The organism is Streptomyces sp. NRRL B-24484, from assembly GCF_000717715.1.
GTDB lineage: Bacteria > Actinomycetota > Actinomycetes > Streptomycetales > Streptomycetaceae > Kitasatospora.
Genome location: NZ_JOAI01000006.1, coordinates 230,687 through 285,064, shown reverse-complemented (window position 1 = coordinate 285,064; position 54,378 = coordinate 230,687). Strand labels below are relative to the sequence as shown.

General features: G+C 74.2%; 45 protein-coding genes, 2 pseudogenes and 1 riboswitch (1 of these 48 running past the window's edge). Of the genes and pseudogenes, 20 read left to right on the top strand and 27 right to left on the bottom strand.

The genetic code is table 11. The features are described 5' to 3' along the window. Positions 1–267: 267 nt before the first annotated feature. Positions 268–1,278 carry a DEDDh family exonuclease gene (locus tag IE98_RS0108575; protein WP_043173691.1) on the top strand — a complete coding sequence of 337 codons (1,011 nt, stop codon included), beginning with the start codon at positions 268–270 and terminating at the stop codon, positions 1,276–1,278. Between the two features lie 17 nt (positions 1,279–1,295). Continuing rightward, positions 1,296–2,093, top strand: a complete 798-nt coding sequence (locus IE98_RS0108570) for an SURF1 family protein (RefSeq protein ID WP_030266771.1) — start codon at positions 1,296–1,298, stop codon at positions 2,091–2,093. 63 nt (positions 2,094–2,156) lie between these two features. On the opposite strand, the gene IE98_RS0108565 is transcribed toward IE98_RS0108570, so the two are convergent. Next, positions 2,157–2,702: a hypothetical protein gene (locus tag IE98_RS0108565; protein WP_052390278.1), complete on the bottom strand. Its 546-nt coding sequence runs from the start codon at positions 2,700–2,702 to the stop codon at positions 2,157–2,159. Between the two features lie 131 nt (positions 2,703–2,833). On the opposite strand from IE98_RS0108565, the gene IE98_RS0108560 reads away from it, so the two are divergent. After that, on the top strand, positions 2,834–3,595 hold the full coding sequence (locus IE98_RS0108560; protein WP_030266767.1) for an SDR family oxidoreductase: 762 nt from the start codon (positions 2,834–2,836) through the stop codon (positions 3,593–3,595). Positions 3,596–3,628: 33 nt separating this feature from the next. Here the strand turns inward: IE98_RS0108560 and IE98_RS0108555 are convergent, their stop codons facing one another. The 9 genes from IE98_RS0108555 to IE98_RS0108515 form a co-directional block, all read right to left on the bottom strand. Next, complete coding sequence (locus IE98_RS0108555) at positions 3,629–4,252, bottom strand: hypothetical protein (protein ID WP_043173690.1); 624 nt, start codon at positions 4,250–4,252, stop codon at positions 3,629–3,631. Then, the gene (locus IE98_RS44345; protein WP_052390276.1) at positions 4,249–5,055 is read right to left on the bottom strand and encodes a DUF6286 domain-containing protein; all 807 of its coding nucleotides are present in this window, start codon (positions 5,053–5,055) and stop codon (positions 4,249–4,251) included. The genes IE98_RS0108555 and IE98_RS44345 overlap by 4 nt, the downstream gene beginning before the upstream one ends. Then, the gene (locus tag IE98_RS0108545; RefSeq protein WP_030266759.1) at positions 5,052–5,387 is read right to left on the bottom strand and encodes a hypothetical protein; all 336 of its coding nucleotides are present in this window, start codon (positions 5,385–5,387) and stop codon (positions 5,052–5,054) included. The genes IE98_RS44345 and IE98_RS0108545 overlap by 4 nt, the downstream gene beginning before the upstream one ends. Further along, positions 5,384–5,575, bottom strand: coding sequence for a hypothetical protein (locus IE98_RS0108540; RefSeq protein WP_030266756.1), 192 nt, complete (start codon positions 5,573–5,575; stop codon positions 5,384–5,386). The genes IE98_RS0108545 and IE98_RS0108540 overlap by 4 nt, the downstream gene beginning before the upstream one ends. A 52-nt stretch (positions 5,576–5,627) precedes the next feature. After that, on the bottom strand, positions 5,628–6,092 hold the full coding sequence (locus IE98_RS0108535) for an Asp23/Gls24 family envelope stress response protein (protein ID WP_043173688.1): 465 nt from the start codon (positions 6,090–6,092) through the stop codon (positions 5,628–5,630). Between the two features lie 179 nt (positions 6,093–6,271). Beyond that, positions 6,272–7,078: an enoyl-CoA hydratase/isomerase family protein gene (locus IE98_RS0108530; RefSeq protein ID WP_030266749.1), complete on the bottom strand. Its 807-nt coding sequence runs from the start codon at positions 7,076–7,078 to the stop codon at positions 6,272–6,274. A 272-nt stretch (positions 7,079–7,350) separates the two neighbouring features. Then, positions 7,351–7,584 (bottom strand): helix-turn-helix domain-containing protein, encoded by a 234-nt coding sequence (locus IE98_RS0108525; protein WP_030266747.1) that lies wholly within the window; start codon positions 7,582–7,584, stop codon positions 7,351–7,353. A 368-nt stretch (positions 7,585–7,952) separates the two neighbouring features. Then, a complete protein-coding gene (locus IE98_RS0108520; RefSeq protein WP_030266745.1) occupies positions 7,953–9,551 on the bottom strand; it encodes an ABC-F family ATP-binding cassette domain-containing protein in 1,599 nt (532 codons plus the stop codon). Positions 9,552–9,749: 198 nt separating this feature from the next. After that, on the bottom strand, positions 9,750–10,667 hold the full coding sequence (locus IE98_RS0108515; protein WP_030266742.1) for a hypothetical protein: 918 nt from the start codon (positions 10,665–10,667) through the stop codon (positions 9,750–9,752). Positions 10,668–11,034: 367 nt separating this feature from the next. Here IE98_RS0108515 and IE98_RS0108510 point away from each other — a divergent pair, with 367 nt between their 5' ends. Beyond that, a complete protein-coding gene (locus tag IE98_RS0108510) occupies positions 11,035–12,120 on the top strand; it encodes a glycoside hydrolase family 26 protein (protein WP_043173685.1) in 1,086 nt (361 codons plus the stop codon). Here the strand turns inward: IE98_RS0108510 and IE98_RS0108505 are convergent. The 9 genes from IE98_RS0108505 to IE98_RS0108465 form a co-directional block, all read right to left on the bottom strand. Next, entirely contained in the window at positions 12,097–13,251 is a 1,155-nt protein-coding gene (locus IE98_RS0108505) for a GNAT family N-acetyltransferase (RefSeq protein WP_052390275.1), read from the bottom strand. The genes IE98_RS0108510 and IE98_RS0108505 overlap by 24 nt on opposite strands. Further along, positions 13,248–13,883 (bottom strand): hypothetical protein, encoded by a 636-nt coding sequence (locus IE98_RS0108500; protein WP_052390274.1) that lies wholly within the window; start codon positions 13,881–13,883, stop codon positions 13,248–13,250. Before IE98_RS0108500 ends, IE98_RS0108505 begins: the two co-directional genes overlap by 4 nt. 35 nt (positions 13,884–13,918) lie before the next feature. After that, the gene (locus tag IE98_RS0108495) at positions 13,919–15,055 is read right to left on the bottom strand and encodes a glycosyltransferase (RefSeq protein WP_043173684.1); all 1,137 of its coding nucleotides are present in this window, start codon (positions 15,053–15,055) and stop codon (positions 13,919–13,921) included. Continuing rightward, complete coding sequence (locus IE98_RS0108490; RefSeq protein ID WP_043173683.1) at positions 15,052–15,858, bottom strand: polysaccharide deacetylase family protein; 807 nt, start codon at positions 15,856–15,858, stop codon at positions 15,052–15,054. The genes IE98_RS0108495 and IE98_RS0108490 overlap by 4 nt, the downstream gene beginning before the upstream one ends. After that, complete coding sequence (locus IE98_RS0108485; protein WP_052390273.1) at positions 15,848–17,557, bottom strand: lipid II flippase MurJ; 1,710 nt, start codon at positions 17,555–17,557, stop codon at positions 15,848–15,850. Before IE98_RS0108485 ends, IE98_RS0108490 begins: the two co-directional genes overlap by 11 nt. Then, entirely contained in the window at positions 17,554–18,882 is a 1,329-nt protein-coding gene (locus tag IE98_RS0108480) for an O-antigen ligase family protein (protein WP_078660850.1), read from the bottom strand. Before IE98_RS0108480 ends, IE98_RS0108485 begins: the two co-directional genes overlap by 4 nt. Position 18,883: 1 nt before the next feature. Beyond that, positions 18,884–20,368, bottom strand: coding sequence for a sugar transferase (locus tag IE98_RS0108475; protein WP_030266722.1), 1,485 nt, complete (start codon positions 20,366–20,368; stop codon positions 18,884–18,886). Between the two features lie 284 nt (positions 20,369–20,652). Beyond that, positions 20,653–21,825 carry a glycosyltransferase family 4 protein gene (locus IE98_RS0108470; RefSeq protein ID WP_030266719.1) on the bottom strand — a complete coding sequence of 391 codons (1,173 nt, stop codon included), beginning with the start codon at positions 21,823–21,825 and terminating at the stop codon, positions 20,653–20,655. 176 nt (positions 21,826–22,001) lie between these two features. Next, positions 22,002–22,439 carry an SRPBCC family protein gene (locus IE98_RS0108465; RefSeq protein WP_030266717.1) on the bottom strand — a complete coding sequence of 146 codons (438 nt, stop codon included), beginning with the start codon at positions 22,437–22,439 and terminating at the stop codon, positions 22,002–22,004. Between the two features lie 126 nt (positions 22,440–22,565). Here IE98_RS0108465 and IE98_RS0108460 point away from each other — a divergent pair, with 126 nt between their 5' ends. Continuing rightward, a complete protein-coding gene (locus tag IE98_RS0108460) occupies positions 22,566–23,459 on the top strand; it encodes a HipA family kinase (protein WP_030266715.1) in 894 nt (297 codons plus the stop codon). A gap of 110 nt (positions 23,460–23,569) precedes the next feature. Here IE98_RS0108460 and IE98_RS0108455 read toward each other — a convergent pair whose 3' ends face one another. From IE98_RS0108455 to IE98_RS42180, 3 genes and pseudogenes are all read right to left on the bottom strand, one after another. Then, complete coding sequence (locus IE98_RS0108455; RefSeq protein ID WP_030266713.1) at positions 23,570–23,923, bottom strand: hypothetical protein; 354 nt, start codon at positions 23,921–23,923, stop codon at positions 23,570–23,572. 148 nt (positions 23,924–24,071) lie between these two features. Then, a complete protein-coding gene (locus tag IE98_RS0108450; protein WP_030266712.1) occupies positions 24,072–25,559 on the bottom strand; it encodes a S8 family peptidase in 1,488 nt (495 codons plus the stop codon). 208 nt (positions 25,560–25,767) lie between these two features. Further along, positions 25,768–28,583 (bottom strand): annotated as a pseudogene (locus IE98_RS42180) (glycoside hydrolase family 48 protein). A gap of 289 nt (positions 28,584–28,872) precedes the next feature. Here IE98_RS42180 and IE98_RS42175 point away from each other — a divergent pair. After that, positions 28,873–30,262 (top strand): annotated as a pseudogene (locus IE98_RS42175) (cellulase family glycosylhydrolase). A gap of 157 nt (positions 30,263–30,419) precedes the next feature. Here IE98_RS42175 and IE98_RS0108435 read toward each other — a convergent pair. Beyond that, entirely contained in the window at positions 30,420–31,496 is a 1,077-nt protein-coding gene (locus tag IE98_RS0108435) for an amidohydrolase family protein (protein WP_234443452.1), read from the bottom strand. A gap of 2 nt (positions 31,497–31,498) precedes the next feature. Then, positions 31,499–32,824 carry a glutamine synthetase family protein gene (locus IE98_RS0108430; RefSeq protein WP_030266708.1) on the bottom strand — a complete coding sequence of 442 codons (1,326 nt, stop codon included), beginning with the start codon at positions 32,822–32,824 and terminating at the stop codon, positions 31,499–31,501. 195 nt (positions 32,825–33,019) lie between these two features. Between IE98_RS0108430 and IE98_RS0108425 the strand changes: the two genes are divergently transcribed. The 11 genes from IE98_RS0108425 to IE98_RS0108375 all read left to right on the top strand — a co-directional run bounded on the left by IE98_RS0108425 (position 33,020) and on the right by IE98_RS0108375 (position 47,270). After that, positions 33,020–33,661, top strand: a complete 642-nt coding sequence (locus IE98_RS0108425) for a TetR/AcrR family transcriptional regulator (protein WP_030266705.1) — start codon at positions 33,020–33,022, stop codon at positions 33,659–33,661. A gap of 40 nt (positions 33,662–33,701) precedes the next feature. Then, positions 33,702–35,201, top strand: coding sequence for an MFS transporter (locus tag IE98_RS0108420; RefSeq protein ID WP_030266704.1), 1,500 nt, complete (start codon positions 33,702–33,704; stop codon positions 35,199–35,201). Between the two features lie 450 nt (positions 35,202–35,651). Beyond that, positions 35,652–37,427 (top strand): 3-hydroxyacyl-CoA dehydrogenase family protein, encoded by a 1,776-nt coding sequence (locus IE98_RS0108415; protein ID WP_030266701.1) that lies wholly within the window; start codon positions 35,652–35,654, stop codon positions 37,425–37,427. 295 nt (positions 37,428–37,722) lie between these two features. Further along, entirely contained in the window at positions 37,723–38,625 is a 903-nt protein-coding gene (locus IE98_RS0108410; protein ID WP_030266700.1) for a TetR family transcriptional regulator, read from the top strand. A 374-nt stretch (positions 38,626–38,999) separates the two neighbouring features. Next, positions 39,000–40,337: a crotonyl-CoA carboxylase/reductase gene (gene ccrA / locus IE98_RS0108405; RefSeq protein WP_030266698.1), complete on the top strand. Its 1,338-nt coding sequence runs from the start codon at positions 39,000–39,002 to the stop codon at positions 40,335–40,337. Continuing rightward, positions 40,337–42,361, top strand: a complete 2,025-nt coding sequence (locus IE98_RS0108400) for a protein meaA (RefSeq protein WP_030266696.1) — start codon at positions 40,337–40,339, stop codon at positions 42,359–42,361. Before ccrA ends, IE98_RS0108400 begins: the two co-directional genes overlap by 1 nt. 10 nt (positions 42,362–42,371) lie before the next feature. Next, positions 42,372–43,346: an HpcH/HpaI aldolase/citrate lyase family protein gene (locus IE98_RS0108395; protein WP_030266693.1), complete on the top strand. Its 975-nt coding sequence runs from the start codon at positions 42,372–42,374 to the stop codon at positions 43,344–43,346. A 37-nt stretch (positions 43,347–43,383) separates the two neighbouring features. Beyond that, the gene (locus IE98_RS0108390; RefSeq protein ID WP_030266691.1) at positions 43,384–43,887 is read left to right on the top strand and encodes a MaoC family dehydratase; all 504 of its coding nucleotides are present in this window, start codon (positions 43,384–43,386) and stop codon (positions 43,885–43,887) included. A 156-nt stretch (positions 43,888–44,043) separates the two neighbouring features. After that, positions 44,044–45,246 carry an acyl-CoA dehydrogenase family protein gene (locus tag IE98_RS0108385; protein WP_030266688.1) on the top strand — a complete coding sequence of 401 codons (1,203 nt, stop codon included), beginning with the start codon at positions 44,044–44,046 and terminating at the stop codon, positions 45,244–45,246. Positions 45,247–45,709: 463 nt separating this feature from the next. Beyond that, on the top strand, positions 45,710–46,402 hold the full coding sequence (locus IE98_RS0108380; RefSeq protein WP_030266685.1) for a phosphatidylserine decarboxylase: 693 nt from the start codon (positions 45,710–45,712) through the stop codon (positions 46,400–46,402). After that, positions 46,389–47,270, top strand: a complete 882-nt coding sequence (locus IE98_RS0108375; protein WP_030266682.1) for a CDP-alcohol phosphatidyltransferase family protein — start codon at positions 46,389–46,391, stop codon at positions 47,268–47,270. The genes IE98_RS0108380 and IE98_RS0108375 overlap by 14 nt, the downstream gene beginning before the upstream one ends. 86 nt (positions 47,271–47,356) lie before the next feature. On the opposite strand, the gene IE98_RS0108370 is transcribed toward IE98_RS0108375, so the two are convergent. From IE98_RS0108370 to IE98_RS0108360, 3 genes are all read right to left on the bottom strand, one after another. Next, positions 47,357–48,862: a hypothetical protein gene (locus IE98_RS0108370; protein WP_030266680.1), complete on the bottom strand. Its 1,506-nt coding sequence runs from the start codon at positions 48,860–48,862 to the stop codon at positions 47,357–47,359. Positions 48,863–49,031: 169 nt separating this feature from the next. Continuing rightward, the gene (locus IE98_RS0108365; RefSeq protein ID WP_030266677.1) at positions 49,032–50,153 is read right to left on the bottom strand and encodes an alpha/beta hydrolase; all 1,122 of its coding nucleotides are present in this window, start codon (positions 50,151–50,153) and stop codon (positions 49,032–49,034) included. Between the two features lie 90 nt (positions 50,154–50,243). After that, the gene (locus IE98_RS0108360) at positions 50,244–50,933 is read right to left on the bottom strand and encodes a helix-turn-helix domain-containing protein (RefSeq protein WP_159400854.1); all 690 of its coding nucleotides are present in this window, start codon (positions 50,931–50,933) and stop codon (positions 50,244–50,246) included. Between the two features lie 205 nt (positions 50,934–51,138). After that, positions 51,139–51,274, top strand: a riboswitch (cobalamin riboswitch). A gap of 113 nt (positions 51,275–51,387) precedes the next feature. On the opposite strand from IE98_RS0108360, the gene IE98_RS0108355 reads away from it, so the two are divergent. The 3 genes in view from IE98_RS0108355 to IE98_RS0108345 are tightly spaced (at most 26 nt apart) and all read left to right on the top strand, a layout consistent with a single transcriptional unit that may run on beyond the window. Then, entirely contained in the window at positions 51,388–52,437 is a 1,050-nt protein-coding gene (locus IE98_RS0108355) for a cobalamin biosynthesis protein (RefSeq protein ID WP_078660859.1), read from the top strand. Continuing rightward, on the top strand, positions 52,434–53,930 hold the full coding sequence (locus IE98_RS0108350; RefSeq protein ID WP_030266670.1) for a cobyric acid synthase: 1,497 nt from the start codon (positions 52,434–52,436) through the stop codon (positions 53,928–53,930). Before IE98_RS0108355 ends, IE98_RS0108350 begins: the two co-directional genes overlap by 4 nt. A 26-nt stretch (positions 53,931–53,956) precedes the next feature. Next, positions 53,957–54,378: the 5' end (the start) of a putative cobaltochelatase gene (locus IE98_RS0108345; protein ID WP_030266667.1), read on the top strand. It continues 1,657 nt past the right edge of the window; only the first 422 of its 2,079 coding nucleotides appear in the window; its start codon is at positions 53,957–53,959; its stop codon lies beyond the right edge, outside the window.

Below are 54,378 nucleotides of genomic sequence, written 5' to 3'. Positions count from 1 at the left end.
TCACCACCCGCACCACGGCATCGGTCGGCCGCTGCACGACCGGGTCCGGCACCTCCTCGATCCGGATGTCGTTGGGGCCGTGGATCACGGTGGCACGCATGGAGCTTCCTTACGGGGTGGGGGTGGTCCGTCGGGGTGCTGACGACCGGGAGGGGTCGCGAGGATGTACGACCGCTCCGACGACCACTCTATTCCGGGCCGTCCGGGGCCACCGCCCGCCGCCGATCGGCCCGGGTGGGGCACCGGTCGGCCTTAGAGTGGTGCACCATGCATGCGATCCAGTCCCCGTGGGACGGCCTGGCGGCGCCCGCGGCCCTCCCGGCGCCCCGCCCCGCCGCCGAGGCCGGCACCGGCTTCGCCGTCGTCGACGTCGAGACCACCGGGCTCGGCCGCGCCGACCGGGTCATCTCGGCGGGCGTCTACCAGCTGGACGCGCAGGGCGAGGTGACGGGGCACTGGTACACGCTGGTCAACCCGGAGCGCGACCCCGGCCCGGTGTGGATCCACGGGCTGACCTCCGAGATGCTGGCCGACGCGCCCACCTTCCCCGAGATCGCCGGGGAGCTGGCCGAGAAGCTGCGCGGCCGGATCATGGTCGCCCACAACGCGCTCTTCGACTGGAACATGATCGCCCGCGAGTTCGCCCGCGCCGGGCTGCGCGCCCCGGTGGAGCAGCGGCTGTGCACCATGGTGCTCTCCCGCGACCTCGGCCTGCCGCTGCCCAACGGCAAGCTCTCCTCGCTGGCCGCGCACTTCGGGGTGCAGCAGCGACAGGCCCACAACGCGCTGGACGACGCCCGGGTGCTCGCCGAGGCGTTCCGGCCCAGCCTGCAGCTGGCCCGCGAGTTCGGGGTGCCGCTGCCGCTGACCGCGTGCGTGGCCGTCACCGACCTCGGCGAGGACTCCCCCGCGCCGGCCCGCGGTACGTCCTGGTCGTCCTCCTACCGTCCGAGCCGCAAGCGGCCGGCCTGCCCGTACCCGAACCCGGGCCGCTGGCGGGACGGCTCGCCGCTGGTCCAGGGCATGCGGGTGGCGATCAGCGGTGACACCGCCACCGAGCGGGAGCTGCTGGAGGACCGGGCGATCGAGGCCGGCCTGCACATCGCGACCTCCGTGAGCCGGCTCACCAGCCTGCTCGTCACCAACGAGCCGGGCAGCTGGAGCGGCAAGGCGCGCAAGGCCCGGGAGCACGGCACGCCGGTCGTCGGCGAGGACGCCTTCCTCCAGCTGCTGCGGGAGGTCGCACCCCACCCCGGTGTCCGGTCCGCGGATCAGTAGGGCGTAGCGTGCCGGGTGTGTACCGATTTCTGCTGTCCCGGCGCTGGGCGGTCATCGCGCTGACCGTGCTGCTGCTGATCCCCGTGATGATCCGCCTGGGGTTCTGGCAGCTGCACCGGCACGAGGCCCGGGTCGCCCGCAACGAGCTGATCGGCCGCAGCCTGAAGGCCGCCCCGGTCGCCTTCGACTCGCTGTCCTCGCCCGGCTTCGCCGTGCCCGGCGACCTGACCTGGCGCACCGTGACGGCCACCGGTGCGTACGACACCGCGCACGAGTTCGTGATCCGCGGGCGCACCGAGCCGGACGGCAGCAGCATCGGGTACTTCGTCGTCACGCCGCTGAAGCTGGCCGACGGCCGCGGCTCGGTGCTGGTCAACCGGGGCTGGGTGGAGTCGGGCACCGACGCCGCCAGCTACCCGGCGGTGCCCGCGCCGCCGGCCGGGCCGGTGACGGTGACCGGTCGGCTGCGGGCCGACGAGACCACCGCGAGCAGCGGCATCCGCGACCGCGGCGGCCTGCCCGAACGCCAGTACAAGCTGATCAACAGCGGTCAGCAGGCGAAGGCGACCGGGGTCACGGTGCTCGGCGGCTACCTGGAGCTGGTCTCCGCCACTCCGGCCGTCGGCAGCTCGCCGGTGCTGCTGGCGGAGCCGAACCACTCGGACATCGGCCCGCACATGGCGTACGCCGTGCAGTGGTGGCTGTTCACCGGCCTGCTCCCGGTCGGCATGGTGATCCTGGCCCGCCGCGAGGCCAAGGAGCGGGTCGCCGAGGCGGCCGCCGCGGCCGGGGCCGAGGAACTCGCCCCCGCATAGAGAACCCCGGGGGCGCAGGACAGCACACCAGGGGCCGGAACGTTCCCAGGCGCACTCGCCGCGTCAGTGCTGGGTGTTCCAGAAGCCGATGGCGAGGGCGCCCCACCAGCCGAGCTGGGAGACCACGGCGGAGAGGGCTCCGCGCACCAGCAGTCGCCGCTTCGGCCGGCCCGGGCCCATGGCCTCCAGGCGCTTGCCGAGGGCGGTGGCGTGCACCCCGTTCAGCGCGATCAGCAGCACCAGCAGGAGCTTGACCCGCGTCAGCGGGGAGTCGAGCTGGGGCTCCAGCAGGATGCCGCTGGCGGTGAGGCCGGCCAGGCCCGCCCAGACCGGCACGTGCAGCGGGCCGGTGGACTCCACCACCTGGGCGAGGGTGCGGCGGCCGAGCAGCCACAGGGCGGCCGTGTAGTCCACGGCGAGGACGGCGCCGAAGCCGATCACCAGTGCCACCAGGTGCACGAAGAGCGCGACGGTGTGCAGCGAGGCGTCGGTCCGCACGTGCCCGGCCGTCCAGGCGCTGCCCGCCCACAGCGCGCAGAGCCCGACCGAGACGAGGAGGCAGCGGGCGACCGTCCCGGACAGCGGGGCGAGCTCGTCGGATTCGGACATGGTGGTGCTCCGTGGGGGTGGGGGAGGGCGAAAGCGAGGTTAGGTTTCCCTAAGTTCTCCCGTTGCGTCAACCCGGCGCCACGGGCCGGACCCGATCGACGCCCCCGCCCCCGACCGGGGAGGATGGGCGCATGGATCTCGGACTTCAGCAGAAGGTGTACGTACTGACCGGCGCCACCCGCGGCCTGGGCCTGGCCTCCGCACGCGAGCTGGTCGCCGACGGCGCCCGGGTCGTGGTCAGCGGCCGGCACGAGGAATCGGTGGCCGCGGCGGTGAAGGAGCTGGGCGGGCCGGAGCACGCGCACGGCGTGGTCGCCGACAACGGCGACCCGGCGACCGCGGGCCTCCTGGTCGAGGCCGCGCGCGAGCGCTTCGGCCGGTTCGACGGCGTGCTGATCAGCGTCGGCGGGCCGAGCGCCGGCCCGGTGCTCCGGGCCGAGGACGAGGCCTGGCGGGGCGCCTTCGAGTCGGTCTTCCTCGGTGCGCTGCGGATCGCCCGGACGGCGGCGGCGGAGCTGGCGGAGGGCGGCGTGATCGGCTTCGTGCTGTCCGGTTCGGTCCGTGAGCCGATCTCCGGGCTCGGCATCTCGAACGGGCTGCGGCCCGGCCTGGCGATGGCCGCGAAGTCGCTGGCCGACGAGCTCGGCCCGCGCGGCATCCGGGTCGTCGGCCTGATGCCGGCCCGGATCGACACCGACCGGGTGCGCGAGCTGGACGCGCTGAGCGGCGACGCCGCGGCGGCCCGGACGCGGGCGAGCGCGGCGATCCCGCTCGGCCGGTACGGCACCCCGGAGGAGTTCGGCAAGGTGGCGGCCTTCCTGCTCTCCCCCGCTGCCTCCTACCTGACGGGCGTGATGGTGCCGGTCGACGGCGGTGCACTGCGCGGACTCTGACGGTCCGCCACACCGCCCGGCCCGGGCAGGAGTTCAGACCACCCGGGGCGGCTTCGGTTCGGCGCTGCGGCGCCGGGCCGACGCCGTGAGCCGCAGGCGGCACGGGAGTTCGGCGAGGCCGAGGCTCGTCCGGGCGTTGTCCAGCGGACCGGCGTCGAGGGCTCGCACCGTCCGGGCCGTGTCGGCCCCGGGGGCCAGCCGGACGGTGGACCGCAGCAGCAGCCGGTGCGAGGCGCCGCTCGCCCGGACGGTCACCTTGTCGACCCCGGGCAGGTCGATCACCTCCGTCTCCACCGCGTCCTGCAGGGCGCGCTTGCGCATCCGCAGCGCCACGCCGGCCCCGCCGGGCACGGGAACGGTGACGGTGCTCGGGCCGGCCCGGTGCAGCTGTGCGTAGAGCCAGCCGAGGGCGCCGGCCACCACCACGGTCGGGACGGCGATGACCACCGGCCAGAACCAGCCCTGGTGCGGCCAGTTCGCCCGGGTGGCTGTGGCGAGCACCGGCTGGTGCGGCGAGACGAACGGCCAGCCGTCCGGCATCGTGGCGTCCAGCCTGCCGTACAGGTCGAGTCCGCCGGCCAGCACCAGCAGGCCGCCGAGCAGCAGGACGATCCCGGTCACCGCGAGGATCGTCCGGTTCACCGCGGACATGCTCATCGGGGCGCCTCCTGGGCGAGCCGGCGGTGGCCGTGCCGCCGGTCGTCCGGCCGGGTCGGGCGGACGGGCTGGATCCGCAGGTCCAGCCGGTACGGCCCGAGCAGCGGTACCGCGGCCAGTTCCTCCTGCAACTCCCGTTCCACCGCGATCGGTTCGACGATTCCGGTGACCGTCGCAACGACCCGGCGGCGGCCGGCCTTCACGGTGCACCGGTCGACGCCCTCGATCCCGGTGGCCCGGGCCGAGAGCAGCGCGGCCACCCCGGCGCGGTCGATCGCCGCGCCGGGCCGGAGCAGCGGGAGCCAGCGGCGCAGCCCGGGGGCGAAGGCCAGCCAGCAGAGCAGCAGCCCGGCCAGGGCGACGCCGCCGGCGATGCCGAGCACCCAGGGGTCGTCGAGGTGGCGGGCGGCCGTCTCCCGGGCGAGGTCGGCGCGCCACTGCCGGGCGGCGTGCCCGGTGCGCTCGGCGATCGCGTCGTACAGCGCCGACCCGGCGAGCACCAGCAGGCAGGTCACCACCAGGGCGGTGACGGCCGTCCGCGCCGACCGCGGCCGGTGCGGTCGCTCGTACGGCACGGTCGGCCCCCACTCCCCGGGGCTGCCGGGTTCGGCCTCGGGGTGCGCCAACTCGGCTTCCAGACCGATGCGTTCGGGCAGTGCGACCCCGGCGCCGATGAGCTGTTCCGGGCCGGTCGCGGCCGGCCCGGCCCCGTACGGTCCGGGCCCGTCCGGCTCGGCCGCGTACGGTTCGGGCCCGTCCGGTTCGGGCTCCTCCGGCCGGGGCGGGGTCGGCGGTGCGGTCACCGGGCCGTCTCCGGGACGAGGTGCTCGACCAGCAGCGCGACCTCCGTCACGGGGGTGCCGGTGAGTTCGGCGACCTGGCCGGCGGCGGCGTCCCGGCAGAGGTGGGAGAGGCCGGCGAGGTCGGCCGGGTAGGGCAGGTCGAGGTGGAGGGTGACCCGGGCCTTGCCGCCGACCACCAGCACGGTGGCCCGCGGCGGCTTGCCGCGGGCCGTGCGGGCCGCCCAGATCTCGGCGAGGGCCTGCCGGACGGCCTGTTCGGCGAGCCGGGCGTAGACCCGGTCGGAGATCCTGAGCCGTCCGCGGCGGGCCGGGGGGATCGCCGCGGCGGTCACCGCCGGCGCTCCCGGCCGCGGATGAGGTCGCCCAGGTCGCCGAGGTCGATGTCGCCCTCCAGCAGCCGCCCGAGGACGAAGCCGACCGCCCCGAGGACGGCGACCAGCAGGAAGGCGGCGAAACCGCCGAAGTAGCCGGCGAAGCCCAGGGCCATACCGGCGACCAGGCCGACCAGGGCCAGGTTCATCCGCTCCTCCTCGTGTTCGGCGACAGGCTGTGCTGCGGTGGTGCTGCGGGCGCTACTGGACGCGGCCGACCGGCTCCGGCTCCTCCTCGTCCGGCTCGTCCGGCAGGTGGACGTCGTTGACGGCGATGTTGACCTCGACGACCTCCAGGCCGGTCATCCGCTCGACGGCGTCGATGACGTTCGCCCGGACCTCGGCCGCCAGCACCGGGATCACCACCCCGTACTCGACGACCAGGGCGATGTCGATGGCGGCCTGCTTCTCGCCGACCTCGGCCTTGACGCCGCGGCCGGCGCCGGACTTCGAGCCCGGGACGCGGTCGCGGACGGCGCCGAAGGTCCGGGTGAAGCCGGAGCCGAGGGCGTGGATTCCGGGGATCTCCCGGGCGGCCATCCCGGCGATCTTCTCGATCACCCCGACGGCGAGTGCGGTACGGCCCCGCTCGGACGTGAGGGTGGCCTCCTCGGACGACGGGCCGTGGCCCTTCTGCAGGTCGGCGGGGGTGGGGGTCTGCGGCATGGCGGGGTCTCCTGTGTCGTCTCCAGCTATATCGCAAATCAGCCCAACTCTGACATTTCGCCGCACGGTCCGCGCGTCGGGACCGCGCGTCGGGACCGCGCCGGGGCGGCCCGCGGACCCCGGGAACGCCGAGGGCCCGGACCGCCGGTCGGCGGTCCGGGCCCTCGGGGCGGCTGCGGTCAGTCGCCGATGCCGGCGAGGTCCCGCATCCGGCGGTGCTGCGCGGCCCGCTCGGCGCTGCGCTGCTCGTCGTACGAACGGCCGCCTGCGCCCTGCAGCAGCGCCTTGGTCTCGATCACGGCGTTGCGCGGCGCGGCCAGCAGCGCGGCGGCCAGGTCGCGGGCGGCGCCCTCCAGCTGCTCCGCCGGGACGGCCAGGTTGGCGAGGCCGATCGCGACGGACTCCTCGGCGCCGACCCAGCGGCCGGTCGCGCAGATCTCCAGCGCCCGACCGTACCCGACGAGGTCGGTGAGCGGCTTGGTGCCGCCGAGGTCCGGGACGAGGCCGAGCGAGGTCTCCTTCATGGAGAACTGCACGTCCTCGGCGACCACCCGCAGGTCGCAGCCGAGCGCGAGCTGGAAGCCGGCGCCGACGGCGTGGCCCTGGACGGCGGCGACGGTGATCACGTCCGGGCGGCGCCACCAGGTGAAGGCCTCCTGGTACTCGGCGATGGCGGCGCTTGTCTCCTCGTCGGTGCCGGCGGCCAGCTTGAGGAAGGAGTGCTCGCCGGGGATGCCCTCCGGGGTGAACATCTGGCGGTCCAGGCCGGCCGAGAAGGAGACGCCCTCGGCGCGGAGCACCACGACGCGGACGGTGGCGGGCAGGGTGCGGCCGACCGCGGCGAGCGCGCGCCACATCGCCGGGCTCTGCGCGTTGCGGCGGGCAGGGTTGCAGAGCGTGACCAGCGCCAGTTCGCCCTCGACGTCGAGGCGGACGCCGACCTGCGCCCAGTCCTGGGAGTCGGTACCGACGGCGGGAGCGGTCATGGGGGTTACCTCCAGCGGGGGACAGTAGAGCTACTGGAGAGTAACAAAAGCCGGGGCGGCCGAACAGGGCCGCGCCGCGAACGACGAACGGCGGCCCGGGAGACCCGGCCGCCGCTCCGTCCGCACGTGCCGACCGCGCCTCGGGCGCCGTCGGCAACCGCGCGGGACCCGACCCGGCTCGGCTGCTCCACCGCCGGATCGCTGCCCGTCCACGACCGGACCGGGGACACTCCCCGACTGCCCGGCGCGGAACCGTCTTATCTGATGAACCGTCAGGAACCCGCCGCAGCAGTCACCTTGCTCTTGCCGCGCGTCGCACCACCGCGGCCCCGGAGATTCACCCCGGACTCGCTGAGCATGCGGTGCACGAAGCCGTAGGAGCGACCCGTCTCCTCCGCCAGCGCGCGAATGCTCGCCCCGGAGTCGTACTTCTTCTTGAGATCGGCCGCGAGCTTCTCACGCGCGGCACCTGTTACCCGGCTGCCCTTTTTCAGAGTCTCGGCCACCCGTGCCTCCTCGTAGCTGTGCTCGGTCAGATTCCCATGATCACCCATAGCCAGTCTCCTGGCCACCCATTCGACAAGGTCTGTCCCGGGAAAGCGCAGTCTGCCGGTGGTGCCCGCAGTGCACAAGGGCGCTCACCCTGGGTGCACGCGCCCCCGCGGGCGTCGGCCGCCGGGCGAGAATCGGCTGATCAGAACGGACGGCCCCGCCGCGGAATCGCGGCGGGGCCGTCGTCAACGCAATCACCGGAAGACGCATTCCCGCGATCTTCCCGGGACCGGGATTTCTACGAAGATCAGCTGATCCGGTGTCTACTCGGCGCCGGGATCGGCATCCGGAGCGCAGCCCGGTCCGGCATTCCGTCCGGCACTCAGGCGAGCGAGACGAGATCCGCGTAGGCGGGGCTCCAGAGGTCCTCGACGCCGTCCGGCAGCAGGATGATCCGCTCCGGCTGGAGCGCATCGACGGCGCCCTCGTCGTGGGTGACCAGCACGACCGCGCCGGTGAAGGAACGCAGCGCGCCGAGGATCTCCTCGCGGCTGGCCGGGTCCAGGTTGTTGGTGGGCTCGTCGAGCAGCAGCACGTTGGCGCTGGAGACGACCAGGGTCGCCAGCGCGAGCCGGGTCTTCTCGCCGCCGGAGAGCACGCTGGCCGGCTTGTCGACGTCGTCGCCGGAGAACAGGAAGGAGCCGAGGATCTTGCGGATCTGCACCAGGTCGGTGTCCGGCGCGGAGGAGCGCATGTTCTCCAGCACCGTGCGGTCCGGGTCCAGGGTCTCGTGCTCCTGGGCGTAGTAGCCGATCTTCAGGCCGTGGCCGGGGATCACCTCGCCGGTGTCCGGCTCCTCCACGCCCGCCAGCATCCGCAGCAGGGTGGTCTTGCCGGCGCCGTTGAGACCGAGCACGACCACCTTGGAGCCGCGGTCGATGGCCAGGTCGACGTCGGTGAAGATCTCCAGCGAACCGTAGGACTTCGACAGGCCGGAGGCGGTCATCGGGGTCTTGCCGCACGGCGCAGGGTCCGGGAATCGCAGCTTGGCGACCTTGTCGGAGACCCGCGCCTGCTCCAGGCCGGAGAGCAGCTTCTCGGCGCGGCGGGCCATGTTCTGCGCGGCGACGGTCTTGGTCGCCTTGGCGCGCATCTTGTCGGCCTGCGCGTTGAGGGTGGCGGCCTTCTTCTCGGCGTTGGCGCGCTCGCGCTTGCGGCGCTTCTCGTCGTCCTCGCGCTGCTGCTGGTACTGCTTCCAGCCCATGTTGTAGATGTCGATGGCGGCGCGGTTGGCGTCCAGGTAGAAGACCTTGTTGACGACCGTCTCGACCAGGTCGACGTCGTGCGAGATGACGATGAAGCCGCCCTTGTAGGTCTTCAGGAAGTCCCGCAGCCAGGCGATCGAGTCGGCGTCGAGGTGGTTGGTCGGCTCGTCGAGCAGCAGGATGTCGGCGTCCGAGAAGAGGATCCGGGCCAGCTCGACGCGGCGGCGCTGACCGCCGGAGAGGGTGTGCAGCGGCTGGTTGAGGATGCGGTCCGGCAGGCCCAGCGCCGCCGCGATGGTCGCCGCCTCGGCCTCGGCCGCGTAGCCGCCCTTGGTGAGGAACTCGGTCTCCAGGTTGGCGTACTTCTTCATCGCGCGTTCCCGGGTGGCGCCCTGGCCGTTCGCCATCCGGTCCTCGTTCTCGCGCATCTTGCGCAGCACGGTGTCGAGGCCGCGGGCGGAGAGGATGCGGTCCTTGGCGAGGACGTCGAGGTCGCCGGTGCGCGGGTCCTGCGGGAGGTAGCCGACCTCGCCGGTGCGGGTGACCGTGCCGCCCGCCGGGAGGCCCTCGCCGGCCAGCACCTTGGTCATGGTGGTCTTGCCGGCGCCGTTGCGGCCGACCAGGCCGATCCGGTCGCCGGGGGCGATCCGGAAGGACGCGGACTCGATGAGGACGCGGGCGCCGGCACGCAGCTCCAGGGCGTTCGCGGAAATCATGGCTGGGTCTCTCCAGGGACGGGGGCGGGGCCTGGCGGCCGGGCGGAATGCAGGCGGAAGGGCGGGGCGGCGGCGGGCCTTCGAATGCTCGCCGACCGGCGCCTATTGCCCGGGGAACACAGCCATACGGCCCAGTCTACCGGGCGGCCGGGGATTCCCCCGTGGCCCGTGCCCGGTGCAGCCCGCCCCGACCGCCGCTCAGCCCGTCGGGCAGCCCCCCTGCGGGGCGACCGCCGCGAACGGCAGCGCCGGGCTGGTGCAGACCGTCTCCGGGGCGCCGCGCCGGGTGTCGAAGACCTTGGTGCCGAGGATCGGGCCGTCCTCGACCGTCACCCGGTGCGCGTCCAGGCGCTTGAGCACGACCTCCGGCCCGGCGTTGAGCTGCCAGCCGCGGCCGGCCAGCCGGAAGCCGTTGACGCCGCCGGGCAGCAGCTTGCCGGTGTTCGGTCCGGTCACACAGGTGCGCGGCACCAGGACGGCGTTGTCGGTGTGCACCGCGCGCAGCGGGTCGTACGAGCAGCCCTGCGGCGGGCGGGAGTTGTAGCGCAGGTCACCGTCGCGGTCGCGGAAGCCCATGGTGAGCGAGGGCGTGACGACGGCCACCCAGGGCTCGTCCTCCAGGGCCGTCTGCAGCGCGGCGGCGGCCCGGCGGACGGCGGTGGCCCGCTTCTGCTCCTCGGTGCGGTCGGCGGCGCCGGGCTCGCCGTCCGCGCGCAGCCAGTCGGCCAGGCCCGGCACCGCGCGGTGCCAGCGCACCTGGTGGTCGCTCGGGCGCACCGAGGTGACCAGCCCGTCGTCCCAGACCACGACGGCGCTCTCGCCGGCCATCGCGAGGTGCAGGGCGGTGGCGTCCTCGCGGCGGTAGGACCAGAGGTGGTCGCCGGTCGCGCGGTCGTACGCCTCCAGGCCGGGACCGACCTTGAGCTCCAGCGCGCCCGCGTCCAGGACCTGCGCACCGACCGGGCTGGCGTCCGCGACGCCCGGCTCCGCGACCCGGTCGCCGAACGGCACCGGGCGGTTGGCGTGCGCGGCGGCGCCCGCGCCGAGCACGAGCAGCGCGGCGAGCGCGGGGAGCACGGATCGGCGGGTCAGGCTTCGCAGCGGCTTCCAGGACACGGGCGGAGCGTACCCGCCGCACGCCTGTACGTCAGCCGGAATTCGGGGCGCCCCACGGATGTGCGCAGCGTCACGGCGGCCCCGGCCGTCCCCCCGCGACCTGCGGTTCGGCGGCGCGGTGCACGGCCCGGCCGGGCCGTCCGGGCGGCCCGGCGGGCGGGGCGACTGTTACACAGGTGGTACAGGCCGCACCGCGATGATCACTGTGCGTGGCCTGCCCGGCGGCCCGGTGAGGGCCACCGCACCGGCCGGGGGGCGGGCGTCCGTACGAACCGCCACTTTCGGGTGATATGGGATATTTCTGACGCCGCGTGGGATTACTGTCGGACCAGCAGCACCCGCCCCCGCACCGCTCCCGGAGTGCCCCATGCGATTCGGCCGACTCGCGCTGGCCGCCAGCGCGCTGCTGCTGCTGACCACGGCGAGCGTGCCCTCGGGCACGCCGCTCAGCCAGACCGCGCGGCACGACGTCTTCTCCGCGGACGGCGCGGAGGACGGCCGGCGCGGGGCCGCCCCGAAGCCCGCCGTGCTGCAACCGCCCCACGAGGTGCCGTTCGGCGCCTTCGTCGGGTCCTGGGACACCTACATCCCGCAGATCGCCAAGCTCTCCACCTGGCTGCGCGGCGCCGACCTGCAGGTCGGCCACACCTACCTGGCGGGCAACGGCTGGGCCGACGTCGAGGGCGAGAACCAGGTGCTGGGCCTGTGGTCCCAGTGGCGGCTGCGCGACCCGGCCCGCACCCTCGTCCTCGGCGTGCCGATGCTGGTGCCCAACGAGGGCAACCTGAGCGACGGGCAGGTGGCCGCGCTGCTCGCCCGCGCCAACAAGGGCGAGTTCGACCAGCACTTCCTCAAACTGGCCCGCAAGCTCGTCGCGTTCGGCGGCGGCGACACCGTGCTCACGCCCGGCTGGGAGATGAACGGCACCACCTACAGCTCCCGCTGCCGACCCGACCCGGCGGCCTGGAAGGCGTACTGGCGGCGGATCGTCACCGTGATGCGCTCGGTGCCCGGCCAGCACTTCCGCTTCGACTTCACCCCCACCCGCGGGCTCGACGCGATCCCCTGGACGCGTTGCTACCCGGGCGACGACGTGGTCGACATCATCGGCATGGACGCCTACGACATGCCGGCCGGCGCCTCCTTCGAGGAGATGGTCACCGAGCCCTACGGGCTGCAGGACCAGGTCGAGTTCGCCGCCCGGCGCGGCAAGCCGGTCTCGTACCCGGAGTGGGGGCTGTTCCGCAACGGCGACAACCCCGAGTACGTGCGGCGCATGATCGAGTGGATGCGCACCCACGACACCGCCTACCAGACCGTCACCGACTACTGTCCGCACGGCTTCTGGGGCTGCGACCGCAACCCGCGGTCGGCCGCGGTCTTCCGTCAGCTGCTGTCCGGCTCGAAGGGGGCGCCGGGCGGCGTCTCCTCACGCGCGCCGGCGCGCCGCTAGCGCCTCCTTCACCCGCGGCAGCCGGGTGGCGAGCAGCGTCACCGCCGCCTGCCGGGCCAGCACCCGCAGGGCGAGCAGGGCCGCCGCCGGGGCCGGGCCCGGCGGACCCACCACCAGCCGCTCGTTGCGCAGCGCGTCCGGACGCCACCGCTGCTTGTACGGCTCCTGGCCGCGCAGCAGGCTGAGCACCGGGATGCCCGCCGCCCGGACCTCGTCCAGGGCCGCCCCGAAGAGCAGGCCGGCGATGTCCAGCCGCTCGCGCAGCCGCGGATGGGCGCCGTACAGGTAGAGGCCGCCGAAGGACGGGCAGAGCACCACCAGGTTCACCGCGACCAGCTCGCCGTCCAGCCGGAAGCGGTGCACGGCGGCCCGGCCGCGGGCGGCCATCGAGGCCGTGGACTCCGCCAGGTGCGCCGCGAACCGCCCGGTGCGGTGCTCGGCGGTGACCCCGCGCTCCTGCCACTGCAGGAAGTGCAGCCGCAGCAGGTCGGCCACCGCCTGCGGCACCTCCTCCGGCGGCGCGGTGTCCACCTGCACCCCGGAGGCGGCGATCTTCCGCAGCTTGACCCGGCTGCGCTGGGCGGTCTTGCCGGGCAGCCGCTTGAGCAGTTCCTCGACGGGCAGCGCGGGCAGGTGCTGGCAGAGCGAGTCCCGGAAGCGCCGGGTGGTGCCGCGGTGGTGGGCGAGCACCTGCTGCACGGCCGCCTCCGGGTGCACCTCGCGCAGCTCCAGGCTGTGCCAGGGCCGGCGCAGCGGCAGGGCGGCGGCCAGTTCGGCGGCGGCCCGGCCGCGGCAGTCGTCGTCGAGCAGCACGTCGGTGAAGTCGACCAGTCCGCCGCCGAGGTTGGTCAGACCGCCCAGCGCGCCCCGGCGGCGCAGGGCCGCGGCGCCGACCAGCCGGCCGTCGCGGCGGACGAGCACCAGCACCAGCGCGCCCGGCCGGCCGTACCGGCGCCACCAGGAGCGCAGCCAGGCGCCGTCCTGGAACGGGGTCGCGGTGCGGCACCGGGTGGCGAGGCCGTCCCACTCGGCGGCGATCCGGTCGAGGGCGTCGTCCCCGCGGTCCACCTCGGCCGTCCAGAGCCCGACGGCGGCCTCGGCCCGTGCCGGGGCGGGGGTGTCGGTGGTCATCGGACGGCCCCGGCGGGTTGCCGTTCCACCGGCTGCCCGGGCACCTGCACGGCGGCGTCCGCGCCGGCCGACCCGGCCGGGCGGCGCCGGGCGGCCATCGCGAGGGCGCCGACCAGCACGCCGGCCGCCCCGCCGACCGCGGTGTCCAGGGCCGCGGACGGCGAGGAGGGGCCGTCGGGGGAGGCTGCCCCGGCCAGCGGGACGAGCTTGACCCCGGTGTCCTGGCTGCTGGTGTTGGCGAAGGCGATCAGGGAGGCGGCCACCGCGTCGGCGGCCCGCACCGCGTCGGCGGCGCGCGGGCCGGTGCCGGTGATCTCGATCATCGGGGCGTCCGGCGAGGTGGTGCCCCGGACGCTCTCCGACAGGGCGGAGACGGTGCGGCCGGTCTTCGCGGCGGCCGCCACCAGCACCTGCGGCTGTCCGGCGAGCCGGCCGTACGCCTGGGCGAAGTTGACCGCGGTCGCGCCCTCCCCCGGGTTCTGCGCGACCACCACCACGTAGGAGTTGGCGGTGTAGGCGGTGGGTGCGACGGCGGCGTAGCCGGCGCCGGCGGCGGCGCCCAGCGGGACGGCGACGGCCACCGGCCACCAGCGGCGGACGGCGGCCCGGACGGATCGGCGCGGTTCGGACATCGGAACTCCTTGACTCGGTCGGTGGTGTCGCGCGTTCAGGCCCGCAGGGCGGCAGGCCTCGGCAGCGCGGTGCGGGCGGGGCCGAGCCGGTCGTAGAGGTCGGCGAGTTCGGCGGCGATCCGCGCGATGTCGTAGTGGTGGACGGCGGGCGGCGGCGGCAGCCGGCCCGGCGGCGCGGCGCGCATCCCGTCCAGGGCCTCGGTGTAGGCCGCGGCGGTGGACGGCAGCCGGCGGGCGCCGGGGGCGGCGTCCGGGCCGAGCGCGTCCAGGGCCGGGCAGGCGGTGCGCAGCACCGGCAGACCGGCCGCCAGCGCCTCCAGCACCGTCAGCCCGAAGGTCTCCTCGGTCGAGGGGGCCGCCAGCACGTCCACGGCGGCGAGCAGTTCGGGGACGTCGTCGCGTTCGCCGGTGAACACCGCGGCCACCCCGGCCCGGGCGGCCCGGGCCTCCAGGGCGGCGCGTTCCGGCCCCTCCCCCACGATCAGCAGCCGGGTGTCCGGGCCGGGCCGGGCGGCCAGTGCGGCCACCGCCTCCACCAGCACGTCGAACCGCTTGCCGGGGACCAGCCGGCCGACCGCGCCGACCGTGAACGCCCGCTCCGGCAGGCCGAGTCGGGCCCGTACGGCGGCCCGGGTGCGGACCGGCACGGCGTACCCGGCGGCGTCGATGCCGTTGGGCAGCAGGTGGACGCGGTGCGGCGGCACGCCCCAGTCGTGCAGGGTCCCGGCGACCTGCCCGGAGACGGCGACCGTCGTCCGGCCGAGGCGTTCGGCGGCCAGGTAGAGCGCCCGGACGCCGCGGCCGGCCGGCCGGCCCTCGATCACCCCGGGGTGCAGCGAGTGCTCGGTCGCCAGCACCGTCCGTACCCCGGCCAGCCGGGCGGCGAGCCGGCCGTACAGCCCGGCCCGGTAGAGGTGGGTGTGCACGGCCTGGTAGCGCCGGCTGCGGATCAGCCGGGTGAGCCGCGGCAGCACCGCGAGGTCGCGGTTGCCGCGCATGTCCAGCTCGTGCACGGCGAAGCCGTCCGCGCGCAGCGCATCGGCGACCGTGCCCGGGTTGGTGAGGGTGGCCACCTCGCAGTGGTGGCGGTCGGGCAGGTGGCGCAGCAGCAGGTGCAGCTGGCGCTCGGCGCCGCCCGCGGCGAGGCCGGTGACCACGTGCAGGACCTTCACCGGACGGCCTCCTGGCGGGCGGCCGGCACCGGGGCTCCGCCGCGCAGGCCGGTCACTGCGTCCCGCCAGTGGTGCCGGCCCTGCTTGGCGAGCAGCCGCAGCGCGCCGTCGCGGTCGCCGACGTAGCAGCGCGGCAGGGCGAACCGGCCGGTGAGCTCGCCGTGCTCGATGGCGCAGGCGTACTGGTACCCGGCGTCGCGGACGGCGTCCGCGGCGGGCCGGTCGACCGCCCCGTACGGGTAGCAGAAGCCGGTGACCGGGCCGCCGACCAGTTGCTCCAGGGCCCGCCGGCTGCCGCGGGCCTGGTCGGCGAGCTCGTCCGCGGACAGGCCGGGCAGCCTGCGGTGGGAGAGCCCGTGCGAGCCGATCTCCCATCCGGCGGCGGCGAGTTCGACCACCTGGTCGACGGTGAGCAGCGGCTTGCGCGGGCCGTCCGGGTCCCAGCCGTTGTGGCCGCCGAGCAGGTCGGGCACCACGTAGGCGCTCGCGGTGAAGCCGTGCCGGCGCAGCACCGGGACGGCGTACCGGGCGAAGTCGGCGTAGCCGTCGTCGAAGGTCAGCCCGACCAGCCGGGCGGCGGCGCCCGCGGCCCGGGCGCGGAGGAGCTCGCGGACGCTCACCCCGCGCCGGCCGCTCCGGGCCAGCCAGGCCATCTGCGCCGCGAACCGCTCCGGGCTGACGGTGAGCAGGTACGGGTCGTGCTCCTCGTGGGTGATCGAGTGGTACATCAGGATCCACGGCGCCGTCCTGGCCGGGTGCGGCTGGGCGGGCACGGCGGGGCCAGGGGCCGGTTCAGCGTCCATGGGGCTTCCTCTCAGCAGCCTGGGTGACCGGGCCCGCGGCCCGGAGGAGGGCGCGCACCGGGCCGCGGACCTCGGGCGCGCCGAGGGCCGTGCCGAGCCCGGCGAAGACGAGCACGACGGTGAGACCGCCGAGCAGGGTGGCCGGCAGCGGCGAGGACGGGCCTGCGGCGGCCACCGCACCGGCCGCGGCGGCGCCGACCGCGGCGGCCAGCAGCCGGGCCTGGCCGCCGAGCACCCGGGGCAGGCGCAGCGCGATGCCGCGCAGCAGCAGGCCGCGGAGGAGCAGCACCGCGGCGGTGGTGATGCCGGCCGCGTTGCCGGCCGCGAGGCCGGGGGCGCCGTACCGCGGGGTGGCGGCGAGTCCGACGCCGGCGGTGACCAGCAGGCCGACGGCCATCGCGGCGACCGGGTACCAGTCCAGCGGCCGCAGCCCGGCCGGCTCCGGGTCGCCGGCCCGGCGGACCACCGGACGCAGCGAGAAGAACGGCCGGACCATCACGCCGATCAGCGCCTGTGCCGGCAGGCCGAAGCTGTAGACCCGGATCACCTCGGCGGTGGCGGCGGTGTCGTGCGCGCCGAACGCGCCGCGCTGGAAGAGCAGCGCGACGACGGAGGGCGCGCAGGCCATCAGGAAGGCGGTACCGAGCAGGACGACCGCGGCGGCCTGGCCGAGGTCCTTCTCCACCCGGTCGCGGGCGGCGGCGAGGTCCCCGGCGGCCAGTGCCCGGGCGACCAGCGGGAAGGTCACCGTGACGATCAGGATGCCCGCCGTCATGGCGAGCTGGGAGACCTTCGCGGCGTAGTTGAGGTGCGAGATGGTGCCCGGCGGCAGGCCCGAGCCGAGGAAGCGCTCGACGAAGACCTGGGCCTGCCGGGTGAGGGTGAAGGCGGCGACGGGCAGCATCGCGAGCGGGATCAGCACCAGGCCGCCGGCGGCCGCGCCGCGGGCCGGGCGGGCCGTCCGCCGGCCGCCGCCGCGCAGCCGCCGGGCGGCGACCAGCAGGAGTCCGGCCATCAGCAGGCTGCCGCAGGTGACGCCGAGGGCGGCGGAGCGGACCCCGAGCAGGGTGTGCCCGCCGAGCAGCACGGCGAGGATGCCCAGGTTGTACGCCACGTAGATGCCGGCCGGGGCGGTGAACCGGTGGTGGGCGCGGAGCATCGAGCAGAGGTAGCCGACCACGCCGAACGGCAGCACGGTCAGGGCGGTGATCCGGGTGCAGGTGACGGCGAGCGCGGGGTCGGCGAGGCCGGGGGCGAGCAGGTGGACCAGCGGGCCGGCGCCGACCGCCGCGGCGAGGGTGAGGGTGCACAGCGCGACCAGCAGCCAGGGCAGCGTGGCGCGCACCAGCTGCCGGACGGGGTCCGGGCCGTGCGGGCGTTCCTCGCGCAGCACCAGGGCCAGGCTGAACGCCGGGACCATCAGGAAGGCCATCGCGTCCTCGATCAGCAGCGGCGCGGCGGTCTCCGGCACCGTCCAGGCGACGAGGAAGGCGTCGGTGCCCCGGGTGGCGCCGAAGTACCGGGCGAGCAGCAGGTCGCGGAGCAGGCCGAGGCCGGAGCCGGCGGCGCTGAGCACCGCGGTCACGCCGAAGGCACGGGCGACGAAGCCGCCGCGCCGGGTCCGGGCGGCGGCGTGCCGCGGGCCCGGGACGGCGGCGCGGGCGGGCCGGGCGGTGGTGGCCGGACGGTCGCCGCTCATCGCGCCTCCGGGTCCGCCGGGCCGGGGAAGGCGGCCCGGGCGGCGAGGCCGAGCACCACCGAGGTCAGCACGGTGGTGGTGCCGCCGATGTCCGCGTACAGGAAGTCGACGAGGATCCACACCAGCAGGGCGAGCGCGGCCAGGGCGCCGCTGCCGCGGGCCCGGCGCAGGCAGCCGGCCAGCAGGGCGAGGAAGAGCGCCGCGTACGCGGTGATGCCCAGCAGGCCCTGCTCGCTGAGCACCAGGAAGTACATGTTGTGCGGCGAGAGCAGCGGTTCGCGCTGGAAGCCGATCGTGGCGTCCTCGGCGTCGCTGCCCGAGGAGAGCCGCAGCGGGGCGTGGCCGTCGCGCAGCTGCTGGAAGGCCTTCGGCCCGGCGCCGGTGGCGGGGTGGTCCTGCCAGATCCGTCCGGCGGTCGCCCACAGGTCGTAGCGGTCGCTGACCGACTGGTCGGGGGCGGCCTGCACCGAGCCGATGCTGCCGAGCCGTTCGGCGACGCCGGAGGCGCCGAGGCCGAATCCGCCGACCAGCACCACCGCGGCGGCCGCGCCGAGCACGGCGCAGCGCAGCGCGAGCCGGGCGTCGGCGCGCAGCATCAGCACGGCGACGGCCGCGGCGCAGGCGATCCAGCTGCCGCGGCTGAAGGAGACGGCGAGCGGGAAGGTCAGCAGCGCGGCCGCGGCGTACAGCGCCCGGCGCAGGGCGGGCCGGCCGCCGGGGCCGCGTTCGCCGAGCGCCAGGGCGAGCGCGGCGAGCAGTCCGAAGCTGACCACGGTGGACATCGCCATGATGTCCAGCGCACCGAAGGTGCCGACGGCGCGGACCGGTTGGCCTGCGTACGAGGCGCCGGTGCGGGTGAGGTACTGCTGCGCGCCGACCGCGCCCTCGGCCAGGGCGGCGGCGACGAAGGCGCCCAGCACCAGCCGGCGGTCGCGGCGGGTACGCAGCGCGCAGGCGACGGCGGCGGGCACCAGGACGAAGATCTGCACCAGCCGGACGAAGCCGGTGGTGCTGGCCTGCGGGTCGATCGAGGCGAGGGTGGCGGCGGCGGCCGCGCAGACCACCGCGCCGAACAGCAGGCAGACCGTGCGGTCCAGCCGGGCCCGGCCGCGCAGCAGGTCGACGGCGGTGAGGGCGACCAGCAGCAGCGAGGCGAGGTCGGCCGGGGTGACGTGGACGGCGGCGGTGACGTCCTTCTCCCCCGTGGGCACGCAGACCAGCAGCACGGTGGCGGCCGCGGCCGCCGCGACGGGCCGGGGCCTCGCGGGCAGCCGCCACCACTGCGGGAACGGTGCGGTGCGGGCGGCCCGGACGCCTGAGGCCATGTCAGCTCCCGTCCGGGTGGAGCATCAGCACGGCGGTGCGGAGCAGGATCTTGGCGTCCTGCCAGAGGCTCCAGCTCTCGATGTAGCGGTTGTCGAACCGGGCCCGGTCCTCGATGGAGGTGTCCCCGCGCAGGCCGTTGACCTGGGAGAGGCCGGTGAGGCCGGCCGGGACGCGGTGCCGGTCCTGGTACTCGGGGTAGGCCTGGCCGAAGCGCATCACGAAGTAGGGGCGTTCGGGGCGGGGGCCGACCAGGCTCATGTCGCCGCGGACGACGTTCCACAGCTGCGGCAGCTCGTCCAGCGAGGTGCGGCGCAGCAGCCGGCCGACGGCACCCATCCGGTGGTCCTGGGAGATGTTCCAGCGGGTGGCCGACTCGTGCTCGTTGCTGGGGCGCAGGGTGCGGAACTTCAGCAGGGTGAAGACCTGGCCGTCCAGGCCGGTGCGCTGCTGGCGGAAGAGCACCCCGGGGCCGGTGTCGCAGCGGACGGCGAGCGCGCAGGCGGCCAGCACCGGTGAGAGCAGCAGCAGGCCGAACCCGGCGGCGGCGATGTCCAGGGCGCGCTTGGCGACCCAGCCGGGGCGGCGGACGGCTGGCCGCTCCAGCGGCAGGCAGGGGAAGCCCCACAGCTGGTCGGTGCCGCGCCGTCCGAGGGCCGCGTACTCGCGCAGCTGCGGCACCACCCAGACCCGGCAGCCGAGCCGGGCGGCGGTGCGCAGGGCGCTGGCGGTGGCCGCGTCGTCGGCGGCGCCCTCGGTGGCGATCACGTGGTGGATCCGCTTGCGGCGGATCTGGCTCTCCAGGGCGTCGTGGCCGCCGAGCAGCCGCAGCGGGGCGTCCGGGGCGAGCAGGACGGGCTGGGAGTCCAGGTAGCCGACCGGCCGCAGCCCGTACTCGCGGTGGTCGAGCAGGACGGCGGCGATCCGCTGGCCGAGCTGGCCGGCGCCGAGCACCAGGGTCGGGCTGGGGCGCCGGCGGCGGGCGCGGCGCAGCAGGGCGTAGGCGGCGGCCCGGCCCAGGCAGGCGAGCAGGGTGAAGGCGGTGAGCAGGCCGGCGAACCTGAACAGCGCCGCCGGGCCGGGGACGAACCGGCCGAGGCAGGCGGCCAGGGTGACCGCGAAGGCGGTGGAGACGGCGGCGCGGCCGGCGAGGGCGGGGAGGTCGTCGAGCGCGGAGACGGTGAGCCGGCTGCGGTAGAGGCCGCCGGCCAGGTTCAGCGGCAGGAGCAGGCCGAGCAGCGCGGCGGCCAGCGGCGGCGGGCCGGGGGCGGTCAGGGCCGCGGCGGCGGCGAGGGCGAGGACGTCGCAGCCGAGGAGTCCGGCCGGGAGGGCGACCCGAGAGCGCAGCGGCCGGCGGTGGCGGCCGACCTGAGGTGCCGGACGCGCCCGGGGACCTGCGGCGGGCCGCTCCAGCAGCTCGGTGCCGAGCCGCCGCCGGGCCGACAGCGGGCCCCCCGGCCGCGGCACGCTCTCGTGGTCAATGGTCATCGGTGCGCGAACTCCCCTGTGGTGTACCCGCGGTCGCGGGGGCGGCCGACCGGCCCGAACCGTGCCCGGTGCCGGGCACGACGAAGTGGACCCTCCGAACAGGTGCGAATCAGGCAAAATCAGACAATAGCGATCGCCGTTGTCACTGCGGCGAGTTGACGTGCCGTGTCATGCCACCTGCTCATTGGTCGGACTGTCGGACGACTCGTACGCGGCGCCCCCGACCCGGCGGCGGCTGCGGACTGGGCAGCGGCCCGCGGGGGCTCCCACGGTCGGATAAACGATCAGAATCCGTGGGGGACACGGGAATCGGGGCGACCGGGCGGACGCCCGGGCAGCACGGCGCGGTACACCGCCTCCACCTGCTCGACCGTGCGGCGGACGTCGTGCCGGTCCGCCACGTGCGCCCTCGCCAGGCCGCCGCGGCGCGCACAGGCGTCCGGATCGGCCAGCTCCTCGACCAGGCGTTCGGCCAGCGCGGCCGCGTCCCCGGGCGGCACCGGCGGCGCGGCACCCCCGGGCGGCAGGCACTCGCGGGCCCCGGGCACGTCGGTCAGCAGCACCGGGCGGGCGGCGGCCATCGCCTCCAGGGGGGCGAGCGCCATGCCCTCCCAGCGGGACGGCAGCACCACCAGGTCCGCGGCGGCCAGCCACGGCCGCGGATCGCCCACCCCGCCGGCCATCAGCACCCGGCGCGGCCCGGGCAGCGCCCGGACCCGCTCGGCCAGGGCGGCCTCGTCCGGCCCACCGCCGACCAGGGCCAGACCGGCGCCGGGCACCGCCCCGGCCACCCGTGGCCAGGCGTCCAGCAGGACGTCCTGGCCCTTCTGGCGGCAGAGCCGGCCCAGGCAGACGGCGAGCGGGGCGTCCGGGTCCAGGCCGGCGCCGGCCAGGCCGAGCGCGGCGCGGGCGGCCCGCCGGTCGGCGGCGCCGGCGGGCCCGTGGTGCTCCAGGTCGACCCCGTTCGGCACCACCCGCCAGGCGGCCGCGATCCCCGCCGCGGCGCCGTCGGCCCGCTCCTGCTCGCTGACGCACAGCAGCGCGTGCGCCCAGCGGGCGGCGTACCGCTCCCAGCGCAGGGTGGCCCGGGCCACCGCGCCCTCGACGGCGGCGAAGGACCAGGCGTGCGGCTGGAAGACCGTGGGGACGGACCCGCGCACCGCCAGCCGGCCGGCCAGTCCGGCCTTGGCACTGTGCAGGTGGAGCACGTCCGGTTCGGCGGCGCGCACGATCCGGCGCAGCCGCCGCACCTCCCCCGCGGTGGCGGGGCCCGGCGCCCGCCCGGCCGGCCAGTCGAGCAGTTCGGCGCCGGCCGCGGCCGCCTCCGTACCGAGCCGCCCGCCGGGCGGACAGGCGAGCAGCACCCGGTGGCCCGCCGCGCGCTGACCGCGGACGAGGTCCACCACCACCCGGGCCACCCCGCCGTCGACCGGCTGCGCGGCATGAAGGATCGTCAGATACACGGCCGCGAGCCTAGGTTGGGCCGAAGCCGGAAAGCCCCGGGATCACCCGTCCCGGGGAGGTGCACCACCCGTACGGCGCGGGCCGTCCGCACGGGTGTGCGCAGGGCCGTACGGCTGCGCGACCGACCGGCGACCGACCGGCGGACGGCCGCCGGGCGGCTGCTCGACGGCTACTCGACCTCGGTGGAGAGCCGGTCGAGAACCGCGCCGTGGATCCGGTTCAAACCCTTGGGGGCGAAGGTGCGCTCGAAGAAGCCGCCGATGCCGGGCGCGCCCTGCCAGGAGGCGTCGACCAGGACCTTGGCGCCCTCACCGGCCGGGGTGACCGTCCAGGTGATCACCATGCTGGAGTTGGCGTCCGTCTCCACCAGGGTCAGCGGGCGCGGCTCCGTCACCGTGAACAGGCAGTCGCGGACCCGCTTCTCGGTGGCCTGCAGCCGCCAGTGCACCTGGGTGCCGGCGCCGGTGCCGCCCGCGCGGACCTCGTACTCGCTGTACTGCTCGGGCAGCAGCCGCGGCCGGACGGTGGCGTAGTCGGCGAGCGCCTCGTACACCCGCTGCGGGGACGCCTGGTAGACCCGCTCGGTGGTGGCCTGGACCTTGCCCATGGGGGCTCTCCTTCACTGGACTTCGCCGCCGCCGCTCGGGGGGCGCCGGCCGAACGCGCCCAAGCCAACCACACCGGCCCCGCCGGACCCGCGACTCACCCCGGGGCCCGGGTTAGGCTTGCCGGTGTGCTCGATCAGGTGACCGCCCTCCGCTACCTCGATCCGCTGCGCGCCGGCGGCTCGGTGCCCGGCGTGGTCGAGACGGACGACCTGGGCACCTACGTGGTCAAGTTCACCGGCGCGGCGCAGGGCGCGAAGGCCCTGGTCGCCGAGGTGATCGTGGGCGAGCTGGCCCGCCGGCTGGGGCTGCGGGTGCCGCCGCTCGTCCTGGTCGACTTCGACCCCGCGGTCGCCGCCCACGAACCGGACACCGAGATCCAGGACATCCTGCGGGGCAGCGCCGGGCTCAACCTCGGCATGGACCTGCTGCCGGGCGCCCGTGACTTCACCCCCGGCGCCCTGCCCGTCGACCCGCTGGAGGCCGGCCGGATCGTCTGGCTGGACGCCCTCACCGGCAACGTCGACCGCACCGTGCACAACCCCAACCTGATGGTCTGGCACCGGCGGCTCTGGCTGATCGACAACGGCGCCGGGCTGATCTTCCATCACCGGTGGTCCGGTGCGGCAGCCTCGGTGCTCAAGCCGTACCCGATGAGTGCGCATGCGCTGGGTGCGTTCCGGCCGGCGGTGGCCGCGGCCGACGAGGAGTTCGCTCCGCGGGTCACCGGGGAGCTGCTGCGCGAGGTGGTCGACCTGGTGCCCGAGCCCTGGCTGGCCGACGAACCCGGCTTCGACTCGCCGCAGGCCGTCCGCGACGCGTACGTGGCGCACCTCGCCGAGCGGGCGGCAGGGTCCGCGGCCTGGCTGCCGACCGAGTTCGCCTCGCCCGAGGAGCTGCGGGCCGCCGAGGAGCGCCGCGCCGCAGCCACCATGGCCGCCCGCCCCGCCTGGCTCAAGCAGGTCCCCAACCGCCACGGCCTCGCCCAGGTCGAATCCGACTGGACCCGCCACATCGGCTGACCCGATCATCCGACGGGGGCACCACCTCCGGGGCGCGACCTCAGGTGGCACCACGCCCCTGGGCGGTGCACCACATCTGCGCAGTTCTCCGTGCCCCTGTTGGCTCACTCTCAATACAAGGGTGGGACCGGTGCGGCGCCGGCGGCGAGGAGGAGGCCCTCGGTGAGGGTGCCGCAGAAGAGGCAGAAGGCCACCAGTGCGGCCCGCTCCAGGGCGTCCAGCCGGCGTACCCGCGGTGTCCACAGCAGGAGTGCCGCCCCGGCCAGGCCGGCGAGCGGGCCGCCGAGCACGAGCAGTCCGGCCCGCAGCCAGTCGCCCGCCCCGGCCGCGGCCGTCCCGCCCACCCCGACGCAGACGCCGACCGCCAGCAGCACCAGCCCCGGCACCGCGACCAGCAGGCTGCCCGCGAGCACCAGCACCGCGCCGGCCCTGCGCCGTCCGTCCGTCCCGGCCGTCCCGGTCATTCCGACCACCCCCCGTCCCGTCGGCCCCCGTACCGAGGGTCGCCGAACACGGCCCTGCCCCGCCTGAGTACGGATACTCGGGCGGGGCAGGGGAGTTCGTCCGTCGTTCAGCCGGCGGAAGCCCGGGACGTCACCGACGTCACGGACGTCACAGGCGCCACCAGTCCGCGGCCTTGTCGGCGTTCACGATGCCCGCGCCGTAGAAACCGTTGGCGTCGCCGGCGCTCTCGCAGACCGCCTTCCAGGCGCCGTCGCCGCTGGGGTCGAAGGTCGCCGGGCAGGAGTGGTCGTCGGCCTGGTGCTGCAGCATGGCGCGGAGCTCGTCCGGGCCGGCCCACGGGTGGGTGGAGGCGAGCAGCGCGGCCACGCCCGCGGCGTGCGGGGAGGCCATCGAGGTGCCCTGCATGTAGGCGTACTTGTTGCCGCGGACGGTGGAGAGGACCCGGCCGTTCTTGTCGGGGGTGTCCGGCAGCTGGTAGCGGGAGTCGCCGCCGGGGGCCGCGACGGTGGCCTTGCCGAGGCCGTAGCTGGAGTAGAAGGACTTGTCGCCCTTGTCACCGACGGAGGTGGTCACCACGATGCCGGGCAGCTCGGTCGGCAGCGAGAGGCAGTTGCCGTCGATCGGCCGCGGGGCGGGGGTGGTGTCGTCGGGGCTGGTGGTGTCGGTGGTCTTGTGGGCGAGGTCGATGTTCTCGTTGCCCGCGGCGGCGACGCTGAGCACGCCGTTGCGCTGCGAGAAGGCGACGGCCCGCCGGACCGCGGTGACGATGGCGGCCTGGTCCGGGTCGTTCTTGCAGTTGAACATCCACGGATCGATGTAGTAGCTGTTGTTGGTCACCTGGAAGTGGTGCTCACCGGCCCACACGAAGCCGCAGACGGCGTACTCGGGGTAGATGAACCCGCCGTCGTCGACGACCTTGACCGCGGCGAGGCGGACGTTCGGGGCGATGCCCTCGATGCCCTTGCCGTTCTTGGCGGCGGCGATGGTGCCGGCCACGTGGGTGCCGTGGTCGCTGGAGGTGGGCTGCCAGGACTGCCAGGAGGTGTCGGCCTTGCCGCCGTTGATGCAGGAGGCGGAGAGCGAGGCGTCGACGTTGGGCGCGAGGTCCTCGTGGGTGGCGTCGATGCCGGAGTCCAGGACGCCGACGACGACCCGGCGGCTGCCGAGGGTCTTCTGGTGGGCCTTGTCGACCCCGATCTTCCGCATGTCCCACTGGTTCGCCCAGAGCGGCTCGGAGCCGTCGGCGGGCGCGGCGGCGGGGACGGCGGCCGGTTCGGCCACCTCCACGTCGTTGCTCTGGACGATGCCGGCGGTGCGGCTGGCACCCACCGACTCGACGGTCTTCGAGGAGCGCAGCTTGGCGGCGAAGTCCTTGTCGGTGGAGCGGGCGACGACCACGCCGATCTGCTCGTAGGAGACGACCACGGTGCCGCCCAGGGCGGTGATCTCCCGCTCGGCCTTCTTCACCTGGCCGTGGTTGGCCTTGGTGTTCACCACGTAGCTGAGCAGTGGGCCGGGCGCGTCCGCGGCGCCGGCCGCGGCGGCGGTCCCCGTGGGCAGCGCGATCGCGCCCGCGGTGGCGAGGGCGAGGCCCAGCGCCGCCGTCCTGGTCCGGCGTATCCGAGGAACACTCATAGGGGTTGACCCTCCGGAGTCTCGAAGTGTGCCCCGCTGGTGGCGGTGGCACGTGAGGTGGACCGGACGCTATTGAACGCGCGCGGTGATCCGCAAGACCACCGACACGAAATGCGCACAACAGCGGTGCCCGACCCGCTGTCAGTCGGGCCGGGCACCTGTCCTGTTTGTCCGTCAGGTCGCGCCGGGGTCGAACCCCGTGCCGCCGTCAGGAGTTGAAGAGCTCCCCGTAGGTCGCGAGGGCGGTCGCGATGTCCGCCTGCGCCCAGAAGCGGTGGTACGTGAAGGTCGGCGCGGCGCCGCCGTCCAGGTAGGACTGGACCTTGGCGAAGGCCGGGTCGTTCTTGTAGAAGGAGCGGATCGAGAGGAAGGTGGACGCCGAGTTGATCGGGTCGCCGTTGGGCATGGTGCCCGTCCAGCCGGACGGGACGGAGACCGAGTCCTTGAACCGGCTGTAGTCCGTGCGGGTCTCCGGGACGGAGATGCCCAGCGCGTCCTGGTTGTTGGCCCACATCCCGTCCAGCAGCTTCTGCGCGGCGGTCTTCGCCGCGGCGTTGCCGGACTTCGCCGCGTAGTAGGACAGCAGCTTGGCGTACGAGCCCGCCACGCCGACGTCACTGGTCTGGTCGACGACGGTCACGTGCAGCGAGGCGTTGCTGCCCGGCGCGCTCGCGTTCCAGGTGTCCGGCTTGCCCGTCCAGGCCAGCGTGGACGGGATCTTGAAGCTGCCGTCGCTGTTGAAGGTGGTGTTCGCCAGCGCCCAGGTGACCCACTTGTCGAGCACGGCCTTGGCCTTGGTGTCGCCGCTCGCGTAGTAGTACTCGGCGAGCCGCTCCACGCCCCAGGCCTGGAAGCCGAACCACTGGTTGGACGGCGGGTCGTGGTAGACCGGCGCCTCGTCGTAGTACATCCCGTAGAAGGTCGGGGTGCCGGACGGCGGGGTGGCGTAGGCGCCGTCCCAGCTGTTGGTGGCACCGCCCGCGATGGCGCCCTCGCTGGACTGCAGCCACTGCAGGAACTCGACCTGGCGGCCCAGGCTGGTCGTCCAGTCGGTCTTGCCGGTGGCCGACTTGGGCGCCATGGCGGTGTTGTTCACCAGGGCGTACGCGGCCATCGGGTTCTGGTAGCCGCCGTGCGCGGCGCTGTCGCCGATGCGCCAGGCCCAGCCGGCGCTGCTGTCGGTGGCGCCGCCCCAGGCGTAGTACCAGGACAGCAGGTAGTGCTCGCTGGTCTTGCCGGAGCCGGCCGCGCACACGGTCGGGCCGACGCAGTTCCCGATCTTCTTGAAGTACTTGTCGAAGAACGAGTAGCGCAGGTAGTCGCCCATCTTGCCGGCCTTGGCCACGGCGGTCGCGACCTGCGAGCCGTTGCCCTGGGCCTTGGCCCAGGTGTCCGCCCAGTAGGCGGCCTGGATGGCGCGGGCGTCGGCGTCCGGGGCGTCGGTGAACTTCCACTGCTTGGCGTAGGACGTGTCCTTGATGAACAGGTCCAGGTAGCCGTTCTTGCCGCCGTAGGCGAACTTGTCGCAGGTGGGCTGCGGGATCGTCTCCCAGACCGACTCCTGCGGGCCGCGCTGGTAGGTGTTGATGTAGGACGGTCCGGTGTCGGTCGGGCCGGCCTCGCACTTGCCGGGCGAGTTGCCGTAGCCGTACACGTTGTCCACGTCCTGCAGCCAGTGCATGCCGTAGATGTCGTCGGTGCCGTAGGCGGACTTCAGCTCCGCGGCGATCGGGTCGTTGCCCGGGGTCACCGAACTGTCCATCTGCGACGGGTAGTCGCTGGGCAGCGGGTGCTCGGGGGCGTAGGTCGCCGGCTTGCTCGCGTTGTAGAAGCTGTTCGTCGGCTGGTCGGCGTGCGTGGGGATCATGTACGTCTCCATGAGCGTCCACGCCGCGTTGAACTTCGACCAGTCCTTCGTCACCCGGCCGTACTGCGCCTCCAGCCACAGCAGGTAGCTGTAGGCCTCGGAGGTGGTCTCGTGGCCCTGGTCCGGCGCCTCGACCAGCAGGGTCTCCACCGAGTGGTAGGGGATGCCCTCGGGCGAGAAATAGCCGTTCGCCGGTGCCTTGATCTTGTTGTACAGCTGCAGGAAGCGGTCGTCGTAGACGCCCGTCCCGGCGGCGAGTTCGGTCACCGTGACCACCGAGCCGGTGTAGCCGGTGGCGGTCGAGGTGAAGTTCGCCGAGCCGGTGGAGCCCGCGTCGGCCGCCAGGGTGACGGTCTGCGCGGTGGACCAGTTCGACGGGGTGAAGGTGAGCGTCGCACCGGAGCTGATGGAGAGCCCGGTGTTGCCCGAGGTGCGGGTGGTGGTGACGGTGACGTTGCCGCTGGGCTGCGAGGACAGCTTCAGGGCGAAGGTGCCCGTCTTGCCCTGGGTCACCGACAGGGTGGTGGGCACCGCGGTGATCGACGGACCGGCGGCGACGGTGATGCCGGCCGGGGTCGACTCGCTGGTCGCGCCGAGGCTGTCGTACGCCTTGGCGTAGACGGAGTGGCTGCCGGAGGCGGCACCCGTCCAGCTGAAGGTGTACGGCGCGGTGGTGGCGGTGCCGATCAGCGTGGTGTTGTCGTAGAACTCCACCTTGCTGATCGACGCGCCGTCCGCCGCGGCGGCACTGGCGGCCAGCGGGATCGCCGCGCCGGCGGCGTAGTTCGCACCCGCCGAGGGGCTGGTGAGCGCGACCGTGGGGGCGGCGTGCCGGCCGCCCAGGCCGGGTTGGTGACGGTGACGTTCTTGCCGGACTGCGACCAGGTGCCGTTCCAGCCGGTGCCGGACAGCGTCTGGTTGCCGGTGTAGGCGTAGGTCAGGTTCCAGCCGTTGATCGCATCGGCGCCCTTGTTGCTGATCTTCACGTTGGCCGTGAAGCCGGAGCCCCAGTCGTTGGTGCTGTAGTCGACGGAGCACTGCAGGACGGCGGCCGCGGCGGGGTTCGCGACCATGGTGGTGAGGCCGGCCGCGAGCACGGCGAGCGCCACACCGAGCGTGGACACACGGGTGGTGCGGGAGATGGCGGGGGGTGACATCACGGCTCCTGAAGGTGGGGGAGATCGACGGCGAGGCGGCGATGCACGGCTCTCGCTTCAGTGCGCGGATCTGTGGGAGCGCTCCCAAGAATGGTGACGCGTTACAGCCATGTCAAGAGATTGCGCAGCCGGGAGGCTTGGCAACTCCCGTACCGCTGGCTATGTTTCAGCCCGGGCCTGTGGGAGCGCGCCCATGAAGCACTCTCGTCGAGGAGTGGACATGTCCCTCCGCACCACCGCCCTGGCACTGGGGTCCGCGCTGGTCGCGACCGCCGCCGCAGGGCTCGCCATGGTCGGCCCCGGCACCGCCGCGGCCGCCACCACCGCCTGCACGGTCGACTACACGACCAACGACTGGGGCTCCGGCTTCACCGCCAATGTGAAGATCAAAGTCCGGCAAGAACGTCACCGTCACCAACCCGGCCTGGGCGGCCGGCATCGGCGCCGGGCAGTCCGTCACCGCCGGCGCCAACTTCTCGTACAGCGGCAGCAACGCGGCCCCCACCTCGTTCGCGCTGAACGGACTCGCCTGCACCGGCACCGGCCCCACCCCGTCCGGCTCGGCCAGCGCCTCGGCCTCGCCCTCGCCCTCGCCCTCCGCGAGTGCCTCCGCCTCCCCCAGCAGCTCGGCCTCGCCGAGCAGTTCGTCCTCGCCCACCGGCAGCACCGGCGCCCCGGCCCTGCACGTCTCGGGCACCTCGCTGGTGAACGAGTCCGGCACGGCCGTCACCCTGCACGGCGTCAACCGCTCGGGCACCGAGTTCATGTGCGTCCAGGGCTACGGCTTCTTCGACGGCCCGGTCGACTCCGCGGCCATCGCGGCGATCAAGAGCTGGCACGCCAACGCCGTCCGCGTCCCGCTCAACGAGGACTGCTGGATCGGCACCAGCAACGTCAAGCCCGAGTACGCCGGCGCCAGCTACCGCTCGGCGATCAAGGGTTGGGTGGACGCCCTGCGCAACGCGGGGCTCACCCCGATCGTCGAGATGCACTGGAGCCGCGGCCAGTACACCGGCAACTCCTCCGGCTGCGCGGACGTCAACGCCACCTGCCAGAAGCCGATGCCCGGCGCCAACGCGGTGCCGTTCTGGAGCTCGGTCGCGGACACCTTCAAGGACACCGACCAGGTGGTCTTCGACCTGTTCAACGAGCCCTACCCGGACCGCTCGGAGTCCTCGACCACCCAGGGCTGGCTCTGCTGGCGCGACGGCGGCAGCGCCTGCCCCGGCATCCCGTACCAGGTCAGCGGTTTCCAGACGCTGGTGGACACCGTCCGGGCCACCGGCGCCAAGAACGTCATCATGCTCGGCGGTCTCGCCTACTCCAACGACCTCGGCCAGTGGCTCACCTACCGGCCGACCGATCCGACCGGCAACCTCGCCGCGGCCTGGCACGTGTACAACTTCAACACCTGCTCCAGCACGTCCTGCTTCGACTCCACGCTGGCCCCGGTGGCTGCCAAGGTCCCGCTGGTCGTCGGCGAGATCGGCGAGAACACCTGCAGCCACGGCTTCATCGACCAGGTGATGGCCTGGCTGGACGCCCGCAAGCTCGGCTACCTCGGCTGGACCTGGAACACCTGGGACTGCAGCTCCGGCCCCTCGCTGATCAGCAACTACGACGGCACCGCGACCAACTTCGGCGCGGGCCTGCGGGACCACTTCCGCGCGATCGGCTGACGCCGGGGCACCGGGTGCCCCCCTGGGGGCGCGGGGAACTGCGCGATTCGACGGTGGCGCACCGGACAGATCAGGGCCGACCCCTGGTTCGTTGCGGCACCCGCCCCCGGACTGCGCAGATCCCCGTGCCCTGGGTGGTCGACCTGGGTGGTGTCCTTCAGATTCCGTACAGGCGGCGGGCGTTGGCCGATCCCAGCGCCTCGCTGATGCGCAGGACGTCCGCCGGGGTGCAGTCGCCGGCGGTCTGCCAGCCGTCCAGCACGGTGGCGAGCGCCCGGCGGACCTGTGCCGTTCCGACCGGGTAGAGCTCGGGCAGTCCGTAGGCGTCGGTGGAGGCCAGCACCTTGCCGAAGGGGGCCAGTTCGAGCACCTCTGCGAGCACCGCGGCAGCCCGCGGCCCGGTGTAGGAGAGGGTCAGCCCCACGTCGGCGTACACGTGCGGGTAGGCCTGGGCGAGCCAGGCGGCCTGCCGGTGGTAGGGGTACCCGTGCAGCAGGACGAGCGGGACGCCGTCCGGCTCGACCGCGCGGACGAAGTCCACCAGCAGGGCCGGGTCGGCCCGGTGCAACTTCAGGTCGGGGTCGCCGAAGCCGGTGTGCAGTTGGATCGGCAGTCCGAGGCCGACGGCCGTCCACAGCAGGTGGCGCAGCAGCACGGGGTCGGTGATCCGGCCGGGCGGCCGGGCCCCCGCGGCCCGGACCACCTCGGAGCGGGCGGGCGGCCCGCCCGGGATGTCCAGGCCGGCACGGTAGGCGAGCACCGACTTCACCGCCACGGCCCCGGCGCAGGCCTCGGCCAGTGCCTCCGCGACCGCGTCCGGCCACTGCGCCGCGGGCGCCCGGACCTCGGCGGCCACCGCCTCCAGCCGCACCACCTCGTGCAGCCGGGCTCCGGCGAGTGCGGCGAGGTCGGCGGGCGGCAGCAGCGGGCGTCCGCCGGCTTCGGTGAGGCCAGTGTCGACCAGCAGGTCGGTGAGGCCCGCGCCGGCGAGCATCCGGGCGGTGGTCTCCGCGGCGCCGGTCTCCCGGCGGGCCGCCAGGTAGTCGGCGGGTTCGGCGAGTGCGGGCAGTCCGAGCAGGGGTGGGCACCAGCGGCGGAGGGCGAGGCCGATCGCGCTGTCGAAGGGCGAGGTGCCGGGGGCGGGCGGCCGGTCGGACTCGGTGACGAGCGCGCCTAGGGCCGCCTCGTCGAGGTCCTCGGCGACGACGCTGTGGCAGTGGTGGTCGACCAGCACGGTCAGTACCGCCAGCGGGTGGCGTCGACCAGGTGCTGGGCGTCGAGCCCGCCGTAGCGGGCGATCTCGGCCTCCCGGACGTCGAGCACCGCGCGGTAGAGCTCCTCCCCCAGGGCGGTGCGCAGCGGGGCGCAGGCGCGGAGGGCGGAGAGGGCGGCGGCGGGGCCGTGCGGCAGCCGTTCGGTGCCGGGCTCGTGGGCCGGGTCGCCGGGCACCTCGGGCGGCAGCTTCAGGCCGGCGGTGAGTCCGGCGAGTCCGGCGGCGAGCGTGCCGCCGACCGCGAGGTAGGGGTTGGCGGCGGCGTCGAAGCACTTCACCTCGGCGTTGGCCTGGTCGGGTGCGGAGCCGGTGATCAGTCGCAGGGCGGCCTCCCGGTTCTCCAGGCCCCAGCAGCGGTAGGGGCCGGACCAGCGGCCGGGCACCAGCCGCAGGTGGCTGGTGGGGCCGGGGGCGCCGAGCGGCAGCAGGGCGGGCAGTTCCTCCAGGATCCCGGCGAGGAAGGCCGCGGCCTTTTCGGTGAGGCCGTGCGGGCCGGGGCCGCCGGCGTGCAGGTTCCGGCCGTCCTGCCAGAGGCTGAGGTGCAGGTGGCAGCCGTTGCCGACGCCGTCCGGCGCGACCACCGGGGCGAAGGAGGCGCGCAGTCCGTGCCGGGCGGAGACCGCGCGGACGGTCTGCCGGACGAGCAGGGAGGTGTCGGCGGCGCGGACGGGGGTGTCCGCGGCGACGGAGACCTCGAACTGGCCGGGCGTGTACTCGGGGTGGATCTGCTGCACGGCGAGCTGCTGCGCCTCCAGGGCGCGCAGCACGTCCAGCAGGTAGTCGGAGCGCTCGACCAGCCGGTCCATGCCGTAGGCGGAGCCGCCCTCCGGTGCGCCGTCCCGGTCGACGATCCATTCGATCTCGAAGGCGGCCCGCACGTCGAGCCCGCGGGCGGCGAGCGCCTGCTCGGTGCGGCGGGCGAACCAGCGCTGGCAGCCGGGGTGGGGTGCGCCGTCCTGGCGGCGGCGGTCGACGGGGGCCCAGGCCCAGCCGGGCTGGGCGGCGAGCGGCACCAGGGCGTCGAGGTCGGGGACGAGGCGGAGGTCGCCGACGGGGCCGCCGCCGGGGGCCATCGAGTCGTCGGCGAGGAAGGAGTCGAAGCAGGGCGAGGCGCCGATGCCGTGGCGGACGGCGTGCGGCAGCCGGGCGACCGGCACCGCCTTCGTCCGGGTGATGCCGGCGTTGTCGACCCAGCCGAGGGCGACGGCGTCCACCCCGGCTCCGGCGAGTTCCGCGGCGGCCTGCTCGGCCCGTTCGACCGTTTCGTCCCTCGTGTGCGCGCTGCCCATGCGCCCATGCTGCCGTCCGGGGCGGCCGCGGCGGGGGATCGCCCCGCGGCGGGGGCTGCCCGGGAGGGTGAAACCGGCCAACTACGCGAATGTGTCGCAGGTCACACCGGGTGGGGAATTTCCGGGGACCGACTCCCCGTTTAACCCCGTGTCCGCACAAACGGGGAACGAGTCCCCGGAAGGGAAGGGAGTCCGATGACCACGGTCAGCGCCAAGCCGGCGGGCCAGCGGCTCCGTGCGGACGCCGAACGCAACCGGGCGAGGATCATCACCGCCGCCCGCGAGGCGATCGTGGAGCACGGCGCGGAGGCCCCGCTCGACGAGATCGCCCGCCGGGCCGGGGTCGGCAACGCCACGCTCTACCGTAACTTCTCCGACCGGCGCGAGCTCCTGCACCACGTCACCCTCTCGGTGCTGACCAGGGTGCTGGAGCACGCGGAGGCCGGACTCGCCGAGCCGGACGCCTTCGAGGGCCTGTCCCGGTTCACGCACGCGGCCGCGGACGAGCGCATCGGCGCACTCTGCCCGATGGTCTCCGACCACATCGACCACGACGACCCCGAGCTGGAGCGGGCCCTGCTGCAGCTCAAGGCCGCCGCCGCCGAGCTCATCGCCCGCGTCCACGCGAGCGGGCAGCTGCGCGCCGACATCGGAGTCGGCGACTACTTCCTCGGCGTCACCCAGCTCACCCGCCCGCTCCCGGGCACCGGCTGCCTCGACCTCGACCAGTTCGTCCACCGCCACCTGCAGGTCTTCCTGGACGGCCTGCGGGCGCCGGCGGCCTCCGCACTTCCCGGCCGCGCCGCGTCCTTCGAGGACCTCAAGCGCGCCGACTGACCGACCCGACCGCACGCAACGCACGTTAGTGGGTACCCCCATGTCCGAATCCGGCCTCCAGGCCGACCCGCGCCGCTGGAAGGCACTCGCCTTCATCGGCCTGGCCCAGCTGATGGTCGTCCTCGACGCGACCGTTGTGAACATCGCCCTGCCCTCCGCCCAGCACGACCTCGGCATCTCCGACGGCAACCGCCAGTGGGTGATCACCGCCTACGCGCTGGCCTTCGGCGGACTGCTGCTGTTCGGTGGCCGGATCGCCGACCTGTGGGGCCGCAAGCGGACCTTCACCATCGGTCTGGCCGGCTTCGCGCTGGCTTCCGCGCTCGGCGGCGCCGCCGTCAACACCCCGATGCTGCTCGGCGCCCGCGCCCTCCAGGGCGTCTTCGGCGCCCTGCTCGCCCCGGCCGCGCTCTCGCTGCTCGCGGTGATGTTCACCGAGGCCAAGGAGCGCGCCAAGGCCTTCGGCATCTACGGCGCCATCGCCGGCGGTGGCGGTGCGATCGGCCTGATCCTCGGCGGTCTGCTCACCGAGTACCTGAACTGGCGCTGGACCTTCTACGTCAACATCCCGTTCGCCGTGGTCGCGATCCTCGGCGCGGTGATGGTGATCCGCGAGCCCGTCGGCAGCCGCAACCGCAACAAGCTGGACATCCCCGGCGTGCTGCTGGTCACCTCCGGCCTGGTCTCCCTGGTGTACGCCTTCACCCGCGCCGAGTCGGACGGCTGGAGCGCCGGCATCACCGTCGGCCTGTTCGTCGCCGCCGCCGTGCTGCTGGGCGCGTTCGCCGTGGTCGAGAGCAAGGTCTCCGCGCCGCTGCTGCCGCTGCGCGTCGTCACCGAGCGCAACCGCGGCGGTGTCTACCTGTCGCTCGGCCTCGCCGTGATCGGCATGTTCGGCCTGTTCCTCTTCCTCACCTACTACCTGCAGGTGGTGCTCGGCTACAGCCCGGTCACCAGCGGCCTGGCCTTCCTGCCGATGGTGGCGGGCATGATCACCGGCTCCACCCAGATCGGCGCCCGGCTGATGACCCGCGTCCCGCCGCGCTACCTGATGGTGCCCGGCTTCCTGGTCGCCTCGCTGGGCATGCTGATCCTCACCCAGATCGACGTGAACAGCTCCTACCCGGCACTGATCCTGCCCGGCCTGATCCTGATGGGCCTCGGCATGGGCACCGCGTTCATGCCGGCGATGAGCCTGGCCACGCACGGCGTCGAGCCGCGCGACGCCGGTGTCGCCTCGGCGATGGTCAACACCTCCCAGCAGGTCGGCGGCGCCATCGGCACCGCGCTGCTGAACACCATCGCGGCCAGCGCCACCACCGCGTACCTGACCTCGCACGCCAAGGACGGCTCGCCGCAGCAGCTGCTCCAGTTGCAGGGCATGGTGCACGGCTTCTCGACGGCGATCTGGTGGTCCTTCGGCATCCTGGTGGTCGCCGCCACGGCCGCCGCCGTCCTGATCAACACCGGCCGTCCCGAGGTCCACGCGACCGCCGAGGGCGCGGCCGAGGTGGACGCCGTCCCCGTGATGGCGCACTGACCCCACCCCTCACCGCAGCGGCCCGCCGGGTTCTCCCGGCGGGCCGCTGCGCGTTCCCCGCTCCTCGCCGACCCGCGCGGCACTCTTCCTACTGGGCGGTAACTCCGCTACAGTGACCGGCACGCACCAGCGCCGGGCCTCGGGAGCCGCACCGGCGTGGTCGGCGCCGCGGCATTCGCGCGGACGCCCCGGTGCGTGGTCTCCGGCCCTCGCGGCCGTCTTCTCCCTGCAGCAGTTCAGCGCCGCCTGTCCTTCTTCTCAGCGCGCCTGAGCACTTCGGCACACCCGCGGCACGACCGGAGCGGACCGGTCCGTGCACCGCGGGGCCGCCCCGTCTTCCCGCACACCCGCGTCGCCACACCCTCCTCCGGCGTGCCCCGGCCGCCGCTCGCCGTCGAGCGGCCGGCCGCGCCCGAGTGCTGCGCGGGCCCATGACAAGGAGTCAGGACAATGGAGCGTCCCTTCCCCACCGTCGCCGTGGTCGGCCTCGGCACCATGGGTGCCGGCGTCGCCGTGGCCGTCGCGAAGAGCGGCCGCCGGGTGCTCGGCATCGAGGCCGATGCCGACGCGGCGGGCCGGGCCCTCGCCCGGATCGAGGAGACCACCGCGCACGCGGTGCAGCGCGAGCGGCTCACCGCCGAGGAGCGCACCGCCCTGCTCGCCCTGATCACCGTCGGCGACCGGCTGGACGCCGCGGCCGGCGCCGACCTGGTGATCGAGGAGCTGCCCGAGCAGTTGGAGCTGAAGCGCGAGGTCTTCGCCGAGCTGGACCGGATCTGCCCGCCGGAGACGGTGCTCGCGACCGGTACCACCGCGCTCTCGGTGACCCGGATCGCCGCCGCCACCGCCCGCCCGGAGCGGGTGCTCGGCCTGCACTTCTTCAACCCGGTGCACACCATGAAGCTGGTCGAGGTGGTGCGCACCGTGCTGACCTCGCCGCAGGCCGCCGAGGACGCCGCCGCCTTCGCCCGCGACCTGGGCAAGGAGCCGGTCGCGGCGGGCGACCGGGCCGGCTTCATCGTCAACGGCCTGCTCTTCGCCTACCTCAACCAGGCCGCCGCGATGTTCGAGTCGCGGTACGCCACCCGCGAGGACATCGACGCCGCGATGCGGCTCGGCTGCGGCCTGCCGATGGGCCCGCTGGCCCTGCTCGACCTGATCGGCATCGACACCGCCCGCACCGTGCTGGAGGCGATGTACGAGCAGTCCAAGGACCGGCTGCACGCCCCGGCGCCGATCCTCGGCCAGCTCGCCTCGGCGGGCCTGCTCGGCCGCAAGTCGGGCCGCGGCTTCTACACGTACGAGGCGCCCGGCTCCTCGAAGGTGGTCGCCGAGGCCGCCGCCGAGGCCGGCACCCGGATCGCGGGCCGGACGGTCGCGAGCATCGGCGTCTGCGGCTCCGGCACCATGGCCACCGGCATCGTCGAGGTGTTCGCCAAGGCCGGCCTGCCCGTCCTGCTGGCGGCCCGCAGCCAGGAGAAGGCGGACCGCGCGAAGGCGCAGCTGGCCAAGTCGCTGGAGCGCTCGGTCTCCCGCGGCCGGCTCGCCGCCGAGGCCCGGGACGCGGCGCTGGAGCTGGTCACCCCCACCGGCAGCTACGCCGACCTGGCCGGGGTGGACCTGGTGGTCGAGGCGGTCGCCGAGGACCTGGAGGTCAAGCGCGAGCTGTTCGCCGCCCTGGACAAGGTCGTCAAGCCGGGTGCGGTGCTCGCCACCACCACCTCCAGCCTGCCGGTGATCAGCTGCGCGACCGCGACCTCGCGGCCGCAGGACGTGATCGGCATGCACTTCTTCAACCCGGCGCCGGCGATGAAGCTGGTCGAGGTGGTCTCCACGGTGCTCACCGCGCCGGACGTCACCGCCACCGTGCTGGAGCTCTGCGCGAAGGTGAAGAAGCACGCGGTGGAGTGCGGCGACCGGGCCGGCTTCATCGTCAACGCGCTGCTCTTCCCGTACCTGAACGACGCGGTGCGGATGCTGCAGGAGCACTACGCGACGGTGGACGACATCGACACCGCGATGAAGCTCGGCTGCGGCTACCCGATGGGCCCGTTCGAGCTGCTGGACGTGGTCGGCCTGGACGTCTCGCTGACCATCGAGCAGGTGCTGCACCAGGAGTTCCGCGAGCCCGGCCTGGCGGCCGCCCCGCTGCTGGAGCACCTGGTCGCGGCGGGCTGCCTGGGCCGCAAGACCGGCCGCGGCTTCCGCGACCACGCCCGGCGCTGACGCACCACGGGCCGCCCCGCCCGTCCCCCGCGGCCCCACCCGCGGACGGGCGGGGCGGGGCGGCCCGCACGGCACATCCACGGACCGAACGGCCGCCTCGCAGCAAGGAGTCGACATGAACACCGAGCCCGGAGGCAGACTGCCTCGGAGCAACGTCGCGCCGGCCGGCCGGCCGGCGTGGAACGAGGGTGCGCTGCCGCCCCGCTGGCCGCGGCCCGCCGTGCTGCCGCCGGCGCCCCCGGTCCGCCGGGCGCGGCCGACCGGAGCGGCACCCGGGGCGTGTAGCGTTCCGGGCATGGATCGGGAACAGTCATCCGCACAGCAGCCGCCCCGCGAACCGGTGGACGGTGCCCGCCCCGAGGGCGGCACCGGCGGCCGGCGGGCCGCGGCGCAGCGCCGGCAGATGCGCCAGGAGCTGGCGTCCGCGGCGATGGACCTGTTCGCCAACCAGGGGTACGAGGAGACGACGGTCGATCAGATCGCCGCCGAGGCGGGCGTGGCGCGGCGGACGTTCTTCCGCTACTTCCGCTCGAAGGAGGAGGCGATCTTCCCGGACCACGACGACACCCTGGTCCGGGTGGCCGACCTGCTGGCCAGCGCCGAGCCGGAGGAGCACCCGCTGGACGTGGTGTGCCGCGGCATCAAGGAGGTGCTGCGGATGTACGCCTCCACCCCGGGCGTCTCGGTGGCGCGCTACCAGCTGATCCGGCAGGTGCCGGCGCTGCGCGAGCGGGAGATCGCGGTGGTGGCCCGGTACGAGCGGCTGTTCACCCGCTACCTGCTGGGGCGCTTCGACGCGGCGGAGCAGATCCCGCCGGGCTGGCAGCGCGGCGGGGACGACGACTCGATGCTGGCCGAGGTGTCGGCGGCGGCGGTGGTGGCGGCCCACAACCACGTGCTGCGGCGCTGGCTGCGGGCGGGCGGCCACGGCGACGTGGAGGCCCAGCTGGACCACTCCTTCGAGGTCATCCGGGGCACCTTCTGGGCGACCTCGCCGAGTGGCGTGCGACGGCGTGGCACTCTTGTGGCACCCAGTGCCAGTGGTGACACCGGGTCGGTCCCGGAGAGCTCCGCGGTGAGCGCCCTGAGCGCCAGCCCCGGCGGTGAGGTGCTCATCACAGTGGCCCGCACCGACGCCCCGCTGGAGCTCGTGCTGGACTCGATCAAGTCCGCCCTGAGTGCCGCCAACCCGGCCTGACCAGCGGCGTTTCCGCAGTTCACGAGCGTTTCGAAGGCCCGTCCCGGACATCCGGGGCGGGCCTTCGCGCATACCCCGCCGGGCCCGCGTCGAACAGCGATCCACATCACTCGAACTGATGACACCCGGTGTCTTTACGAGTGGCACAGGGTGCCACTACCTTGTTACCCACCAGTCGCGGCGCCGCGGCTCCCCACCTCGGCGCGCCGCGTCCGGCGTCCCCGGACCACGGGGGCACGTACGACCTCGGCGACACCACATCCGTCGCAGACCGTCGGCAAAACCCACCCACAGACCCTCAGCGAAGCCGGTGTCCGCTCCCGGCTCCCCCAGACGCCCTGTGCCCTCACACAGGTACGCCTTCGGAGGCAGCCATGAACGAAATCCTCGACGCGATCCTCAGCTCCGACAGCACCTCGGCGGACTTCGCCGCGATCGAGCTGCCGGAGTCCTACCGGGCGGTGACGCTCCACAAGGACGAGGAGCAGATGTTCGCCGGCCTCGCCAGCCGCGACAAGGACCCCCGCAAGTCCCTCCACCTCGACGAGGTCGCCCTCCCCGAGCTCGGTCCGGGCGAGGCCCTGGTCGCCGTCATGGCGAGCTCCGTCAACTACAACACCGTGTGGAGCTCGATCTTCGAGCCGGTCTCCACCTTCGGTTTCCTGGAGCGCTACGGCCGCCTGTCGCCGCTGACGAAGCGTCACGACCTGCCGTACCACATCCTCGGCTCGGACCTCGCGGGCGTCGTCCTGCGCACCGGCGCCGGCGTCAACGCCTGGAAGCCGGGCGACGAGGTCGTCGCGCACTGCCTCTCGGTCGAGCTGGAGTCCCCGGACGGCCACAACGACACGATGATGGACCCGGAGCAGCGCATCTGGGGCTTCGAGACCAACTTCGGCGGCCTCGCCGAGATCGCCCTGGTCAAGACCAACCAGCTGCTGCCCAAGCCGAAGCACCTCACCTGGGAGGAGGCCGCCTCCCCGGGCCTGGTCAACTCCACCGCCTACCGCCAGCTGGTGTCGCAGAACGGCGCCGGCATGAAGCAGGGCGACAACGTGCTGATCTGGGGCGCCAGCGGTGGCCTCGGCTCGTACGCCACCCAGTACGCCCTGGCCGGCGGCGCCACCCCGATCTGCGTGGTCTCCAGCGAGTCCAAGGCCGAGATCTGCCGCGCCATGGGCGCCGAGGCGATCATCGACCGCTCCGCCGAGGGCTTCAAGTTCTGGAAGGACGAGCACACCCAGGACCCGCGCGAGTGGAAGCGCCTGGGCTCCAAGATCCGCGAGTTCACCGGCGGCGAGGACGTGGACATCGTCTTCGAGCACCCGGGCCGCGAGACCTTCGGCGCCTCGGTCTACGTCACCCGCAAGGGCGGCACCATCGTCACCTGCGCCTCGACCTCCGGCTTCATGCACCAGTACGACAACCGCTACCTGTGGATGTCGCTGAAGCGCATCGTCGGCTCGCACTTCGCCAACTACCGCGAGGCCTTCGAGGCCAACCGCCTGGTGGCCAAGGGCAAGATCCACCCGACCCTCTCCAAGGTCTACTCCCTGGAGGAGACCGGCCAGGCCGCCCTCGACGTGCACCACAACAAGCACCAGGGCAAGGTCGGCGTGCTCTGCCTCGCCCCCGAGGAGGGCATGGGCGTCCGCGACCACGAGCTGCGTGCCAAGCACCTGCCGGCGATCAACCGCTTCCGGAACATCTGATGGCGGATCGCGACCGTCCGTGGCTGATGCGGACCTACGCCGGGCACTCCACCGCGAGCGACTCCAACGCGCTCTACCGGCGGAACCTGGCGAAGGGCCAGACGGGCCTGTCCGTCGCCTTCGACCTGCCCACGCAGACGGGCTACGACTCGGACCACGTCCTCGCCCGCGGCGAGGTCGGCCGGGTCGGCGTCCCGGTGGGCCACGTCGGCGACATGCGCACCCTGTTCGACGGCATCCCGCTCGAACAGACCAACACCTCCATGACGATCAACGCCACCGCGATGTGGCTGCTGGCGCTCTACCAGGTGGTCGCCGAGGAGCAGGGCGCGGACATCGCCAAGCTCACCGGCACCACCCAGAACGACATCGTCAAGGAGTACCTGTCGCGCGGGACGCACGTCTTCCCGCCCGGTCCGTCCGTCCGGCTGATCACCGACATGATCGCCTACACGGTCGCGAACATCCCCAAGTGGAACCCGATCAACATCTGCAGCTACCACCTGCAGGAGGCCGGGGCCACCCCCGTCCAGGAGATCGCGTACTCGATGTGCACCGCGATCGCCGTCCTCGACGCCGTCCGCGACTCCGGCCAGGTGCCGGCGGAGCGGATGGGCGAGGTCGTCGGCCGGATCTCCTTCTTCGTGAACGCGGGCGTCCGCTTCGTCGAGGAGATGTGCAAGATGCGGGCCTTCTCCCGGCTCTGGGAGAAGGTCACCCGCGAGCGCTACGGCATCGAGGACGCCAAGCAGCGCCGGTTCCGCTACGGCGTGCAGGTGAACTCGCTGGGCCTCACCGAGGCCCAGCCGGAGAACAACGTCCAGCGCATCGTGCTGGAGATGCTCGCCGTCACCCTCTCCAAGGACGCCCGTGCCCGCGCCGTCCAGCTGCCCGCGTGGAACGAGGCCCTGGGCCTCCCCCGCCCGTGGGACCAGCAGTGGTCGCTGCGCATCCAGCAGGTGCTCGCGTACGAGTCCGACCTGCTGGAGTACGGCGACATCTTCAACGGCTCCGCGGTGGTCGAGGCCAAGACGGACGAGCTGCTCGCCGGCGCCGAGGCCGAGATCGCCAAGGTGCTGGAGATGGGCGGGGTCATCCCGGCCGTCGAGTCCGGCTACCTCAAGTCCAACCTGGTCGCCTCGCACGCGGCCCGCCGCGCCCGGATCGAGGCCGGCGAGGACAAGATCGTCGGGGTGAACTGCTTCGACACCACCGAGGAGAGCCCGCTCACCGCGGACCTCGACACCGCGATCATGGTGGTGGACCCGGCCTCCGAGCGCTCCGTGCTCGCCGGCCTGGAGCAGTGGCGCGCCGGGCGCGACGAGGCGGCCGCGCAGACCGCCCTGGAGCGGCTCAAGGCCACCGCGGCGACCACCGACAACCTCATGCAGGCCACCCTCGCCTGCGCCCGCGCCGGCGTGACCACCGGCGAATGGGCCTTCGCCCTGCGCGAGGTCTTCGGCGAGTACCGCGCCCCCACCGGCGTGGGCGGCGCCCCGGTCGCGGTGGCGGCCGAGGCCGGCGGCGAGCTCGCCGCCGTCCGCGAGGCGGTCGCCGCCACCGCCGCCGAGCTCGGCACCGGCAAGCTCCGCCTGCTGGTGGGCAAGCCGGGCCTCGACGGGCACTCCAACGGCGCCGAGCAGATCGCCGTCCGGGCCCGCGACGCCGGCTTCGAGGTGGTCTACCAGGGCATCCGGCTCACCCCGGAGCAGATCGTCTCCGCGGCCGTCGCCGAGGACGTGCACTGCGTGGGCCTGTCCATCCTCTCGGGTGCCCACCCCGAGCTGGTGCCGGACGTCCTGCAGCGGCTGCGCCGCACAGGGGTGGAGGATGTGCCCGTGATCGTCGGTGGCATCATCCCCGCTGCGGACGCCGAGGCCCTCAAGGCCGCCGGTGTCGCCGCGGTCTTCACCCCGAAGGACTTCGGCATCACCACCATCATCGGCCGGATCGTGGACGAGATCCGGCTGGCCAACAGGCTCCAGCCGTGGGCCGCGGCGCCGCACTCGACCGCGACCAGCTGACCGGGAAGGAATCACCACCCTCATGACCACCGTCAACCGCCTCCGGCCGCGCCGCTCCTGCCTGGCCGTGCCCGGCAGCAACCCGCGCTTCCTGGAGAAGGCCCAGGGCCTGCCCGCCGACCAGGTCTTCCTCGACCTGGAGGACGCCTGCGCCCCGCTGGTCAAGGAGAGCGCCCGGCACAACATCGTCGACGCCCTCAACAACGGCGACTGGGGCAACAAGACCAAGGTCGTCCGCGTCAACGACTGGACGACGCACTGGACGTACCGTGACGTCATCACCGTCGTCGAGGGCGCCGGCCCGAACCTCGACTGCATCATGCTGCCGAAGGTCCAGGACGCCGAGCAGGTGAAGGCGCTCGACCTGCTGCTCACCCAGATCGAGAAGACCATGGGCTTCGAGGTCGGCAAGATCGGCATCGAGGCGCAGATCGAGAACGCCAAGGGCCTGATCAACGTCGACTCGATCGCGACCGCCTCGCCCCGGCTGGAGACCATCATCTTCGGCCCGGCCGACTTCATGGCCTCGATCAACATGAAGTCGCTGGTCGTCGGCGAGCAGCCGCCCGGCTACGACGCGGACGCGTACCACTACATCCTGATGCGCATCCTGATGGCCGCCCGCGCCAACGACCTGCAGGCCATCGACGGCCCCTACCTGCAGATCCGCAACGCCGACGGCTACAAGGCGGTCGCCCGCCGCGCCGCCGCCCTCGGCTTCGACGGCAAGTGGGTGCTCCACCCGGACCAGGTCGCCGCCGCGAACGAGATCTTCTCGCCCTCGCAGGAGGACTACGACCACGCCGAGCTGATCCTCGACGCCTACGACTGGTGCACCTCCGAGGCGGGCGGCGCCAAGGGCTCCGCGATGCTCGGCGACGAGATGATCGACGAGGCCAGCCGCAAGATGGCCCTGGTCATCTCCGGCAAGGGCCGCGCCGCCGGCATGGAGCGCACCAGCAAGTTCGAGCCCCCGCAGGCCTGACCCGCCCGCCCCTTCCCAGGCCTCCTAAGGACACCCCATGCAGTTCGGACGCACCTACGAAGAGTTCGAGGTCGGCGCGGTCTACAAGCACTGGCCCGGCAAGACGGTCACCGAGTACGACGACCACCTCTTCTGCCTGCTCACCATGAACCACCACCCGCTCCACATGGACGTCAACTATGCGGAGAACACGACGGACTTCGGCAAGAACGTCGTCGTGGGCAACTACATCTACTCCCTGCTGCTCGGCATGTCCGTCCCGGACGTCTCCGGCAAGGCGATCGCCAACCTGGAGATCGAGTCGCTGCGCCACGTCGCCCCGACCTTCCACGGCGACACGATCTACGGCGAGACGACCGTCCTCGACAAGTGGCCGTCGAAGTCCAAGGACGACCGCGGCATCGTGTACGTCGAGACCAAGGGCTACAAGCAGGACGGCACGGTCGTCTGCATCTTCCGCCGCAAGGTGATGGTGCCGACCGAGACCTACATCAAGGAGCGCGGCGGCGAGCAGCCCGGCCGCCCGACCCCCGCTTCCTGAGACCCCGGACGGGTAGGCCGCCGTCATCGGCCTCACCCCACCCGGCCCGGGGGCCCTGCTGCCGCAGCCACGCCGGCAGGGCCCCCGACAACGACTTCCGTGCTCCGGCACGACCCCTCCCCCCCACCCTCACGCCTTCACACAGGGAGCCGCACGATGGGACGCCTCGCACAGACCGACGGCCTCACCGAGATCCAGCGGGACATCCTCGCCACCGTGCGGGACTTCGTCGACAAGGAGATCATTCCGGTCGCGACCGAGCTGGAGCACAAGGACGAGTACCCGACCGCGATCGTCGAGGGGATGAAGCAGCTCGGCCTGTTCGGCCTGACCATCCCCGAGGAGTTCGGCGGCCTGGGCGAGTCCCTGCTGACCTACGCCCTGGTGGTCGAGGAGATCGCCCGCGGCTGGATGTCCGTCTCCGGCATCGTCAACACCCACTTCATCGTGGCGCACATGATCAACGCGCACGGCACCCAGGAGCAGAAGGAGTACTTCCTGCCCAGGATGGCGGCCGGCGAGATCCGCGGCGCCTTCTCGATGTCCGAGCCGGGCCTCGGCTCCGACGTCGCGGCGATCTCCACCAAGGGCGTCAAGGACGGCGAGTTCTACGTCCTCAACGGCCAGAAGATGTGGCTGACCAACGGCGGCACCTCCACCCTGGTCGCGGTGCTCTGCAAGACCGACGAGGGCGGCTCCACCCCGTACAAGAACATGACCACCTTCCTGATCGAGAAGGAGCCGGGCTTCGGCCCGAACCCGAAGGTCCCGGGCCTGACCGTGCCCGGCAAGATCGAGAAGATGGGCTACAAGGGCGTCGACACCACCGAGCTGGTGCTGCAGGACGTCCGCATCCCGGCCGACCGGATCCTGGGCGGCGTCCCCGGCAAGGGCTTCTACCAGATGATGGACGGCGTCGAGGTCGGCCGCGTCAACGTCGCCGCCCGCGGCTGCGGCGTCGCCCGCCGCGCCTTCGAGCTGGGCATCTCCTACGCCCAGCAGCGCACCACCTTCGGCAAGAAGATCGCCGAGCACCAGGCGATCCAGTTCAAGCTCGCCGAGATGGCCACCAAGGTCGAGGCCGCGCACCAGATGATGGTGATGGCCGCCCGCAAGAAGGACAGCGGCGAGCGCAACGACCTCGAGGCCGGCATGGCCAAGTACCTCGCCTCCGAGTACTGCAAGGAGGTCGTCGAGGACGCCTTCCGCATCCACGGCGGCTACGGCTTCTCCAAGGAGTACGAGATCGAGCGCCTCTACCGCGAGGCCCCGATGCTGCTCATCGGTGAAGGTACTGCGGAGATCCAGAAGATGATCGTCGGTCGGCGGCTGCTCGAGGAGTACCGCCTGGCCGACTGATCCGGTACGTCCCCGACTTTCCGCATGGTCGGGCACGGGCGTGCGGGCCCGTTCCCGGCCCCCTGCCGCACCGGTACGGCCTGGTCAGCCGTGGGGGGCGGTGCGGCGGGCCCGGAGGCGGCCGCAGGGCGCATACCAGCAGGTACGCGCCCTGCGGCCGTCTCTGCACACTGCGGCGGCGCCGGCGTCCCCCGGCGTGCCGACCCTCCGTCGAGGGCGCCCGGTGTGCGGTGAGAGGTGGGTCACGCGCCACGCCCGAGCCCTTGGGGAACCACCCCGCCTCGGCTACGGTCGTATACATAGCAGGCATGGTTCGGCACCGTGCCCGGCATATCCACGAACAGGCGGCTTGCCCACCTACCGCCTGGTCCCGATAGCATCCACCGGGACAGCGTCCCCATGTACCCGATCCCCGCGGTGGCCCCCGTCCAGCGGCCATGATCCCCCGCGACTAAGGTCTTCGATGCCCATCAGCCCGTCCCCTCACACCTCCGTCCCGGGCGGCGACCCCTTCGCCGCACCGACGGCCGGTCGGCGTCCGCGCGTGACGATCGCGCGCGGCGCGACCCCCTGGTTCGCCCCGACCCTGGCCACCGCCGCCGTGACGACCGCCCTCACCCGGCGCTCCGGCAAGTGGGCCCTGGCGGCTGTCCCGGCCTGCGCCCTCGGTGCGGGCATGCTGTGGTTCTTCCGCGACCCGGAGCGTGAGATCGGCACCGGCAGAGTCATCTCCCCCGCGGACGGCGTGGTGCAGTCGATCGACGCCTGGCCGGACGGCCGGACCCGGGTGGCCGTCTTCATGAGCCCGCTCAACGTGCACGTCAACCGGGCCCCGCTGCCCGGCACCGTGACGTCCGTCGAGCACGTCGCCGGCGGCTTCGTCCCGGCGTTCAACAAGGACAGCGACCAGAACGAGCGGGTCGTCTGGCACTTCGACACCGAGCTCGGCGACATCGAGATGGTCCAGATCGCGGGGGCCGTGGCCCGCCGCATCGTGCCGTACGTGAGCGCCGGCACCAAGGTCGAGCAGGGCGAGAGGATCGGTCTGATCCGCTTCGGCTCCCGCGTCGACACGTACCTGCCGGCAGGCGTCGAGGTTGGCGTCGAGGTCGGCCAGAAGACCACCGCCGGGGTGACGCGCCTTGACCGTGACTGATCCTGAGACTCTCGTCGGCCTCGGAGACGAGGAGGAGACGGAGCTGCGGCGCCGCCGCTGGGCGCGCGACCGCGAGCTGCGGGCGCCCCGTTCGCCGCAGCACCTGTCCACCGCCGACTTCCTGACCCTGGGGAACGCCGTCTGCGGCTTCCTGGCGATCTACTCGATCACCACCGGGGTCCTGATGCCGCACCTCACCGGTGAGACCACCGCGCCGAACCGCAACAGCGCCGCCACCGCGGTCACGCTGCTGCTGATCGGCTCGATGTGCGACCTGTTCGACGGCCTGGTGGCCCGCAAGCTGCGCTCCTCGGCGCTGGGCGCGGAGCTGGACAACCTGGCCGACCTGATCAGCTTCGGCATCGCCCCGGCGTACTTCGTGGCGGTCTGGGGCATCGTGTCGCCGGACAGCAACCAGCAGCTCTCGGCGTTCATCGCGCTGACCGTCCTGCTGGCGGTGGTGCTGCGGCTCGCCCGGTTCTCGGCGGTCAAGATGCGGCCGGGGATCTTCCAGGGCATGCCGTGCCCGATGGGCGCGATGACGGTGATCGCCATCGTGCTCCTCGACCCGCCGTTCGTGCCGGGCCTGCTGATGATCTTCGGTGTGGCGTACCTGATGGTCAGCCGCATCGAGTACCCGAAGCCGCAGGGGCTGCTCGCCACCGCGACGCTCTGCTGGATCGTGGTCTCGATCGGCTGCCTGGCGGCCTGGGCGGCCGGTCTGCCCGGCGGCGACATGCTGATGCACATCGGCGCCGTCGCCCAGATCACGCTCGCCGCGATGGCGCCGCTGCTGGTCATCCGCCGCAAGGTCGGCGAGAAGGTGGGCGACGTCCGCGCCCGCCGCGCGGAGTCCCGCGGCTGCTGAGCCCGCAGGACCCGGAACGAACGAGGGGCCCGCATCCGATTCGGATGCGGGCCCCTCTCGCATGCCCGGAAGGGCGGCGGCGGCCGCTACCGGCCGGCGCCGCCGTCGTGGACGCTGAAGGCCGAGCGGCGGGCCGCCCGCGCCACCGCCGGGTCCGGGTGGACACCGGAGACGGCGGTCAGCACCGAGGCCGCCCGCGGGTGGCCGGACTGCCGGGCGCGGTTGAACAGCCGCACCGGCTCGCCCGCCGAGGCGCCCTCGACGTGCGGCACCAGCAGAGCCGTGTCGCCGTGGTCGAGTACGGCGGCGGCGGTGTCCACCCACAGCCAGGCGGCGTCCTCCGCGCCCAGCACGTCGGCCGGGGACACCGGGCCGTCGTCGGAGCGCTCGGCCAGCCAGAGCAGCGCGTACGGCCGCAGCGCCTGCTCCTCCACCGCGGCCCGGACGGCCTGCTCGGCGGGGCCGCCGGCGACCCGCAGGGCCTCGAAGGCGAGGCCGCGCAGCAGGGCGTCCTCGCCGCGGGCGGCGTCCAGCAGCTCGGCGACCGCGCGGTCGGCCGGGCGGGCGGCGACCCAGGCCCGGTACTCGGCGCGGGCCGGTCCCGGGGTGTAGTCGGCACAGGCGGCGAGCAGCTCCAGCGCGTCCTGCTCGATGTGGCCGGCGGCGGTCTGCGCGACGGTGCAGATCTCCTCCAGCTTGGCGCGGACCGCCCAGTGCCCGAGCGGGGAGAGCTCGGCGGCGTCGTCGCGGCGCTCCAGGGCGCCGACGGCGGCCAGGCCGTCCAGCATCCAGTCGAGGACCGCGGCGACGTCGGTCGCGGAGGTCGGGGTGTCGACCTGCGGCTCCCGGCAGGTGCCGCGGACGGCGGACATCGCGGAGGCCGCGTGCGGCACCGGCGAAGGGCCGAACGAACCCGTGCCGGCGCCGTGCCGGCGCTCGTCCAGGCCCCGGCGCAGCAGCTCCAGCAGCTCGCTGTCCGGGACGGGCCCGTCCACCAGGTGCAGGAAGGACAGCAGGTGCGGTGCCTGGTCGACGGCCTGGCCGGCGAGCAGCGCGAAGACGCCGCGCAGGGCCGCGGGCGGGACGGGGGCGAGCAGCGTCCAGGCGTCGAACAGCGCGGACCAGCCGCGGATCACCGCCTCGTCGTCGTGCTCCCAGGCGTTCAGCCGCCAGCCGGGCCCGGCGCCGCCGTCGCGCAGCTCCACCAGGCCGACCAGCAGGGCCTGGCCCCAGGCCTTGGCGGCGGCGCCGACGGTCATGGCGAGGGCGCGCCCGGCGGCCCGGGCGTCGTCGGGCAGCAGCTCGCCCCGCTTGTCGACCTCGCCGAGCTCGCCGGCCCACCGGGAGATGCGCACCGCGTCGGCGAGCATCCGGCGGGCGAGCGGCGCCAGCTCGGCGGGAGCGGGGAAGCCGTCCGGCAGCGGCACCCGGCCGCGGCCCGGCTTGGGTGCGGGGGTGCGGCGGCGGACCGGCCCGCCCGGAGGCGTGCTCTCGGCCCGCCGGGCCGCTCCTGGCAGACGGGTCACCGTCGCTCCGGTGCGGATCGCGGGCTGGAGCGGGGCATCACGGTCGCGCGGGTTCCGAGACGTCACGCCGAGCAGTCTTCCCCGTGTACGGGCCTTCTGTCACATCGAGTTCTACGCGCGATCGTAGGTCCGCTCCGCGGACGGGGGATGAGATCGGGCAACAGGCACCAAACCGGGTCGCCCGGGCCGGATTCCTGGCATGAGCACGCTCCCGACGGTCGGGTCCCGGCCGGGCTCACAGCAGCGGGGTGAGCCAGCGGCGCAGCGCCTCGCCGTAGGCGTCCGGGTCGGCGTTCCACAGGGCCGCGTGGGCACCGCCCGGGACGGCGTGCAGGCTCACCAGGTCGTCGCGCCGCCGGGCGAGGCGCTCGGCCGCCTCGAAGGGCGCCACGGCGTCCACCGGGCTGTGCAGCAGCAGGGCGGGCACGTTCAGGTCGGTGCCGGCGGCCAGCCGGGCGAAGCTCGCCAGGTCGACCTTGGTGCGGCCCTCGGCGGCCAGTGCACCGAGCTCGGCGAGCGGGGCGGGCACCCCGGCCCGGGCGGCCTCCCGGCGGACGGTGGCGGGCCAGTCCAGCACCGGCGAGTCCAGCACCAGGCCGGCGATCGAGTCCCGCCAGGCCGAGCGGGCCGCGGTGTGCAGCGCCATGGTCGCGCCGAGCGACCAGCCGAAGATCACGATCCGGCCGGCGCCGTTCGCCTGCGCGAGGCGGACGGCGGCGTCGACGTCCCGCCACTCGGTCTCGCCGAAGTGGCCGAGGCCGTCCGGGGAGGCCGGGGCGCCCTCGTCGCCGCGGTGGGTGACCACCAGCACGGGCATCCGCAGCGCGTGCAGCAGCGGCAGCACCGGGAGGGCCTGCTGCCGGTCGGCGCCCGGGCCGTGCACCAGGACCGCCCACAGCCCGCGGATGCCCGGCAGGTACCAGGCCGGCATCGGGCCGAGCTCGCCGTCGACGGTGGTCGGGGTGAAGTCCAGGCCGAGCGCGGAGGCCGGGTCGCCGAGGTGCACCCGGGCGGTCACCCGGACCTCCGTCCCGCTGTACAGCGAGCCGGCGCCGGTGGCGAGCAGCCGGCGGGTGACGCTCTGCGGCCCGGTGGCCAGCACGTCGCCGACCACCGCGTGGCCGCCCCCGGCCCACTCCAGGGCGTAGCGGCCCGGGCGCACGGTCTCCACGCTGCGGGTGAGCATGACCCGGTCGCCGGCCACCTCCTGCACCCGGATGCCCGGCCCGGCCGCCGCGCCGGCGCCCGCGAAGCCGGGCCGCACGGCCCGCTCGGACACCCGGCGGCCGATCAGCAGTGCCGCGGCACCCGTCCCGACGGCGGCGGCCGCGACGATCGCGGCGGTTCCCCAACGCATGGCGCTCCCGGTGTGGCGGCACGGACACGGCGATCCCAGTCCACGCCCGCGCCCCGGGGCGGGCCACCCGGACGGGGCCGTCCGGGCGGGTCAGACCGGCACGTCGGTGCCCCGGCGGGCCAGCAGCTCCCAGAACCGCTCCGCGAGCGGCCGGGCCGGCGGCCGGGCGGCGTCCGGCACCGAGGAGCCCCAGTGCCCGGGGACGAGGTACTCGTCCTGGAGGTCGGCCAGCACCCCGCCCAGCAGCTCGTGCGGGACGGGCACGATCCGGCCCACCTCCCGCAGCTGCGCCTGCCAGCGGCCGTCCACCACCTGGCGCAGCCGCCGGTCGAGGTCGTCCTGACGGCCGGTCACCCGGACCAGCACCCGCAGCGGCAGCCCGAGCACGTGCGCCAGGGCGAGGCCCTGCTCCCCGTCCGCGTCCCAGTGGCCGGTGGCCTCGGCCTTCGCGTAGGTCGCCGCGCCGACCCCGATCCGGTGGGCGGCCTGCTCCCGGGTGAGCTCCCGGGCCAGCCGGTGGTCCCGCAGGGTGGCCGGCGCGATGCCCATCAGCTGCGCGGGCGGGCACCACAGGGCGCGGGACAGCGCGATGAACTCCTCCTCCGACGGGAGGAACTCACCGGCCTCCCACGCCGCCACGTGGCTCGGCAGCAGCCGGACGCCGTGCGCGGCCATGGCCTCGGCGACCTGCTCCGGGCTCAGGCCGAGCCCGGCGCGGTGCGCCTGGGCGGCCCGCGGGGAGAAGGGCACCGGAGGCGGTGCGGACGGTCTGCGTCGCATGCGACAAGAACGTACGGGCGGCCGCGCGGCACCACCCACACGCCGAACGCACGAACCGGGGCCCGGCGGCCGCGCCGGGCGCTGGAGGATCGTACGGGGCGGACGGCGACGGAACGTGACGACGGGTGTGACCAAGCCCTCCGGAGGCTTTGTTGACTGGTGGTCGGAGCGCGTGATGGGATCTCGGGGCCATACGGAGGCATGCAGAGGAAGCCGGTGCGAATCCGGCGCGGTCCCGCCACTGTCACCGGGGAGCACGCTCGACCTGCACGGTCACGGCGGTCCGCCACAGGGCCGCTGGAAGGCCCGAGCGCGCGCCGGACCCGGAAGCCAGGAGACTCTCGCCGCCGGTTCGTCGATCCAGGGCGCGGACCCTGAGTGAGGACACGCACGCCATGCAGGCTGCCCAGCGGTCACCGCTGCGCCCCGACCGGGGAGCCGGGCCGTGGCCCGGGTGAGCCCCGCCCCCTACCTGCTGGGCGCCGTCGCCGGCTACCTCGCCGACGCCGCCCTCGCCGACCCCCGCCGCGGCCACCCGGTGGCCCTCTTCGGCAGCGCCGCCGGACGTCTGGAGCGCCGGCTCTGGCGCGACCACCGGGGCGCCGGCACCGCGTTCACCGCCCTGAGCGTGGGCGCGGTCGCGGCCGGGGCGGCCCTCGCCGACCACGCCCTGCGGCGCCGTCCCGCGGCCCGCGCCGCGCTCGCCGCGGCGGCCGCCTGGACGGTCCTCGGCGGCACCTCGCTCACCCGCGAGGCCCGGACGATCGGCCGCTCCCTGGAGGCCGGCGACCTGGCCGCCGCGCGCGGGCGGCTCCCCCACCTGTGCGGGCGCGACCCGAGCGCCCTGGACGAGCAGCAGATCGCCCGCGCCGTCGTCGAGTCCGTCGCCGAGAACACCGCCGACGCGGTCGTCAACGCGCTCACCTGGGGCGCGCTGGCGGGCACCCCCGGGCTGCTGGCCTTCCGGGCCGTCAACACCCTGGACGCGATGGTCGGCCACCGCTCGGCGCGCCACCTGCGCTTCGGCTGGGCCTCGGCCCGGCTCGACGACGTGGCGGGCTGGCCGGGCGCCCGGCTCACCGCGCTGCTGACCGTCGCCGCCGCGGAGCACCCGCGGGCCGCCCGGAGGGTCTGGCGGCGCGACGGGTCGTCACACCCCAGCCCCAACGCCGGACAGGCCGAGTCGGCCTTCGCCGGCGGCCTCGGCGTCCGCCTCGGCGGCACCCTGCAGTACGGCGAGCGCGTCGAGCACCGCCCCGTCCTCGGCGCCGAGCTCCGCCCGGTCGCCGTCGCGGACATCGAACGCGCCTGCCGTCTCTCCCGCCGTGTGGGCGTCCTGGCCCTGGCCGTCACCACGGCCGCGCACGCCCTCGGACGCACCGCGCTCGGCCGGGCCACCCGCGGGCGCACCGGACCGGTCGGAGCACCCGAACGGCGCACCCTCGCGGCCGGGACGGCCGTTCTCACGGCCGGCGCCACACGTAAGCAAGGGAGTGTCACGTGACGAAGGCTCTGCTGGTGGCAGGGACGACCTCGGATGCGGGCAAGAGCGTGGTCACGGCGGGGATCTGCCGGTGGCTGGCCCGGCAGGGGGTGCGGGTGGCGCCGTTCAAGGCGCAGAACATGTCGCTGAACTCGTTCGTCACCGCGGACGGCGCCGAGATCGGTCGCGCCCAGGCCATGCAGGCCCAGGCCGCCGGGGTGGCGCCGGAGGCGGCGATGAACCCGGTGCTGCTGAAGCCCGGCGCGGACGGCCGCAGCCAGGTGGTACTGCTCGGCCGGCCGGTCGCCGAGGTCGGTGCGCTGGACTACCGCGAGCGCAAGCCCGTCCTGCTGGAGCGGGCGCTGGAGTGCCTGGCGGACCTGCGCGGCCGGTACGAGGTGGTGGTCTGCGAGGGCGCCGGCTCGCCCGCGGAGATCAACCTGCGGGACCGGGACATCGCGAACATGGGCCTGGCCACGGCGGCGAACCTGCCGGTGGTGGTGGTCGGCGACATCGACCGCGGCGGCGTGTTCGCGGCGATGTACGGCACGCTGGCGCTGCTGTCCGCGCAGGACCAGGCGCTGGTGGCGGGCTGGTTCGTGAACAAGTTCCGCGGGGACGCCCGGCTGCTGGCGCCGGGCCTGGAGATGCTGCGGGAGCTGACGGGCCGTCCGGTGCTGGGCACGCTGCCGATGCTGTCCGGTCTGTGGCTGGACGCCGAGGACTCGCTGGACCTGTCGACCGCGGTGGAGAACCGTCCGACCGCGGCCCCGCACGGCGCCGAGGTGCTGCGGGTGGCCGTGGTGCGGCTGCCGCGGCTGTCGAACTTCACCGACGTGGACGCGCTGGCGCAGGAGCCGGGCGTGCTGGTGCGGTGGGCGACCCGGCCGGAGGAGCTGGCCGACGCCGACCTGGTGGTGCTGCCCGGCACCCGGGCGACCGTGGCCGACCTGGACTGGCTGCGCGGACGCGGACTGGACACCGCCCTGCGGGCGCGGGCGGCGGCCGGACTGCCCGTCCTCGGCGTGTGCGGCGGCTACCAGATGCTCTCCCGGGAGATCGTCGACGCGGTGGAGTCGAAGGCGGGCGCCGTCGAGGGCCTCGGACTGCTGCCGACCCGGGTGGAGTTCGGCGTGGAGAAGGTGCTCGGCCGGCCGGTCGGCGAGGCGTACGGGGAGCGGGTCGAGGGGTACGAGATCCACCACGGCGTGGTGTCCGTCGAGGGCGGGGAGGCCTTCCTGGACGGGTGCCGGGTCGGCGCGGTGTGGGGGACGACCTGGCACGGCGCGCTGGAGAACGACGGCTTCCGCCGGGCGCTGCTGCGCGAGGTGGCGTCCGCGGCAGGGCGGGCCTTCGTCCCGGCGCCGGACACCTCGTTCGCCGCGGCGCGCGAGGAGCGGCTGGACCGGCTGGGCGACCTGATCGAGGAGCATGCGGACACCGACGCGCTGTGGAAGCTGATCGAGGGCGGGGCACCGCAGGGGCTGCCGTTCGTGCCGCCGGGTGCGCCGTGAGCGGGGCCGTGAACATGGGAGAGCAGATGAGTGACGCCCGTTATCCGTTCACCGCGGTCGTCGGCATGGCCGACCTGCGGCTCGGGCTGCTGTTGAACGCGGTCTCGCCGGCCGTCGGCGGTGTGCTGGTGCGCGGCGAGAAGGGCACGGCCAAGTCGACCATGGTGCGTGCCCTGGCCGGGCTGCTGCCGTCGATCGGCACGGTCGCCGACTGCCGGTTCGCCTGCGACCCGGCGGCGCCGGACCCGCAGTGCCCGGACGGCGCGCACGGCGGCGCCGCCGGGCTGGAGCGGCCCGCGCACCTGGTGGAGCTGCCGGTCGGCGTCTCCGAGGACCGGATCGTCGGCTCGCTGGACCTGGAGCGGGCGCTCGCCGAGGGCGTCAAGGCGTACGAGCCGGGCCTGCTGGCCAGGGCGCACCGCGGCGTGCTCTACATCGACGAGGTCAA

Bases quoted from the DNA above. Each gene is read 5' to 3' on its own strand.
- IE98_RS0108480 (WP_078660850.1), bottom strand. From the start codon at position 18,882: ATGGCCTCAGGCGTCCGGGCCGCCCGCACCGCACCGTTCCCGCAGTGG.
- IE98_RS0108505 (WP_052390275.1), bottom strand. From the start codon at position 13,251: ATGACCACCGACACCCCCGCCCCGGCACGGGCCGAGGCCGCCGTCGGG.
- ccrA (WP_030266698.1), top strand. From the start codon at position 39,000: ATGAACGAAATCCTCGACGCGATCCTCAGCTCCGACAGCACCTCGGCG.
- IE98_RS0108425 (WP_030266705.1), top strand. From the start codon at position 33,020: ATGACCACGGTCAGCGCCAAGCCGGCGGGCCAGCGGCTCCGTGCGGAC.
- IE98_RS0108530 (WP_030266749.1), bottom strand. From the start codon at position 7,078: ATGACCGCTCCCGCCGTCGGTACCGACTCCCAGGACTGGGCGCAGGTC.
- IE98_RS0108410 (WP_030266700.1), top strand. From the start codon at position 37,723: ATGGATCGGGAACAGTCATCCGCACAGCAGCCGCCCCGCGAACCGGTG.
- IE98_RS0108575 (WP_043173691.1), top strand. From the start codon at position 268: ATGCATGCGATCCAGTCCCCGTGGGACGGCCTGGCGGCGCCCGCGGCC.
- IE98_RS0108475 (WP_030266722.1), bottom strand. From the start codon at position 20,368: ATGACCATTGACCACGAGAGCGTGCCGCGGCCGGGGGGCCCGCTGTCG.
- IE98_RS0108500 (WP_052390274.1), bottom strand. From the start codon at position 13,883: ATGTCCGAACCGCGCCGATCCGTCCGGGCCGCCGTCCGCCGCTGGTGG.
- IE98_RS0108385 (WP_030266688.1), top strand. From the start codon at position 44,044: ATGGGACGCCTCGCACAGACCGACGGCCTCACCGAGATCCAGCGGGAC.
- IE98_RS0108415 (WP_030266701.1), top strand. From the start codon at position 35,652: ATGGAGCGTCCCTTCCCCACCGTCGCCGTGGTCGGCCTCGGCACCATG.
- IE98_RS0108465 (WP_030266717.1), bottom strand. From the start codon at position 22,439: ATGGGCAAGGTCCAGGCCACCACCGAGCGGGTCTACCAGGCGTCCCCG.
- IE98_RS0108360 (WP_159400854.1), bottom strand. From the start codon at position 50,933: ATGCGACGCAGACCGTCCGCACCGCCTCCGGTGCCCTTCTCCCCGCGG.
- IE98_RS0108430 (WP_030266708.1), bottom strand. From the start codon at position 32,824: ATGGGCAGCGCGCACACGAGGGACGAAACGGTCGAACGGGCCGAGCAG.
- IE98_RS0108555 (WP_043173690.1), bottom strand. From the start codon at position 4,252: ATGAGCATGTCCGCGGTGAACCGGACGATCCTCGCGGTGACCGGGATC.
- IE98_RS0108565 (WP_052390278.1), bottom strand. From the start codon at position 2,702: ATGTCCGAATCCGACGAGCTCGCCCCGCTGTCCGGGACGGTCGCCCGC.
- IE98_RS0108455 (WP_030266713.1), bottom strand. From the start codon at position 23,923: ATGACCGGGACGGCCGGGACGGACGGACGGCGCAGGGCCGGCGCGGTG.
- IE98_RS0108560 (WP_030266767.1), top strand. From the start codon at position 2,834: ATGGATCTCGGACTTCAGCAGAAGGTGTACGTACTGACCGGCGCCACC.
- IE98_RS0108540 (WP_030266756.1), bottom strand. From the start codon at position 5,575: ATGAACCTGGCCCTGGTCGGCCTGGTCGCCGGTATGGCCCTGGGCTTC.
- IE98_RS0108450 (WP_030266712.1), bottom strand. From the start codon at position 25,559: ATGAGTGTTCCTCGGATACGCCGGACCAGGACGGCGGCGCTGGGCCTC.
- IE98_RS0108490 (WP_043173683.1), bottom strand. From the start codon at position 15,858: ATGGACGCTGAACCGGCCCCTGGCCCCGCCGTGCCCGCCCAGCCGCAC.
- IE98_RS0108420 (WP_030266704.1), top strand. From the start codon at position 33,702: ATGTCCGAATCCGGCCTCCAGGCCGACCCGCGCCGCTGGAAGGCACTC.
- IE98_RS0108365 (WP_030266677.1), bottom strand. From the start codon at position 50,153: ATGCGTTGGGGAACCGCCGCGATCGTCGCGGCCGCCGCCGTCGGGACG.
- IE98_RS0108400 (WP_030266696.1), top strand. From the start codon at position 40,337: ATGGCGGATCGCGACCGTCCGTGGCTGATGCGGACCTACGCCGGGCAC.
- IE98_RS0108510 (WP_043173685.1), top strand. From the start codon at position 11,035: ATGCGATTCGGCCGACTCGCGCTGGCCGCCAGCGCGCTGCTGCTGCTG.
- IE98_RS0108380 (WP_030266685.1), top strand. From the start codon at position 45,710: ATGCCCATCAGCCCGTCCCCTCACACCTCCGTCCCGGGCGGCGACCCC.
- IE98_RS0108485 (WP_052390273.1), bottom strand. From the start codon at position 17,557: ATGAGCGGCGACCGTCCGGCCACCACCGCCCGGCCCGCCCGCGCCGCC.
- IE98_RS0108535 (WP_043173688.1), bottom strand. From the start codon at position 6,092: ATGCCGCAGACCCCCACCCCCGCCGACCTGCAGAAGGGCCACGGCCCG.
- IE98_RS0108390 (WP_030266691.1), top strand. From the start codon at position 43,384: ATGCAGTTCGGACGCACCTACGAAGAGTTCGAGGTCGGCGCGGTCTAC.
- IE98_RS0108520 (WP_030266745.1), bottom strand. From the start codon at position 9,551: ATGATTTCCGCGAACGCCCTGGAGCTGCGTGCCGGCGCCCGCGTCCTC.